Source organism: Pseudomonas sp. V88_4 (assembly GCF_029967985.1).
Lineage (GTDB): Bacteria > Pseudomonadota > Gammaproteobacteria > Pseudomonadales > Pseudomonadaceae > Aquipseudomonas > Aquipseudomonas glycinae.
Genome location: NZ_JASCAF010000048.1, coordinates 57,672 through 112,756, shown reverse-complemented (window position 1 = coordinate 112,756; position 55,085 = coordinate 57,672). Strand labels below are relative to the sequence as shown.

The 55,085-nt window shown below is 60.0% G+C and carries 57 protein-coding genes (2 of these 57 cut by a window edge); 26 read left to right on the top strand and 31 right to left on the bottom strand.

The window, feature by feature from the left end; all coding sequences use genetic code 11:
• The 4 genes from QLG12_RS27820 to cysB form a co-directional block, all read left to right on the top strand.
• Positions 1-837 carry the 3' portion of a putative 2-dehydropantoate 2-reductase gene (locus tag QLG12_RS27820; protein WP_236194032.1) on the top strand. 120 nt of this gene lie to the left of the window's left edge, so only the last 837 of its 957 coding nucleotides appear in the window; the start codon falls outside the window, past its left edge; the stop codon is at positions 835-837.
• Positions 838-860: 23 nt separating this feature from the next.
• Positions 861-1,766, top strand: a complete 906-nt coding sequence (locus QLG12_RS27815) for a 5'-nucleotidase (protein WP_236194033.1) — start codon at positions 861-863, stop codon at positions 1,764-1,766.
• A 98-nt stretch (positions 1,767-1,864) separates the two neighbouring features.
• The gene (locus QLG12_RS27810) at positions 1,865-2,368 is read left to right on the top strand and encodes a universal stress protein (RefSeq protein ID WP_007955683.1); all 504 of its coding nucleotides are present in this window, start codon (positions 1,865-1,867) and stop codon (positions 2,366-2,368) included.
• A 113-nt stretch (positions 2,369-2,481) separates the two neighbouring features.
• The gene (gene cysB / locus QLG12_RS27805) at positions 2,482-3,456 is read left to right on the top strand and encodes an HTH-type transcriptional regulator CysB (RefSeq protein ID WP_003183769.1); all 975 of its coding nucleotides are present in this window, start codon (positions 2,482-2,484) and stop codon (positions 3,454-3,456) included.
• An 8-nt stretch (positions 3,457-3,464) separates the two neighbouring features.
• Here the strand turns inward: cysB and QLG12_RS27800 are convergent, their stop codons facing one another.
• Both QLG12_RS27800 and QLG12_RS27795 read right to left on the bottom strand, forming a co-directional pair.
• The gene (locus tag QLG12_RS27800) at positions 3,465-3,947 is read right to left on the bottom strand and encodes a GreA/GreB family elongation factor (protein ID WP_064383310.1); all 483 of its coding nucleotides are present in this window, start codon (positions 3,945-3,947) and stop codon (positions 3,465-3,467) included.
• A 2-nt stretch (positions 3,948-3,949) separates the two neighbouring features.
• Positions 3,950-4,357: a hypothetical protein gene (locus tag QLG12_RS27795; RefSeq protein WP_011335304.1), complete on the bottom strand. Its 408-nt coding sequence runs from the start codon at positions 4,355-4,357 to the stop codon at positions 3,950-3,952.
• A 124-nt stretch (positions 4,358-4,481) separates the two neighbouring features.
• Between QLG12_RS27795 and earP the strand changes: the two genes are divergently transcribed.
• Both earP and QLG12_RS27785 read left to right on the top strand, forming a co-directional pair.
• Positions 4,482-5,624 (top strand): elongation factor P maturation arginine rhamnosyltransferase EarP, encoded by a 1,143-nt coding sequence (earP, locus tag QLG12_RS27790; RefSeq protein ID WP_197869106.1) that lies wholly within the window; start codon positions 4,482-4,484, stop codon positions 5,622-5,624.
• A 48-nt stretch (positions 5,625-5,672) separates the two neighbouring features.
• Positions 5,673-6,242: an elongation factor P gene (locus tag QLG12_RS27785; RefSeq protein ID WP_003226785.1), complete on the top strand. Its 570-nt coding sequence runs from the start codon at positions 5,673-5,675 to the stop codon at positions 6,240-6,242.
• 65 nt (positions 6,243-6,307) lie between these two features.
• On the opposite strand, the gene QLG12_RS27780 is transcribed toward QLG12_RS27785, so the two are convergent.
• From QLG12_RS27780 to QLG12_RS27765, 4 genes are all read right to left on the bottom strand, one after another.
• Positions 6,308-7,321, bottom strand: a complete 1,014-nt coding sequence (locus QLG12_RS27780; RefSeq protein ID WP_011335302.1) for an alpha/beta hydrolase — start codon at positions 7,319-7,321, stop codon at positions 6,308-6,310.
• Positions 7,322-7,354: 33 nt separating this feature from the next.
• Entirely contained in the window at positions 7,355-7,774 is a 420-nt protein-coding gene (locus QLG12_RS27775; RefSeq protein WP_034155242.1) for an organic hydroperoxide resistance protein, read from the bottom strand.
• Positions 7,775-8,047: 273 nt separating this feature from the next.
• Entirely contained in the window at positions 8,048-8,512 is a 465-nt protein-coding gene (locus tag QLG12_RS27770) for a MarR family transcriptional regulator (protein ID WP_282475578.1), read from the bottom strand.
• Between the two features lie 83 nt (positions 8,513-8,595).
• The gene (locus QLG12_RS27765) at positions 8,596-9,552 is read right to left on the bottom strand and encodes a LysR family transcriptional regulator (RefSeq protein ID WP_197869104.1); all 957 of its coding nucleotides are present in this window, start codon (positions 9,550-9,552) and stop codon (positions 8,596-8,598) included.
• A 112-nt stretch (positions 9,553-9,664) separates the two neighbouring features.
• On the opposite strand from QLG12_RS27765, the gene QLG12_RS27760 reads away from it, so the two are divergent.
• Positions 9,665-10,414, top strand: a complete 750-nt coding sequence (locus QLG12_RS27760; RefSeq protein ID WP_282475577.1) for a sulfite exporter TauE/SafE family protein — start codon at positions 9,665-9,667, stop codon at positions 10,412-10,414.
• On the opposite strand, the gene QLG12_RS27755 is transcribed toward QLG12_RS27760, so the two are convergent.
• Entirely contained in the window at positions 10,404-11,258 is an 855-nt protein-coding gene (locus tag QLG12_RS27755; RefSeq protein WP_170844876.1) for a LysR substrate-binding domain-containing protein, read from the bottom strand. The two genes, QLG12_RS27760 and QLG12_RS27755, sit on opposite strands and share 11 nt — an antisense overlap.
• Before the next feature lie 97 nt (positions 11,259-11,355).
• Between QLG12_RS27755 and QLG12_RS27750 the strand changes: the two genes are divergently transcribed.
• Both QLG12_RS27750 and QLG12_RS27745 read left to right on the top strand, forming a co-directional pair.
• Positions 11,356-11,574, top strand: coding sequence for a DUF1127 domain-containing protein (locus QLG12_RS27750; RefSeq protein ID WP_064383300.1), 219 nt, complete (start codon positions 11,356-11,358; stop codon positions 11,572-11,574).
• A gap of 64 nt (positions 11,575-11,638) precedes the next feature.
• Positions 11,639-12,865, top strand: coding sequence for a winged helix-turn-helix domain-containing protein (locus tag QLG12_RS27745; RefSeq protein ID WP_282475576.1), 1,227 nt, complete (start codon positions 11,639-11,641; stop codon positions 12,863-12,865).
• Positions 12,866-12,996: 131 nt separating this feature from the next.
• On the opposite strand, the gene QLG12_RS27740 is transcribed toward QLG12_RS27745, so the two are convergent.
• Positions 12,997-14,343 (bottom strand): 3-deoxy-7-phosphoheptulonate synthase class II, encoded by a 1,347-nt coding sequence (locus tag QLG12_RS27740; RefSeq protein WP_039770450.1) that lies wholly within the window; start codon positions 14,341-14,343, stop codon positions 12,997-12,999.
• A gap of 150 nt (positions 14,344-14,493) precedes the next feature.
• Here QLG12_RS27740 and QLG12_RS27735 point away from each other — a divergent pair, with 150 nt between their 5' ends.
• A complete protein-coding gene (locus QLG12_RS27735) occupies positions 14,494-15,249 on the top strand; it encodes a spermidine synthase (protein WP_282475575.1) in 756 nt (251 codons plus the stop codon).
• Positions 15,250-15,252: 3 nt separating this feature from the next.
• Here the strand turns inward: QLG12_RS27735 and QLG12_RS27730 are convergent, their stop codons facing one another.
• Positions 15,253-16,044: a crotonase/enoyl-CoA hydratase family protein gene (locus QLG12_RS27730; RefSeq protein ID WP_197869101.1), complete on the bottom strand. Its 792-nt coding sequence runs from the start codon at positions 16,042-16,044 to the stop codon at positions 15,253-15,255.
• Between the two features lie 422 nt (positions 16,045-16,466).
• Here QLG12_RS27730 and QLG12_RS27725 point away from each other — a divergent pair, with 422 nt between their 5' ends.
• Complete coding sequence (locus QLG12_RS27725) at positions 16,467-18,140, top strand: DEAD/DEAH box helicase (RefSeq protein ID WP_007955707.1); 1,674 nt, start codon at positions 16,467-16,469, stop codon at positions 18,138-18,140.
• A 77-nt stretch (positions 18,141-18,217) separates the two neighbouring features.
• Here QLG12_RS27725 and QLG12_RS27720 read toward each other — a convergent pair whose 3' ends face one another.
• On the bottom strand, positions 18,218-18,985 hold the full coding sequence (locus QLG12_RS27720; RefSeq protein WP_282475574.1) for a class III extradiol ring-cleavage dioxygenase: 768 nt from the start codon (positions 18,983-18,985) through the stop codon (positions 18,218-18,220).
• 102 nt (positions 18,986-19,087) lie between these two features.
• Here QLG12_RS27720 and QLG12_RS27715 point away from each other — a divergent pair, with 102 nt between their 5' ends.
• The gene (locus tag QLG12_RS27715) at positions 19,088-19,741 is read left to right on the top strand and encodes a thiopurine S-methyltransferase (protein WP_282475573.1); all 654 of its coding nucleotides are present in this window, start codon (positions 19,088-19,090) and stop codon (positions 19,739-19,741) included.
• A gap of 66 nt (positions 19,742-19,807) precedes the next feature.
• Here the strand turns inward: QLG12_RS27715 and htpX are convergent, their stop codons facing one another.
• Entirely contained in the window at positions 19,808-20,695 is an 888-nt protein-coding gene (htpX, locus tag QLG12_RS27710; protein WP_011335292.1) for a protease HtpX, read from the bottom strand.
• 304 nt (positions 20,696-20,999) lie between these two features.
• On the bottom strand, positions 21,000-22,211 hold the full coding sequence (locus QLG12_RS27705; RefSeq protein WP_007955711.1) for a pyridoxal phosphate-dependent aminotransferase: 1,212 nt from the start codon (positions 22,209-22,211) through the stop codon (positions 21,000-21,002).
• A 225-nt stretch (positions 22,212-22,436) separates the two neighbouring features.
• Between QLG12_RS27705 and msrB the strand changes: the two genes are divergently transcribed.
• The 3 genes from msrB to QLG12_RS27690 all read left to right on the top strand — a co-directional run bounded on the left by msrB (position 22,437) and on the right by QLG12_RS27690 (position 23,878).
• Positions 22,437-22,832, top strand: coding sequence for a peptide-methionine (R)-S-oxide reductase MsrB (gene msrB / locus QLG12_RS27700; RefSeq protein ID WP_064598308.1), 396 nt, complete (start codon positions 22,437-22,439; stop codon positions 22,830-22,832).
• A 102-nt stretch (positions 22,833-22,934) separates the two neighbouring features.
• Positions 22,935-23,420, top strand: coding sequence for a glutathione peroxidase (locus QLG12_RS27695; RefSeq protein WP_011335290.1), 486 nt, complete (start codon positions 22,935-22,937; stop codon positions 23,418-23,420).
• The gene (locus tag QLG12_RS27690; RefSeq protein WP_197869098.1) at positions 23,417-23,878 is read left to right on the top strand and encodes a MarR family transcriptional regulator; all 462 of its coding nucleotides are present in this window, start codon (positions 23,417-23,419) and stop codon (positions 23,876-23,878) included. The genes QLG12_RS27695 and QLG12_RS27690 overlap by 4 nt, the downstream gene beginning before the upstream one ends.
• Here the strand turns inward: QLG12_RS27690 and QLG12_RS27685 are convergent.
• Positions 23,862-26,183 carry a response regulator gene (locus tag QLG12_RS27685; protein ID WP_282475572.1) on the bottom strand — a complete coding sequence of 774 codons (2,322 nt, stop codon included), beginning with the start codon at positions 26,181-26,183 and terminating at the stop codon, positions 23,862-23,864. The two genes, QLG12_RS27690 and QLG12_RS27685, sit on opposite strands and share 17 nt — an antisense overlap.
• A 166-nt stretch (positions 26,184-26,349) precedes the next feature.
• Here QLG12_RS27685 and QLG12_RS27680 point away from each other — a divergent pair, with 166 nt between their 5' ends.
• Together QLG12_RS27680 and QLG12_RS27675 are read left to right on the top strand one after the other, a co-directional pair.
• Positions 26,350-27,240, top strand: a complete 891-nt coding sequence (locus QLG12_RS27680; RefSeq protein ID WP_007955716.1) for an ATP-binding protein — start codon at positions 26,350-26,352, stop codon at positions 27,238-27,240.
• Positions 27,237-27,719 carry a GAF domain-containing protein gene (locus tag QLG12_RS27675; RefSeq protein ID WP_011335287.1) on the top strand — a complete coding sequence of 161 codons (483 nt, stop codon included), beginning with the start codon at positions 27,237-27,239 and terminating at the stop codon, positions 27,717-27,719. The genes QLG12_RS27680 and QLG12_RS27675 overlap by 4 nt, the downstream gene beginning before the upstream one ends.
• On the opposite strand, the gene QLG12_RS27670 is transcribed toward QLG12_RS27675, so the two are convergent.
• From QLG12_RS27670 to QLG12_RS27635, 8 genes are all read right to left on the bottom strand, one after another.
• Entirely contained in the window at positions 27,720-30,662 is a 2,943-nt protein-coding gene (locus QLG12_RS27670; protein ID WP_282475571.1) for an HD domain-containing phosphohydrolase, read from the bottom strand.
• 48 nt (positions 30,663-30,710) lie between these two features.
• Positions 30,711-34,355, bottom strand: coding sequence for a transporter substrate-binding domain-containing protein (locus tag QLG12_RS27665; RefSeq protein WP_282475570.1), 3,645 nt, complete (start codon positions 34,353-34,355; stop codon positions 30,711-30,713).
• An 8-nt stretch (positions 34,356-34,363) separates the two neighbouring features.
• Positions 34,364-34,990, bottom strand: coding sequence for a response regulator transcription factor (locus QLG12_RS27660; protein ID WP_011335284.1), 627 nt, complete (start codon positions 34,988-34,990; stop codon positions 34,364-34,366).
• Between the two features lie 348 nt (positions 34,991-35,338).
• Positions 35,339-36,667 carry a deoxyguanosinetriphosphate triphosphohydrolase gene (locus tag QLG12_RS27655; protein WP_064383277.1) on the bottom strand — a complete coding sequence of 443 codons (1,329 nt, stop codon included), beginning with the start codon at positions 36,665-36,667 and terminating at the stop codon, positions 35,339-35,341.
• 68 nt (positions 36,668-36,735) lie between these two features.
• Positions 36,736-37,899: an EAL domain-containing protein gene (locus tag QLG12_RS27650; RefSeq protein ID WP_282475569.1), complete on the bottom strand. Its 1,164-nt coding sequence runs from the start codon at positions 37,897-37,899 to the stop codon at positions 36,736-36,738.
• Positions 37,900-38,023: 124 nt separating this feature from the next.
• On the bottom strand, positions 38,024-38,362 hold the full coding sequence (locus tag QLG12_RS27645; RefSeq protein WP_282475568.1) for a hypothetical protein: 339 nt from the start codon (positions 38,360-38,362) through the stop codon (positions 38,024-38,026).
• Positions 38,359-38,745 carry a phage holin family protein gene (locus QLG12_RS27640; protein ID WP_282475567.1) on the bottom strand — a complete coding sequence of 129 codons (387 nt, stop codon included), beginning with the start codon at positions 38,743-38,745 and terminating at the stop codon, positions 38,359-38,361. The genes QLG12_RS27645 and QLG12_RS27640 overlap by 4 nt, the downstream gene beginning before the upstream one ends.
• Before the next feature lie 2 nt (positions 38,746-38,747).
• Positions 38,748-39,062 carry a YqjD family protein gene (locus QLG12_RS27635; protein WP_197869093.1) on the bottom strand — a complete coding sequence of 105 codons (315 nt, stop codon included), beginning with the start codon at positions 39,060-39,062 and terminating at the stop codon, positions 38,748-38,750.
• A 320-nt stretch (positions 39,063-39,382) separates the two neighbouring features.
• Here QLG12_RS27635 and QLG12_RS27630 point away from each other — a divergent pair, with 320 nt between their 5' ends.
• On the top strand, positions 39,383-40,591 hold the full coding sequence (locus tag QLG12_RS27630; protein WP_197869092.1) for an ammonium transporter: 1,209 nt from the start codon (positions 39,383-39,385) through the stop codon (positions 40,589-40,591).
• Here the strand turns inward: QLG12_RS27630 and QLG12_RS27625 are convergent.
• A complete protein-coding gene (locus QLG12_RS27625; RefSeq protein WP_282475566.1) occupies positions 40,588-42,300 on the bottom strand; it encodes a monovalent cation:proton antiporter-2 (CPA2) family protein in 1,713 nt (570 codons plus the stop codon). The two genes, QLG12_RS27630 and QLG12_RS27625, sit on opposite strands and share 4 nt — an antisense overlap.
• Positions 42,301-42,489: 189 nt before the next feature.
• On the opposite strand from QLG12_RS27625, the gene QLG12_RS27620 reads away from it, so the two are divergent.
• From QLG12_RS27620 to QLG12_RS27610, 3 genes are all read left to right on the top strand, one after another.
• Complete coding sequence (locus QLG12_RS27620) at positions 42,490-42,726, top strand: glutaredoxin family protein (protein ID WP_007955734.1); 237 nt, start codon at positions 42,490-42,492, stop codon at positions 42,724-42,726.
• A gap of 165 nt (positions 42,727-42,891) precedes the next feature.
• Positions 42,892-43,209, top strand: a complete 318-nt coding sequence (locus QLG12_RS27615; protein WP_085655135.1) for a transcriptional regulator — start codon at positions 42,892-42,894, stop codon at positions 43,207-43,209.
• A gap of 69 nt (positions 43,210-43,278) precedes the next feature.
• The gene (locus QLG12_RS27610; protein ID WP_282475565.1) at positions 43,279-44,172 is read left to right on the top strand and encodes a pseudouridine synthase; all 894 of its coding nucleotides are present in this window, start codon (positions 43,279-43,281) and stop codon (positions 44,170-44,172) included.
• A gap of 82 nt (positions 44,173-44,254) precedes the next feature.
• Here QLG12_RS27610 and QLG12_RS27605 read toward each other — a convergent pair whose 3' ends face one another.
• Together QLG12_RS27605 and mobA are read right to left on the bottom strand one after the other, a co-directional pair.
• On the bottom strand, positions 44,255-44,476 hold the full coding sequence (locus tag QLG12_RS27605) for a YgdI/YgdR family lipoprotein (RefSeq protein ID WP_039770418.1): 222 nt from the start codon (positions 44,474-44,476) through the stop codon (positions 44,255-44,257).
• Between the two features lie 78 nt (positions 44,477-44,554).
• Positions 44,555-45,157: a molybdenum cofactor guanylyltransferase MobA gene (gene mobA / locus QLG12_RS27600; protein WP_282475564.1), complete on the bottom strand. Its 603-nt coding sequence runs from the start codon at positions 45,155-45,157 to the stop codon at positions 44,555-44,557.
• Positions 45,158-45,238: 81 nt separating this feature from the next.
• Between mobA and moaB the strand changes: the two genes are divergently transcribed.
• Both moaB and glp read left to right on the top strand, forming a co-directional pair.
• Positions 45,239-45,778, top strand: coding sequence for a molybdenum cofactor biosynthesis protein B (gene moaB, locus QLG12_RS27595; protein ID WP_064383262.1), 540 nt, complete (start codon positions 45,239-45,241; stop codon positions 45,776-45,778).
• Positions 45,762-46,988, top strand: coding sequence for a gephyrin-like molybdotransferase Glp (glp, locus tag QLG12_RS27590; RefSeq protein WP_197869088.1), 1,227 nt, complete (start codon positions 45,762-45,764; stop codon positions 46,986-46,988). The genes moaB and glp overlap by 17 nt, the downstream gene beginning before the upstream one ends.
• 56 nt (positions 46,989-47,044) lie before the next feature.
• Here glp and QLG12_RS27585 read toward each other — a convergent pair whose 3' ends face one another.
• A complete protein-coding gene (locus tag QLG12_RS27585; protein WP_197869087.1) occupies positions 47,045-47,353 on the bottom strand; it encodes a hypothetical protein in 309 nt (102 codons plus the stop codon).
• 315 nt (positions 47,354-47,668) lie between these two features.
• Here QLG12_RS27585 and yegS point away from each other — a divergent pair, with 315 nt between their 5' ends.
• Positions 47,669-48,586 carry a lipid kinase YegS gene (gene yegS, locus QLG12_RS27580; RefSeq protein ID WP_085655128.1) on the top strand — a complete coding sequence of 306 codons (918 nt, stop codon included), beginning with the start codon at positions 47,669-47,671 and terminating at the stop codon, positions 48,584-48,586.
• On the opposite strand, the gene QLG12_RS27575 is transcribed toward yegS, so the two are convergent.
• The 3 genes from QLG12_RS27575 to QLG12_RS27565 all read right to left on the bottom strand — a co-directional run bounded on the left by QLG12_RS27575 (position 48,570) and on the right by QLG12_RS27565 (position 51,067).
• Entirely contained in the window at positions 48,570-49,229 is a 660-nt protein-coding gene (locus QLG12_RS27575; RefSeq protein ID WP_007955750.1) for a response regulator transcription factor, read from the bottom strand. The two genes, yegS and QLG12_RS27575, sit on opposite strands and share 17 nt — an antisense overlap.
• A complete protein-coding gene (locus tag QLG12_RS27570) occupies positions 49,226-50,119 on the bottom strand; it encodes a sensor histidine kinase (protein WP_236194081.1) in 894 nt (297 codons plus the stop codon). Before QLG12_RS27570 ends, QLG12_RS27575 begins: the two co-directional genes overlap by 4 nt.
• Positions 50,120-50,596: 477 nt before the next feature.
• Complete coding sequence (locus tag QLG12_RS27565; protein WP_282475563.1) at positions 50,597-51,067, bottom strand: hypothetical protein; 471 nt, start codon at positions 51,065-51,067, stop codon at positions 50,597-50,599.
• Between the two features lie 452 nt (positions 51,068-51,519).
• On the opposite strand from QLG12_RS27565, the gene QLG12_RS27560 reads away from it, so the two are divergent.
• Positions 51,520-52,455: a chemotaxis protein CheV gene (locus QLG12_RS27560; protein WP_003226705.1), complete on the top strand. Its 936-nt coding sequence runs from the start codon at positions 51,520-51,522 to the stop codon at positions 52,453-52,455.
• 90 nt (positions 52,456-52,545) lie between these two features.
• Positions 52,546-53,352, top strand: a complete 807-nt coding sequence (locus tag QLG12_RS27555; RefSeq protein WP_197869085.1) for an MOSC domain-containing protein — start codon at positions 52,546-52,548, stop codon at positions 53,350-53,352.
• Positions 53,353-53,423: 71 nt separating this feature from the next.
• Here the strand turns inward: QLG12_RS27555 and QLG12_RS27550 are convergent, their stop codons facing one another.
• From QLG12_RS27550 to QLG12_RS27540, 3 genes are all read right to left on the bottom strand, one after another.
• Positions 53,424-53,708: a pyrimidine/purine nucleoside phosphorylase gene (locus tag QLG12_RS27550; RefSeq protein ID WP_007940055.1), complete on the bottom strand. Its 285-nt coding sequence runs from the start codon at positions 53,706-53,708 to the stop codon at positions 53,424-53,426.
• Between the two features lie 81 nt (positions 53,709-53,789).
• Positions 53,790-54,332 (bottom strand): exonuclease domain-containing protein, encoded by a 543-nt coding sequence (locus QLG12_RS27545; RefSeq protein ID WP_064383252.1) that lies wholly within the window; start codon positions 54,330-54,332, stop codon positions 53,790-53,792.
• Positions 54,333-54,401: 69 nt separating this feature from the next.
• Positions 54,402-55,085, bottom strand: partial view of an acetyl/propionyl/methylcrotonyl-CoA carboxylase subunit alpha gene (locus QLG12_RS27540; protein ID WP_282475562.1) — the end only. 1,278 nt of this gene lie beyond the right edge of the window; only the last 684 of its 1,962 coding nucleotides appear in the window; its start codon lies beyond the right edge, outside the window — the gene reads right to left on this strand; its stop codon occupies positions 54,402-54,404.

Sequence of the window (55,085 nt, the reverse complement as noted above, 5' to 3'; positions counted from 1 at the left end):
TTTTCCGCAGTCGCCGAGCGCGGCTTGCGGGTGGACAGTGCCGTGCATGGCGCGTTGGCGCTGAACCCGGTGCAGGCTTATTCGTCAGCGGAAGACATGCCGCCCTGCGACTGGCTGCTGGTTGGCGCCAAGACCACCAGTAATGCCGGGTTGGCGCCGTCGATCATTCAGGCGTCGAAGCCCGACGCGAAAGTGCTGGTATTGCAAAACGGCCTCGACGTCGAAGACAGCCTGCGGGCGTTGCTGCCCGATTCCCTGCATCTGCTGGGCGGCTTGTGCCTGATTTGCGTTCATCGCGAGGGGCCGGGGCAGATCACTCATCAGGCGCTTGGGGCGGTGAATGTCGGTTATCACAGCGGCCCGGCAGCGGATGACGCGGCGCGCATGGCAATCGTCGAAGAGGGCGCCAGCCTGTTCCGCGCCGCCGGTCTTGATTCCCAGGCGATGCCGAACCTGCATCAGGCGCGCTGGCAGAAACTGGTGTGGAACATTCCCTACAACGGCCTTTCGGTGTTGCTCGGCGCCGGCACCACGCCGTTGATGGCCGACACGGACACCCGCGTACTGATTCAGGCGCTGATGGCTGAAGTGGTGCAGGGCGCCAAGGCCTGCGGCCACGACATGCCGCCCGGTTACGCCGAATACCTGTTCATGATGACCGAGAAAATGCCTGACTATTGGCCGAGCATGTACCACGACTTTTTGCACAAGCGACCGCTGGAGCTGGAGGCGATCTACGCTCGTCCTTTGGCGGCGGCGAAAGCGGCAGGTTGCGAGTTGCCGCGAATCGAATCGTTGTATCGCACATTGAGCTTTATCGACCGGCGCAACGTTTAAACCGGTCACACTGGGGGAAAGGCATGGCCAAGAACATCGATGACAAACTGGTGCTGGCGATCTCGTCCCGTGCCCTGTTCGACCTGAGCGAGAGTCACAAGGTGTACCTGTCGAGCGGCGTCGAAGCCTACCGGCAATATCAGATCGATCACGAAGACGAAATTCTCGCGCCGGGCGATGCCTTCCCGCTGGTGGAAAAACTGCTCAACCTGAACAGTCGCCTCGGCCGCGCCCGGGTCGAGGTGATTCTGGTGTCGCGCAACAGCGCCGACACCGGCCTGCGCGTTTTCAACTCCATTGGTCACTACGGTCTGGCGATCTCCCGCGCGGCGTTCGTCGGCGGGCGCAGTCCTTATCCGTACCTGAAGGCTTTTGGTTGCGACCTGTTTCTCTCCACCCATGCCGAAGATGTGCGCGCTGCGCTGGATGCCGGTTTCGCGGCAGCGACCATTCTGTCCGGCGGCGCCAGTCGCGCGGCCAGCGATGAATTGCGTATTGCCTTCGACGGTGACGCAGTGCTGTTTTCCGATGAGTCGGAGCGCGTCTATCAATCCGGTGGCCTCGAAGCCTTCCAGGCCAAGGAGCGTGAATCCGCTCGCGAACCGTTGCGCGGCGGACCGTTCAAGGGCTTTCTTGCGGCGCTCAACCTGTTGCAGCGCGAGTTCTCCGATGAGGAGTGCCCGATTCGCACCGCCCTCGTCACCGCGCGTTCGGCGCCGGCCCACGAGCGGGTGATCCGTACCTTGCGCGAGTGGGACATTCGTCTGGACGAGTCGCTGTTTCTCGGTGGCCTGACCAAGTCGGCGTTCCTCGAAGCCTTTGCGGCCGATGTGTTTTTCGATGATCAGGCCGGTCACTGCGAGCTGGCCCGGGAGGTTGTGGCAACCGGTCACGTGCCCCACGGCATCAGCAACGAACCGGCGGTCTAAAGCCCTAGTGGTTCAAGACGTTGCGTCGCACGTCGTACTCGCCAAGGCACTGCTAAGCTGAATCAAATCTCCGCCATGTTGGCACGCGAGGAGGTCATATGATTCGTTCGATGCTGTACGCCACTGACCTGGGTCTGTACGCACCGTTAGTGATGCAGCATGCCCTGGCGATGGCGCGAACGTTCAATGCCGACCTGTACGTGGTGCACGCAGTGGAACCCATGGGGCTGTTCGCCGAATCGGTGTTGCAGAGCTATCTCGACGAACAGGCGTTGAACGAATTTCACAGTCAGGGTCTGAAAACTGTCATCGCCAATATCGAGCAGCGGGTGCTCGACAGTTTTCGTGAAGAGCTGGGGGACGAGGGCGAGCAGGACCTGCAGCGGATACGCGCGGTGCGGGTGCTGCAGGGCGATCCGTCACAGGTGATTCTCGATCAGGTGCAGAAACTCTCTGTCGATTTGCTGATCGTAGGAAGTCACAGCCACGGGGTCGGGGCGGAAACGCCTTTGGGGCGAACGGCAGCCCGGCTGCTGCAATTGTCCAAGGTACCAGTTTATCTGGTGCCGCTGGTGGAGCGTCGGCGTCGGGAGGATCGCTGAAGCAGGAATAATGGCACTTTGATAAAAAAGTTCTAGATTTATTCTTCAAACCATTAATATAGTTATATACCGTCGCTGATGCCCGTGGCGTCTACCTGCTTTGAGGGATTCATATGAAGCTTCAACAACTGCGCTACATCTGGGAAGTGGCGCACCACGACCTCAACGTTTCCGCTACAGCCCAAAGCCTCTACACCTCGCAACCGGGCATCAGTAAACAAATCCGTCTGCTGGAAGACGAACTGGGCGTCGAAGTGTTCGCCCGCAGCGGCAAGCACCTGACCCGCGTTACTCCGGCCGGCGAGCGCATCATCACCACTGCCGGTGAGATTCTGCGCAAGGTCGAAAGCATCAAGCAGATCGCCCAGGAATTCTCCAACGAGAAGAAAGGCACCCTGTCGATCGCCACCACCCACACCCAGGCACGTTATGCACTGCCGCCGGTGATCAGCAATTTCATCAAGCAATACCCGGACGTGGCGCTGCACATGCACCAGGGTTCGCCGATGCAGATCGCCGAAATGGCCGCTGACGGCACCGTCGATTTCGCCATCGCCACCGAAGCGCTGGAGTTGTTCGGCGATCTGGTGATGATGCCGTGCTACCGCTGGAACCGTTGCGTGGTCGTGCCTCAGGGCCACCCGCTGACCAAGCTGCCGAAGCTGACTCTCGAAGCGCTGGCTGAATACCCGATCGTGACCTACGTGTTTGGTTTCACCGGTCGTTCGAAACTCGACGAAGCCTTCAGCCACCGCGGCCTGACGCCGAAAGTGGTGTTCACCGCTGCCGATGCCGACGTGATCAAAACCTACGTGCGCCTGGGCCTGGGTGTTGGCATCGTGGCAAAAATGGCGGTCGACACCAAACTGGATAACGACCTGGTGGTGCTCGATGCCAGCGAACTGTTCGAGTCCAGCGTGACCAAGATCGGTTTCCGTCGCGGCACCTTCCTGCGCGGCTTCATGTGCGACTTCATCGAGAAGTTTGCGCCGCACCTGACCCGCGAGGTCATGGCCAAGGCCATTCAGTGCCACAACAAGCAGGAACTGGAAGAGCTGTTCGATGGTGTCGAACTGCCCGTCCATTAAATCCCTGTCTACAGCACCTCGGTGACAGCAAACTGTTGCCGGGTGCCCGCCACCAGAATCTCCACCTCGTCACCCTCGAACTTGCCCAGCAGGCTTTTGCCCAGCGGCGAGCGGGGGGTGATGACGGTAATCGGCTGGCCCACCACGTCGACTTTCACGCCCGCCGCATCCGGCGCCAGAAACAGCCATTGCTCGCGACCCTTTTCATCTTCCAGACCGAGCAGGGCGCCGACTTCAATCCCTCGTTGAGCGTCATACGCGCGCAGCGTCAGGTTCTGGCACAGCGCCAGTGACTGTCGAATCTCCTCGACCCGTTTCGCCTGGCCTGCCGCCAGGTACGACGCCTCGAGCCCCAGGGTGTCGTACTTGTTTTCGGCGATGTTCTCTTCGTGGGTCGCGGTTTCGTAAGCGGTCAGCGCCGCGCGTTCGGCGATGTCGAGGTCAACGCGCAGTTTGTCGAGAATCAGTTGGTGAACCGTCTGTTTATTCATGATCAATCGCAGAATTGCAGGACATTGGCGCGGCTCTTTTCGCTAGGGGCCGTCTGATCCTGTTGCAGCCAGAACTGGCATTTGGGGTTCGACAGATTGCGTGTGCTGCCACGGGCCTGATCCAGGCGTGCCTGTTGCTCGTTCTTGCGCAGGTTTTCTTCGTACTGCTCGAACAGGCGGTTTTGTGGTTCAGGTTCTGGCTGTGGCTGGGCGGCCACCGGAGGCTTGCTCAGTTGTTGCACCGCCTCCGCCACGGGTTGCAACTGACGGCTGAAGAGTAAAGAAGCGAGCCAGCATGTCAGCGCGATGGCCAGGAAACCCAGCCACACACCCAGGGCAATGCTGCCGGTCAATTGCAGCGCGCTAAGCTGAACAGGCAAGGGGCGACGCGGGTTGGGACGATAGGGCATGACTGCCTCCTGGCGGATGAGTGCGGGCGGGAGCCGATTGTCGCACGAAGATTAATTGTCGTCGGCTCTTCTGCATGGAGGGATTTATGCGGACAATCGGTGCTTTTGCCAACGGGAGCCTTGAATGCCGCAACTGAACACCCGCTGGGACATTTTTTGTACGGTCGTCGACAACTACGGCGACATTGGCGTGACCTGGCGTCTGGCCCGACAACTGGTCAGCGAGCACGCAGTGGCGGTGCGACTGTGGGTCGATGATCTGTGCGCTTTCGAACGCATTTGTCCCGAAATCGACATCGGCCTGGATCAGCAATGGCAGCAGGGCGTCGAAGTCCGGCACTGGCCAGCCGAGTGGCAGGAAGCCGATGCGGCCGACGTGGTGATCGCTGCGTTTGCCTGCCAGTTGCCAAGCGTCTACATGGATGCCATGGCCGCAAGGGAACAACCGCCGTTGTGGATGAACCTCGACTACCTCAGTGCCGAAGACTGGGTGGTCGGGTGCCACGGACTGCCGTCGGTGAAGTACAAGTCGGTGCAGAAGTACTTTTTCTTTCCGGGATTTCAGCCTGGAACTGGCGGCTTGTTGCGTGAAAGGGGGTTGCTGGAGCGGCGTCAGCAGTTTCAGCAGGATCCCAAGGTGCAGCGACAATTCCTGCACGGTCTGGGGATCGTTCCTGCTCCCGATGCGCAACTGATCTCGCTGTTTGCCTACGAGAATGCCGGGCTCGCCAGTTGGCTGGATGTGCTCGCGGCTGACTCTACGCCTACCCATCTGCTGGTGCCGGAAGGGCGGATTCTCGGTGATGTCGCCCGTTGGCTCGGGGTCGAGTCGCTGGCGGTCGGGGCAATGCACGTTCGTCAGTCGCTGACCGTGCAGGTGCTGCCGTTCGTCCGTCAGGATCAATACGATCAATTGCTCTGGTGCTGCGATTTCAACGCGGTGCGCGGCGAGGATTCGTTTGTCCGGGCCCAGTGGGCTGGCCGTCCCATGTTGTGGCACATCTATCAGCAGGACGAAGACATCCATCTGGACAAGCTCGACGCCTTTCTTGCGCTCTACACAAAACGCCTTTCGCCTGCCGCCGCCGAGGCGATGAACGGTCTCTGGCGGGCCTGGAGTGCTGGACAGCCGATCAGTCAGCACTGGCTTGAGGCCCGTAAATACTGGCTTGAATTTCAGAAAAATGCCGAAGAATGGTGTCTGGAACAGGCGTTGCAGGCGGATCTTGCGACGGCGCTGGTACAGTTTTACCGAAATTGGATATGATACGCGGCCTAGATTTTTGTAAATCCCATCCAAATTCGGATATTCGCAATGAAAACTGGTAAAGAACTCAAACCCGGTACCGTGATCCGTATCGACAACGATCCTTGGTTGGTTCAGAAAGCTGAATTCACCAAATCGGGCCGTAACAGCGCGATCATGAAGACCAAGCTGAAGAACCTGCTGACCGGTTACAAGACCGAAACCGTCTACGGTGCGGACGACAAGCTGGACGACGTGATCCTGGACCGCAAAGAAGCGACCCTGTCCTTCATCAGCGGCGACACCTACACGTTCATGGACACCACCGACTACACCATGTACGAGCTGAACGCCGAAGACATCGAAAGTGTTCTGCCTTTCGTTGAAGAAGGCATGACCGACGTTTGTGAAGCCGTGTTCTTCGAAGAGCGTCTGGTTTCCGTAGAGCTGCCGACCACCATCGTGCGTCAGGTTGACTACACCGAAGGTTCCGCTCGCGGTGACACTTCCGGCAAGGTGATGAAGCCTGCCAAACTGAAGAACGGTACCGAGCTGTCGGTTGCTGACTTCATCGAAATCGGCGACATGATCGAGATCGATACCCGCGAAGGCGGTTCCTACAAAGGCCGTGCCAAATAAGCACTGCTTTTTGAGGAAAGAAAAAGCCCGACCATTGAGTCGGGCTTTTTCGTGCCTGATGAAAGTTACTTTTTCAGGTGCTGCTTCAGTTCTTCCGAGGCCTGCAGCATCGCCGAACGTACCGCCGGTACCTGGCTGACCACGTTGAGCAAACCGTAGTCGTGGATCATGCCGTTGTAGCGCACCGAGGTCACCGGCACGCCGGCTTCGTCGAGTTTGCGGGCGTAGGCTTCACCTTCGTCACGCAGCACATCGGCCCCGGCGGTCTGCACCAGTGCAGGCGGCAGACCTTTCAACTGCGCGGTCGTGGCCCGCAGCGGCGAGGCGTAGATCTCGTTCCGCTGGTTGGCGTCGGTGGTGTAGTTGTCCCAGAACCACTTCATCATGTTGCGGGTGAGGAAGTGCCCCTCGGCATACTGGTTGTACGAACCGGTGTCGAAATTGGCATCGGTGACCGGCCACAGCAGCACCTGGAATTTGATCGCCGGGGTGCCTTTGTCTTTGGCCATCAGGGCGACGACTGCCGCCATGTTGCCGCCGACGCTGTTGCCCGCCACCGCCAGACGCTTGCCGTCGACGTTGATTTCTTTGCCGTGTTCGGCCACCCATTTGGTAGCGGCATAAGCCTGGTTGATCGCCACCGGGTAATGCGCTTCCGGCGAAGGGGTATAGTTGACGAACACCGCCGCCGCCCCCGAGCCGACCACCAGATCCCGCACCAGACGTTCGTGGGTCGGGAAATCTCCCAGCACCCAGCCGCCGCCGTGGAAGAACATGAACACCGGCAGTTCGCCCTTGACCCCGGCCGGCCGGACGATGGTCAGGCTCAACGGTTGGCCATCGACCTGGATGGTTTTCTCGCTGACGTCCGCCTTGGGCAGCGTCAGTTTGACCCCGGACTGCGCGCCCGTCAGCACGGCGCGGGCCTCCTTGGGCGTCAGCTGTTCCATCGGTTTGCCGGTGCCGGCATTCAGCACATCGAGAAACGCCTGGGTGTTGTGTTCAACCTCCCCGGCAAATGCGCTGTGGATGGACAGGGCGAGAAGGGTACCGGTCAAGACTTTGCTGAAAGTGTTCATGTTCATTTCCTGTACGGGCCTGAGTGTCAGTGATTACACGGTGACGTGCAGACGCACATCGACGTTGCCACGGGTGGCGTTGGAGTACGGGCAGACCTGATGGGCTGCGTCGACCAGGCTTTGTGCGTCAGCCTGTTCCAGACCCGGCAGGCTGATGTGCAGGTCGATGTCCAGACCGAAACCACCAGGAATCTGGCCGATGCCGACGTGAGCGGTGATCGAGGCGTCGTCCGGGATTTTGCGTTTGGTCTGGCTGGCGACGAATTTCAGGGCGCCGATGAAGCAGGCCGAGTAGCCGGCGGCGAACAGTTGCTCAGGGTTGGTAGCCGCGCCGCCGGCACCGCCGAGTTCTTTCGGAGTGGCGAGTTTGACGTCGAGGATGTTGTCGCTGGAGATCGCACGACCGTCACGGCCGCCAGTGGAAGTTGCGATTGCGGTGTAGAGAGTTTGCATGGTGTGAGCCTCATCAAGTGTGGGTTTTTGCGCTAATTGTTTGCGCGCTAACTAGGTGCGAAGTGAATGTACTGCGCAAATAGTTAGCGCGCAAGATAAATTTTTGAAGAGAGCGGGAATTGACACTTGGATCGGCCAGGGTCTTGACCTCAAGTTTTTGATATAGAAGGTTTTTTTGAATCTGAAACGAGAGGAAAATTTTTTCGAGGATAAGCGGGGGAAGGTGCGATACGCCTGCAGGCGCAAGGCAGCGCCCACAGGAAAGGGGAATCTTTAAGTGAGGCTGTCCTGCAAATGACCCCGCAAGGCCTGCAACTCGGCTTGCAGGTTTTGCAGGCGCTCAAGCGTGAAGCCGCTGACCCCCAGGATGCATTGTGGAACGGTCCGGGCCTTGTCCTTCAAGGCGCGTCCCTGTGCAGTCAGCTCTACGATCACCACTCGCTCATCCTCACGGCTTCGCGTTCGGCTGAGCAATCCTTCACCTTCCAGACGCTTGAGCAATGGGGTCAGCGACCCTGGATCGGTCAGCAGGCGCGTGCTGATTTCTCCGACGGTCAAACCATCCTTCTCCCACAACACCATCATCGCCAGGTACTGCGGATAGGTCAGACCAAGCGCTTGCAGCAGTGGCTTGTAGACCTTGGTCATCATCAGCGAAGTGGAATGCAGGGCGAAGCAGGCCTGATTGTCGAGCAGCAGGTCTTCGCAAAGATCGGTGGTGTCGCGGTCGGTGGTCATGTCGGTGCCTTGAACGGTGATGCAGATGAATCTAGCGCTCGAATCTTTAATGCGCCAGACAATTGTGCCCGGTGGTGAATCGGTCAGTGCCGGCCCAACTCCCGTTGCAGGGCCAGATCCCACGGCGGCACGGGGCTGAAGCGGGTCTTGAGGTACTCCAGCAACAGGCGGCTGCGGGAGCTGGCCTGCTGTTGCAGCCGCAGCGCGTAAATGCCGGAGCTTTCCGGCGTTGGCAGGCCATTTTCACAGAACAGCGGCAGCAACTCGCCACGCAACAGGTATTCGCTGGCCAGCCAGGTCGGCAGATGCGCAATCCCAAGCCCCGCCAGTGCACCGCAGACCAACGCCTCGGCGTTGTTGGCGCTCATGCGCACCCGCGCCGGGCGGTGCAATTGCATTTGCCCGTCCTGTTCGAAGCGCCAGGCGAAGGGCGGGGCGAGGCCGTCCCAATCGAGGCCGTCATGCTCGCTCAATTGCGCGGGCTCGCCCGGCACGCCCCGACGCTTCAGATAGTCGGGGCTGGCGCAGGCAATGCGCACGATGCTCGCCAATGGCGTGGCCACCAGCCGGGTGTCGGCCATCTGTCCGGCACGCAGCACCAGATCAACCTTGCCCAGGTTAGAGCCGTCCATGTCGACAAAGCTGTCGATCAGATGCAGTTGCACGTCGAGCCCCGGATACAGCATCAGAAAATCGGCAATCACCGGCGCCAGATGCCGCCGTCCGAACGCCGCCGGCGCATCCACCCGAATCAGGCCTTCCGGGGCGCTGCTCAGGGACACCGCTTCGGCCCGCGCCAGTTGCAACTCGGCCACAATCCGCCGCGCCCGTTCGGCAAATGCCAGACCCGCCGGCGTGGCCCGCACCGCATGGGTACTGCGGATGAACAGCTGACTGCCGACCGCGCTTTCCAGACTGTCTATGCGCCGGGCAACGGCGGAGGGCGTCAGCGGATGCCGGCGCGAGGCTGCGGAAAAGCTGCCACTCTCCAGCACATCGAGAAACAGTCCGAGTTGTTCGGTCAATTGATTGGGATTCATGAATCAGTCCAGTACCTATGCGGATTTGGCACAGCCATTGTGCGTTGCTGTGCGTTTCCGTGCCAGCGCCGACTGCGTAGGATGAGTCGCCTGACGTAAGAGGAATTCTGCTGTGATCGAGTTTTCGTTGTACCTGTTGTTCGGCGCTGCCCTTGGCACCCTGGGTGGGATCTTCGGTATTGGTGGCGGGCTTATCGCCATTCCGCTGCTCGGCGTGTGGTTCGGGCTCGATCAGCAGATCGCCCAAGGCACGGCGCTGGTGATGGTGGTGCCGAACGTAATGTTGGCGCTGTGGCGTTATCACCAGCGTAACCGCATCGAACTCCGGCATGCGTTGCCGCTGGCGGTGATGGGATTTTGTTTCGCGTGGATCGGCTCGATCTGGGCCGTGGGCATCGACGCGCAGACCATGCGCATCGGGTTTGTCGCGTTCCTTGTGGCGCTGTCGGCCTACAACCTGGTGCGCATGTTCGGCACGCGCCCGGCAGCGACTTCCGAGATGCGTTATTCATGGCCGTGGCTGGGCGTGCTCGGCGCGGCGTCAGGCGCCATGGGTGGTTTGTTTGGTGTTGGCGGGGCGGTGGTGGCGACGCCGGTACTGACCAGCCTGTTCGGCACCACGCAGGTGGTCGCTCAGGGGCTGTCTCTGGCGCTGGCGTTGCCGAGCACCGGTGTCACGCTGGTGACTTACGCGGTGCACCACGAAGTGGACTGGATGATCGGCCTGCCGCTGGCCATTGGCGGGCTGGCCAGCATCAGTTGGGGCGTGAAAGTGGCTCACGCGATGCCGGAAAAACTCCTGCGTGGGCTGTTCTGCGGGTTCCTGGTGCTGTGCGCGGTGATGCTCGCGTTTAAAGTTTGAAGCCTTCGACGATGTGCTCGGCCAGGCACTCGGTGATCGGCGAGGGATTGTTGAGGTTGCGGATCAGCATGATGCTGGCCTCGGGCAGCAGCGGCAGATTTTCGGCATCTCCAAGAATCCGCATGTCGGGGGTAATCAGGCTTTCCAGTTGCGCGGTGATCGCCAGGCCGGCGCTCACCACCGCCATCAATGCCGACAGGCTCGTGCTGTTGTAGGCAATCCGGTACTCGCGACCCATTGCGTCCAGCGCATTGCAGGCCCACAGGCGACAGAAGCAGTCACTGTTGAACATCGCCAGTGGCAAAGGCGTCTGCTCGTGGGCGCTGAAGTTCTGCGCCTCGGCCCAGACAAAGCGCTCCTTGCGCAGCAACTGGCCAATCTCGTTGCCCGGCTCGCGGGTGACGATCGACAGATCCAGGTCCGTGCGCTGCAGCAACTGTTTGGTCGACTCGCAGTGCACCTCGATCTGGATCAGCGGATAAAACTGCGCGAAGCGCGACAGGATCCCCGGCAGAAAGCGCATCACGTAATCGTCCGGCGTTCCGATCCGTACCGTGCCGACCATGTGTGGCTCGCGCAGGGTGTTGAACACTTCGCTGTGCAATTTCAGGATGCGCCGCGCGTAGCCGAGCAACACCTGGCCCTCGGCGGTGAGGCGCACCTGACGCCCGTCGCGTTCGAACAGCTGGCGCTGCAACACATCCTCTTCCAGACGCTTCATCTGCATGCTCACCGCCGATTGGGTGCGGTTGACCATCTCGCCGGCACGGGTGAAACCGCCCTGATCGGCAATGGCGACAAAGGTGCGAAGGACATCGGTATCGATACTGGGATACGCCGACAATTGATGAATCTCCGTGATGCATGCCATCAGAAACATTCGTTGGATTGATCGTAGCGCTGGCGCGAGACTTGAGCCATCCCTAAAGGAGGGCAACACGATGAAAGGTCAAAAACTCTATGTAAGCGATCAAAAAGCTGTACCGATGCATCTGATTTCCGATCTGCTGCACAAGTTTAGCCGTTGGTACGAACTTCACCGCGAACGCGAACTGCTCGCCAGCCTGAGCGACGAAGCATTGAAGGACATCGGGGTCAGCCGTGCCGATGTCGAACATGAGTCGGTGCGGCCGTTCTGGGACGATCCGATGCATAAATGATGAGGCCATTGCTACACAAACCACTTTCAAGTGAGGTAGGTTGCGAGCAGACATGGAGGTACACATGCCCGCGACGCTGTCCTTCCCCCTTAAACAGGCTCGACGTCTGGCACTGGCTGCCCAAGGGTTTCACGGGCGCCAGCCGCCGGCTGTCAAGGCCATGCACCTCAACCGGCTGATCGAGCGTCTCGGCCTGTTGCAGATCGACTCCGTCAACGCCGTGGTGCGCTCGCACTACCTGCCGCTGTTTTCCCGTCTCGGTTCCTATTCTGCTGACTTGCTCGACCAGGCTGCCTGGAGTTCGGGGCGACGTCGTTCGCTGTTCGAATACTGGGGCCATGAAGCGTCGCTGCTGCCGTTGTCGATGTACCCGTTGATGGGCTGGCGCATGCAACGGGCTCGGCGCGGTGAAGACATTTATCAGCAATTGGCGCGTTTCGGCCGCGAGGAGCAGGACACCATTCGCCGGGTGCTGGCGTCGGTCGAAGAGCAGGGTGCATTGGGCGCCGGCAGCCTGTCGACCCGCCAGGAAAAGGCCGGACCGTGGTGGGACTGGAGCGCGGAGAAGCACGCGTTGGAATGGTTGTTCGCTGCCGGCGAAGTCACTGTGGCCGGGCGTCGTGGTTTCGAGCGGCTGTATGACTTGCCGGAGCGGGTGATTCCGGCTTCCGTGCTGCACCAGCCACTGCTCGATGAAGCCGAGGCGCAACGCGTTTTGCTGTTGCATGCAGCGCAGGCGTTGGGTGTCGGCACGGAAAAAGACCTGCGTGACTACTTCCGGCTGAACCCCTCCGATGCGCGCCCGCGCCTGGCGGAGCTGGTCGAGGACGGACAACTGCTGACCTGCGAAGTCGCCGGATGGCGCCAGATTGCTTATTGCCTACCCGAGCCGAAAGTCCCTCGAAAAGTCGAAGCCAGCGCGCTGCTGTCACCCTTCGATTCACTGATCTGGGAACGCAGCCGCACCGAGCGGCTGTTCGATTTCCGCTATCGGCTGGAGATCTATACGCCGCAGGATAAACGGGTCTACGGCTATTACGTATTGCCGTTCCTGCACAACGAACGGATCGCTGCGCGGGTTGATCTGCGCGCCGAACGGGCGGCGGGGCGGTTGGCGGTGCATGCGGTGCACGAGGAAGAAACCGGACTGGATGACGCGGGGATGCTGGCGCTGGCGCTGAACTTGCGGCGCATGGCGGACTGGTTGAGGCTGGAGCAGGTGCAGCTCAATTGTCAGCGGGAAAGTGCGGGGCGGTTGCGGATGGCGCTGGCTCGGTTTAGTGGTGACTGAACCGCCGCCATCGCTGGCAAGCCAGGCTCCCACAAGTCATGTGTCGAATACATAAATTGCGTACGACACAAACTCTGTGGGAGCGGGCTTGCCCGCGAAGAGGCCAGCTCAGACGCTAAAGATATCGAACCTTAGCGACGAACCTGCTTCAGCGTTTCAGCGATCAAGAACGCCAGTTCCAGCGACTGATCGGCATTCATCCGTGGGTCGCAGTGGGTGTGATAGCGATCCGACAAGCCATCCTCAGTGATCGGCCGCGCGCCACCGATGCACTCGGTGACATTCTGCCCGGTCATCTCGATGTGGATGCCGCCCGCGTAGCTGCCTTCCGCTTCATGTACCTGGAAGAACTGTTTCACTTCGCCAAGGATCTGCGCAAAGTCGCGGGTCTTGTAACCGCTGCTGGCCTTGATGGTGTTGCCGTGCATCGGGTCGGAACTCCACAGCACCTGCTTGCCTTCGCGCTGTACCGCGCGGATCAGCGCCGGCAGGTGATCGCCGACCTTGTTCGCGCCCATCCGCGCGATCAGGTTGAGGCGGCCCGGATCGTTGTCCGGGTTGAGCACGTCGATCAGGCGGATCAGGTCGTCGGGGTTCATGCTCGGGCCGACTTTGACCCCGATCGGGTTGTTCACCCCGCGCAGGAATTCGACGTGGGCGCCGTCGAGTTGACGGGTGCGGTCGCCGATCCACAGCATGTGCGCCGAGCAATCGTAGTAATCGTTGGTCAGGCTGTCGCGGCGCACGAAGGCTTCTTCGTAGTTCAGCAGCAGCGCTTCGTGGGCGGTGAAGAAACTGGTTTCGCGCAGTTGCGGCGAGCTGTCCATGCCGCAGGCGCGCATGAAGGCCAGGGTTTCATCAATGCGGTCGGCGAGGTGGCTGTACTTTTCGGCCAGCGCCGAGTTGGCGATAAAGTCCAGGTTCCACTTATGCACCTGATGCAGGTCGGCAAAACCGCCCTGGGCAAAGGCGCGCAGCAGGTTGAGGGTGGCGGTGGACTGGTGATAGGACTGCAGCAGACGCTCCGGATCCGGTACGCGGCTGGCGGCGTCGAAACCGATGCCGTTGACGATGTCGCCGCGGTAGGCCGGCAGGGTCACGCCGTCGATGGTTTCGTCGTTGGCCGAGCGCGGCTTGGCGAACTGGCCGGCCATGCGCCCGACCTTGACCACCGGGCAACCGGCAGCGAAGGTCATGACGATCGCCATTTGCAGCAACACTTTAAAGGTGTCGCGGATCTTCGCGGCGGAGAACTCGGCAAAGCTTTCCGCGCAGTCGCCGCCTTGCAGCAGGAACGCCCGGCCCTGGGTGACTTCGGCAAACTGACGACGCAGCTCGCGCGCTTCGCCGGCAAACACCAGCGGCGGGTAGCTGGCCAGCGTCTGCTCGACCTGGCGCAGATGCGCGGCGTCGGGGTATTGGGGTTGTTGCTGGATCGGCAGGGCGCGCCAGCTGTCAGGGCTCCAGGGTTGGCTCATCACGGTCTCTAAGGTTCTACGCACGGACGGCCATGTTAGCAGCAATTAGTGCGTGACCTGCTCCCGCCGCTTCGCCGACAATCGCCGCTTTGCCACGGCACCACAGCGGTGCCATCGCGTCACCGCGCCCGGTGACCACCAGGAGACGAAATGACTGAGGAGCGCGTCGAGCTGTTGCTCGCCGAGGTACAGGATGAGTTCGGCGTGATTCGCGTGCTGGAAGTGGCCGACTACCGCTTTCTGGAGTTCGGCGATGCGATCGAGCAAAGCTGCGTGTTTACGGCTGACCCGAGCTGGCTGGAGTACGACTACACCCGGGCGATGCTGATTGGTGCGCTGTGCCATGAGCAACCGGAGAGCGCGCTGTTTCTCGGGTTGGGCGCAGGAACGCTGACCCAGGCCTGCCTCAAGTTCCTGCCGCTGGAAGATGTCGAAGCCATCGAACTGCGCCCGGATGTACCGCGTCTGGCCATCGAATACCTCGGGCTGGATGACGATCCACGGCTGTACATCCGCGTTGGCGATGCTCTCGAACTGCTGCCGACGGCTGAACCGGCGGATCTGATCTTCGTCGACCTTTATACCGATGTCGGCCCCGGCGCCGGGCACCTTGCGTGGAATTTCCTCGGTGACTGTCAGAAACGTCTGAATCCTGGCGGCTGGCTGGTAATCAACCAATGGGCCACCGATGACGGCAAACCCTTGGGCGCGGCGCTGCTGCGCGGGCTCTATCACCGGCATTACTGGGAGCTGCCGGTGAAGGAGGGCAACGTGATTCTGATCGTGCCGGCGGATCTTGATCAGGTGCTGGACATGCAGGCGCTGACCGTCCGGGCTGAAGCGCTGGCGCCTAAGCTGGGCTACTCGTTGCAGACGTTGATCAACTGCATCCGTCCGGCGACCTGATCTTCAAAGGCCTTTGAAAACGCCGGGCCTGCGCTCCACCAGCGAGCGCACACCTTCCTTGGCATCTTCGGTGGCCAGCAACTTCTTCACCAGCGGCGGCAAGCCCTTAGCCGCCGCAGTTTCGCCTTCATAGCGCGCCTGACGCGCCGACATCAGCGTCGCCTGCACGCCCAGCGGCGCCTGCCGGGCGATGCGTTCGGCCAGTTCGATGGCACGCGGCAGCAGATCCTCGCTGGCCATGACTTCCTGCACCAGCCCCAGACGTAACGCATCATGGGCATCGAATTCGTCACCGGTCAGCAACCAGCGCATGGCATTGCCCCAGCCGGCGATCTGATGAAAGCGCAATGTCGCGCCGCCGAACGGAAAGATCCCACGCTGCACTTCCATCTGCGCGAAGCGGGTGTTGCTGGCACACAGGTTGATGTCGGCGGCGAGCATCAGCTCGATGCCGATAGTCAGGCAGTAACCCTGCGCAGCGACGATTACCGGTTTGCTGACCCGTGGCCCGACGAAAACGCCCCACGGATCGCAGCCACCGGGCGGCACCTGCCAGCCTTGGGCGAGGGCAGCGCTGGCGTTGACCAGATCGAGCCCCGCGGTGAAATGCTCGCCATGTCCGAACACCACCGCCACCCGTGCGTTAGTGTCGGCCTCGAATTCGCCATAGGCCAGGGCCAGGTCGTTGAGCAGGTCGAGGTCGAAGGCGTTGCGCTTGGCAGCGCGGTCCAGACCGATCAAATGCACATGACCGTGGCGCGCACGGCTCACGCGGCCGGGGCAGGGCTGATTCATGGGTGTTTCCTCGCAGGGGAAGAAAAGGTGCAGCGACCAGATGCCGCACATCGGTGAATCGTTTAAGCGCCATCGCCAGCAGGGCCGGGGTCTTTGAAAAGTAGACCTTTGCCCGATTATCCGCAAAACCCCGTTACACAGCGGTGACAACTGTATTTTGCCGATAAAAAAAGCTCCCTTTTTGGGCAAATTCCGGTATAGTGCGCGCCGGCCTTTAACCGGGCCGCGTTTAGGTAGCGCAATTCCCCGAAGTCAGCTTCGGCTGCACGTCCGCACTGCGGGCTCTTCCTTGACGATTCTTTTTCATTCATTCGTTTTCGCAAATCCCCGCCGACAAAGCTGCCAGGGCGACTCTTGAGTCTCAACACGGCATGTGCAGCTTTGGAGCATGGGTCTTTGCGGATGCACTTAGAGGCAGACCCATGACCCAGGAAATCGGCGGCTTCGCCGCTCTTGAACTTCATCCCAATATTGTCGCTGCAGTAGTCGCTACCGGCTATGAAGAGCCTTCGGCCATTCAGCAGCAGTCGATCCCGATCATCCTCGCCGGTCACGATATGATTGGTCAGGCGCAAACCGGTACCGGTAAAACCGCTGCCTTTGCCCTGCCTATCCTGCACCGCATTGATCCGTCCAAGCGCGAGCCGCAAGCTCTGATCCTGGCCCCAACTCGTGAGTTGGCGCTACAAGTTGCAACCGCTTTCGAAACCTACGCCAAGCAAATGCCGGGCGTGACTGTTGTGGCTGTCTACGGCGGCGCGCCGATGGGCCCACAATTGAAAGCAATCCGTAATGGCGCACAGATCGTTGTCGCCACTCCGGGCCGTCTGTGCGACCACCTGCGTCGCGACGAAAAAGTGCTGCAGACCGTGAACCACCTGGTTCTCGACGAAGCAGACGAAATGCTCAAACTGGGCTTCATGGACGACCTCGAAGTGATCTTCAAGGCCATGCCCGAAACCCGTCAGACCGTATTGTTCTCGGCGACCCTGCCGCAATCGATCCGTGCCATCGCCGAGCGTCACCTGCGCGATCCAAAGCACGTGAAGATCCAGAGCAAGACCCAGACTGTTACCGCGATCGAACAGGCTCACCTGTTGGTTCACGCTGACCAGAAGACTTCTGCCGTTCTCAGCTTGCTGGAAGTGGAAGATTTCGACGCTCTGATCATGTTCGTGCGCACCAAGCAAGCGACCCTGGATCTGGCCAGCGCCCTCGACGCCAAAGGCTACAAAGCCGCCGCGTTGAACGGCGACATCGCCCAGAACCAGCGTGAGCGCGTGATCGACTCGCTCAAGGATGGCCGTCTGGACATCGTTGTGGCGACCGACGTAGCCGCCCGTGGTCTGGACGTTCCGCGTATCACCCACGTGTTCAACGTGGACATGCCGTACGATCCGGAATCCTACGTGCACCGTATCGGCCGTACCGGCCGTGCCGGTCGCGAAGGCCGCGCGCTGCTGCTGGTGACGCCACGTGAGCGCCGCATGCTGCAGGTGATCGAGCGTGTGACCGGTCAGAAAGTTGCCGAAGTGCGTCTGCCGGACGCCCAGGCCGTTCTCGATGCCCGCATCAAGAAACTGACCAACAGCCTGTCGCCACTGGTGGCTGACGCCGAATCGACTCACGGTGATCTGCTGGATCGCCTGACTGCAGACATCGGTTGCACCCCGCGCGCCCTGGCTGCCGCACTGCTGCGCAAGGCCACCAATGGTCAGGCGCTGAACCTGGCAGCGATCGAGAAGGAACGTCCACTGGTGCCGAACAGCGCGCCACGTGGCGACCGTCCTGAGCGTTCCGGTGATCGTCCGGACCGTGGTGATCGCGAGCGTCGTGCTCCGATGCCATTGGGCGAAGGCCGTGCCCGTTGCCGTACCGCGCTGGGCGCGCGTGACGGTATCGCGGCGAAAAACCTGCTGGGCGCCATCCTCAACGAAGGTGGTCTGGCACGTGAAGCCATCGGTCGCATCCAGGTGCGTGACAGCTTCAGCCTCGTCGAGCTGCCGGAAGATGGTCTGGACAAACTCCTGACCAAACTGAAGGACACTCGCGTTGCCGGTAAGCAGCTGAAACTGCGTCGCTACCGCGAGGATTGATCCGCCCTTGGGCTGATTGATCGAACATAAAAAATCCCCGACTGGTTCGGGGATTTTTTTTGCCTGCGATTTGGGCATCAACCGAAGCGGTAGATGTCCATGCCCAACGCGCCCATGGTGAAGCCTTGATGGGCAATGCTGAAGTCGCCGCCGGCACCTCGGGCGAAGTACAGCGGCAACAGGTGCTCGTCACTTGGATGGTTGCGTACTGCGTTCGGTGCCTGCTGGCGGTAATCGTGCAATGCGGCTTCGTCGTTGGCAGCCAGTTTGTCGACAATCCAGTCGCGGAAGTCCCGGGCCCACGGCTCGACGCTTTCCGGGCCGGCGTGCCAGTCCAGTTCTCGCAGGTTGTGGGTGATGCTGCCGGAACCGATCAACAGAATGCCCTGTTCGCGCAGGCTGGCCAGCGCCTGGCCGACGCGGTTCTGCAATGCCGGGCCGCCACTGCTGGGCAGGGAAACCTGAACCACCGGGATATCGGCCTGCGGGTACATCAGCGACAGCGGCACCCACACGCCGTGATCGAACGGTCGTTGCGGGTCGAGGCGCGCCGGCAGGTGGTTGGCAGTCAACAGGTCGGCAACCTCGCGGGCCAGTTGCGGATTGCCCGGGGCCGGATACTGCACCTCAAACAACGCGCGTGGGAAACCGCCGAAGTCGTGCCAGGTTTCCGGTTGCGGATGGCTGCTGACCAGTAGTTCATGGCTTTCCCAATGAGCGGAAACGATGATGATGGCTTTCGGGCGTGGCAGTTCGGCCGCCAGCCGCGCCAGGGCCGGGCCACTGGCACCGGGCTCCAGCGCCAGCATGGGCGAGCCGTGGGAAATAAACAGGCTGGGAAACATGGAAGAGTTCCTGAGCGTTAAGATGGCTCATCTTCATTCAGTTCATTGATCTAATTCCAATATAAGTTTTAACGCCTTTTGATCGAATTCCTGGGAGGATGCATGCAGCCGGAGTTTTGGCACAAGAAGTGGGAATCGAACCAGATCGGCTTTCACCAGCCTGAGGTGAACCCGTATTTGCAACGGTACTGGCCCGGTCTGGCCATTCCGGCGCAGGCGCGTGTGTTGGTGCCGTTGTGCGGTAAAAGTCTGGATCTGCTGTGGCTCGCCGGCCGTGGTCATCAGGTGCTGGGCGTCGAGCTGTCGCAGAGGGCTGTCGAAGACTTCTTCCGTGAGCAGCAATTGCAGCCGCAGATCAGCGAAGAGGGCGGCTTCAAGGTTTATCGCGCCGGCGCGATCGAATTGTGGTGTGGGGATTTCTTTTCGCTGACGGTGGCTGACGTGGCGGGTTGCACTGCGCTGTACGACCGGGCGGCAATGATCGCCTTGCCGCCGGCGATGCGCGAGCGTTATGCGGCTCATCTGCAGAGCATTCTGCCGACGTGTCGAGGGCTTTTGGTAACGCTGGATTACGATCAGTCGCAGATGCCAGGGCCGCCATTTTCCGTAGACGATGCCGAAGTGCAGCGTTTGCTGGGCAGTGTCTGGCGCGTCGAGATGCTGGAGCAGCAGGATGTACTCGGTGACAGCTGGAAGTTCGTGCAGGCCGGCGTAACCCGGCTTGAGGAACGGGTTTACCGGATTTACGGGGCGTAAACGACAGGCAAAAAAAGGCCCGCATCACTGCGGGCCTTTTCATTGGTGCGCCGGTTTGATCTTTGATCAACCGCGACGACGCAGGGCGTCGATACGCTCTTCCAGCGGCGGGTGGCTCATGAACATGCGGGCGAACCCTTGTTTGATGCCACCGTTGATGCCGAAGGCGTTCAGGGTGTCCGGCATGTGTACCGGCAGGCCCTGTTCGGCGCGCAGGCGTTGCAAGGCGTTGATCATCGCGCCGGTACCGGCCAGGCGGGCACCGGCATCGTCGGCACGGAACTCGCGCTTGCGCGAGAACCACATCACGATCGCGCTGGCCAGAATGCCGAGTACCAGTTCGGCGAAGATGGTCGCGATGTAGTAGGCCATGCCCTGGCCTTCTTCGTTCTTGAAGATCACCTTGTCGACGAAGTTGCCGATGATCCGTGCGAAGAACATCACGAAGGTGTTCACCACGCCCTGGATCAGCGCCAGGGTAACCATGTCGCCATTGGCCACGTGACCGATCTCGTGAGCCAGCACGGCCCGCACTTCGTCTTCCTTGAAGCGCTCGAGCAAGCCCTGGCTGACCGCGACCAGTGCGTCGTTCTTGTTCCAGCCGGTAGCGAAGGCGTTCGCTTCGTAGGCCGGGAAAATCCCGACTTCGGGCATCTTGATTCCGGCTTCCCGGGACAATTGCTCGACGGTTTGCAGAAGCCATTGCTCGTGACGAGTGCGTGGCTGGGTGATGATCTGGGTGCCGGTGCTCATCTTCGCCATCCACTTGGAGATGAACAGCGAAAACAGGGAACCGGCAAAACCAAAGACTGCACAGAAAACCAGCAGCTGACTGAGGTTGAGATCAACCCCGTTGGCCGCCATGAACCCGTTGAAGCCGAAAAGGCTCAGGGTGATGCTGGCTATCAGCACGACCGCCAGGTTAGTGGCCAAAAACAGCAGGATGCGCATCATGGTTGTAGAAGTCTCCTCAAGCTAAAGATGTAGCGTACTGCGGGGTATATAAGGTGCGGCACCTGGCGATTCAACCGAGTGACTATTTCAAACTGTGTCCTACACCGGATTCGCCGGGCTATGGGACATTTCCCACTTCTTGATCCGGTATGGATGACAGGCACGCGCCACCCGGTCTCATTGCGTCAGGCACGCATGATTCGTATGAATCGCAAGTGTAGAAGGTGCTGGAGGAGGGGCGCAGCAGAAGTGTTGCTGAATCAGACAGTGCGCAACGTTCGGGCCGTTGCGCACTGAGCGCCGGTTACTGGCGGTAGGACTTGAGGAAGTTGCCGATGCGACCGATGGCCATGTCCAGGTCATCGACCCGCGGCAGGGTGACCACGCGGAAGTGGTCAGGCCACGGCCAGTTGAACGCCGTGCCCTGCACCACCAGCAGCTTCTCGGAGAGCAGCAGGTCGAGCACGAATTTCTCGTCGTTGTGGATCGGGCAGACTTTCGGGTCGATCTTCGGGAACGCGTACAGTGCGCCCATCGGCTTCACGCAGCTCACGCCGGGAATGTCGTTGAGCAGCTCCCAGGTGCGGTTGCGCTGTTCCAGCAGGCGACCTTGCGGCAGTACCAGATCGTTGATGCTCTGATAGCCACCCAGGGCGGTCTGGATCGCATGCTGGCTCGGCACGTTGGCGCACAGGCGCATGTTGGCCAGCATGTCGATGCCTTCGATGTAGCTGTGGGCGTTGTGTTTCGGCCCGGAAATGGCGATCCAGCCGGAACGGAAACCCGCCACGCGATACGACTTGGACAGGCCGTTGAAGGTCAGGCACAGCAGGTCCGGGGCCAGCGAAGCGGTGCAGATGTGCACGGCGTCGTCATAAAGAATCTTGTCGTAGATTTCATCGGAGAACACCACCAGGTTGTGCTGACGGGCCAGTTCGAGCATGCCCAGCAGCACTTCCTTCGAATACACCGCGCCAGTCGGGTTGTTCGGGTTGATGATCACCATCGCCTTGGTGTTCGGGGTGATCTTGGCCTTGATGTCGGCCAGGTCAGGGAACCAGTCGGCGCCCTCGTCGCACAGGTAATGCACCGCGTTGCCGCCGGCCAGGCTTACGGCTGCGGTCCACAGCGGGTAGTCCGGGGCCGGTACCAGCACTTCGTCGCCGTTGTTGAGCAGCGCCTGCAGCGACATCACGATCAGCTCGGACACGCCGTTGCCCAGGTAGATGTCTTCGATGCCGACACCTTCGACCTGCTTCTGCTGGTAGTACTGCATCACCGCCTTGCGCGCGCTGAACAGGCCTTTGGAATCGCTGTAGCCCTGGGCGGTCGGCAGGTTGCGGATCACATCCTGGAGAATTTCGTCCGGCGCTTCGAAACCAAAGGGCGCCGGGTTGCCGATGTTCAGCTTGAGGATGCGATGGCCTTCCTCTTCCAGGCGTTTGGCGTGCTTGAGCACCGGGCCGCGAATGTCGTAGCAGACGTTGGCGAGCTTGTTCGATTTGCTGAACTGCATGGCGATGTGATCCCGAAAATGAACGATCCAGGCGGCGGGTGGACAACCGTGCTGGGAATCCTGCGTCTTCACACAGGCAAGTGTCTCGAGCGGCGGTTTCCAACAATCCGTTTGAATGCGCAGGAACCCGCTGCCAGACTGGCGTGTGACGAGGCGCAATCATACGTGCCGCCCGATCCGTGGAAAAGGTACAGATCGGGCTTTTTCAGCCGCTGAGGTGTGATGATGGAAAAGATTGAAAAGACCCTGGAAGAATGGCGGGCGATGCTCGACCCCGAGCAGTTCAACGTGTGCCGCCTGAGCGCCACCGAGCGACCGTTCTCGGGTAAATACAACGCCACCAAGACCGATGGCGTCTACCACTGCATCTGCTGCAACGAACCGCTGTTCGACTCCAGGACCAAATTCGACTCCGGCTGCGGCTGGCCAAGCTTCTACGCGCCGATCGGCGACAACGCCATGACCGAAATCCGTGATACCAGCCACGGCATGATTCGTACAGAAGTGAAATGCGCCAAGTGCGATGCGCACCTGGGCCATGTCTTCCCTGACGGCCCTCCACCGACCGGCCTGCGCTATTGCATCAACTCGGTGTGCCTGGACCTGGTGCCGCGCGAGTAACCGATACGGGCGATCCACGGGTCGCCTTTCGAATAATTAAATTGCACGCAATTCAATTGCTCGCTATTTTTGCCGTCTACCCATTTTTCAAGAGTGCGCACCATGAGCGACAACCTGCTGAACATTCCGTGCACCACCATCAAAGGCGAGCAAAAGACCCTCGCCGATTTCGCCGGCAAAGCTGTGCTGGTGGTCAATACCGCCAGCAAATGCGGTTTCACGCCGCAGTACAAAGGGCTTGAGGAACTGTGGCAGACCTACAAGGATCAGGGGCTGGTGGTGCTGGGCTTCCCGTGCAACCAGTTCGGCAAGCAGGAGCCGGGCAACGAGGGCGCCATCAGCGAGTTCTGCGAGCTGAACTACGGCGTCAGCTTCCCGCTGTTCAAGAAGATCGAAGTCAACGGTACCGGCGCCCACCCGCTGTTCGTGCAGTTGAAGAAGCGCGCGCCGGGTGTGCTGGGCTCCCAGGGCATCAAGTGGAACTTCACCAAATTCCTGATCGGCAAGGACGGCCAGTTGGTCAAGCGCTTCGCCCCGGCCACCAAGCCGCAGGATCTGAGCCGCGAGATCGAAGCCCTGCTCAAATGAACAACCTGTCCGCCGATTCGCTGAAGCTCGACAGTCAGCTGTGCTTCAAGTTGTACGCCGCATCGCGGGCCGTGATCCGTGCCTACAAACCGATGCTCGATCAGCTCGGCCTGACCTATCCGCAATATCTGGCAATGCTGGTGTTGTGGGAATGGCAGCAAACTGCGCCGGAGCAACCGACAGTCAAGGCGCTGGGTGAGCGTCTGGCACTGGACTCCGGCACGCTGACGCCGCTGCTCAAGCGATTGGAGCACCTGCAACTGGTTCAGCGTCAGCGCTCGGCCCGGGACGAGCGTGAAGTTCATCTGAGCCTTACGCAGCAAGGGCAGGCGCTGCGTGAACAGGTCGGGCCGTTGAAGGCGCGGCTGTTGTGCGACAGCGGGGTTGATCTGGACCGGCTCAATGACTTGCGTAGCGGTCTTGATCACTTGCTGGGGCAGATCAAAGCACTGTCGTAGTCGGAATCCACTGGTCCAGCAACGCCGCCAGTTCTTCACGACGGAACGGCTTGGCCAGATAGTCGCTCATGCCCGCCGCCCGGCAGCGTTCGCGTTCCTCGGACATGGCGTTGGCGGTCAGGGCGACAATCGGCAGATGCGGCCAGCGTCCGCTCTGGCGAATCTGACGGCTGGCTTCGTAGCCGTCCATCACCGGCATGTTGCAGTCCATCAGCACCAGATCGAATTCGTCGTGTTCCAGCTGATCCAGCGCCTCCACCCCATGGGCGGCAACCACGACATCGCAGCCGAGTTTGCCCAACATACCCTTGGCCACCAGTTGATTGACCGGGTTGTCCTCCACCAGCAGCACCCGACCACGTCGTTGCGAAGGCACACTCTCGAGGCGGGCGCGGTCGATGGTGGTGAGATCCGGCAGCAGCGTCCGGCGCAGATTCTGATACAACGCGTTGCGGGCCAGCGGTCGAGCCTGCTGCTGCAATGGGGCAAGGGCAGTGGCTTCTTCACCCGGCATGAAACTGCCATAAGCCGTCACCAGCAGAATCGGCGCCGTCATCGCCGGACGCAGACCGAACAGGCATTCGGGGCAGTCGGTGATGATGACGTCGGGGGAGAGACCGAGCAGCGGGTCGTCGAGGGTTCGCTGCTCGTAGGTCAATCCCCAGACCGGCAGCAGGCTTTCCAGCAGCTCGGCCAGCCCGCTGACCGCGTTGGTGATCGCCAGCACCTTTCCGTGCAACGGGGGTGCAATCACCGTGCGGGTGTGGCAGGGCAGTGGCAGCTCAGCGCAGAACTGACTGCCGAAACCCACTTCGGAACTGATGGTCAGACGCCCCTGCATGGCTTCGCACAGGTTGTAGGTCAGGGCCAGACCGAGCCCGGTGCCGCCGTACTGGCGGGTGATCCCGGCACCCGCCTGGGTAAACGGCTGGAAAATCTTCACCTGCGCTTCCTGGGCGATGCCGATGCCGGTGTCGCAGACCTCGATCCGGACGCCGTCCTTCCAGGTGGACAAACGCACATCGACCCGGCCGAAACGAGTGAATTTCAGGGCATTGGACAGCAGGTTGCTGACGATTTGCCTGACCCGGGTCGGATCGCCAAGTACCAGCGCCGGGAAGTGCGGATCGATCAGGCAGGTCAGTTCCACACTCGGCGCCGCGTTTTGCGACAGCAGGTTGGCAGTGTCTTCGATCAGTGAGCCGAGATCGAAGGGAATGTGTTCGAGCTCCAGCTGCCCGGCATCGAATTTGGACAGGTCGAGAATGTCGTTGAGCAATTCCACCAACACCTTGCCCGAGTCGTGGGCGATGGACAGTTGTTGCTGTTGTTCGGCGTTGAGCGGGCCGTCGAGCGACAGGGCGATCATCCCCAGCAGGCCGTTGAGCGGGGTACGGATCTCGTGGCTCATGTTGGCGAGGAATGCCGAGCGAGCCTCGGCCATATCCAGTGCCGTGCTGCGGGCCACTTCCAGTTCCTGGTTGGACTGGCTGAGTCGCGCGTTGATCGCCTTGAGCTCGGCGGTACGCGCCGAGACGATGTCTTCGAGTTGTGCGAGGTAGTCGGTGAGACGGTTTTCCGCATTGCGCCGTTGCTGGATTTCCGTGGCGATGTTCTCGAACTGCTGATTGGCAACTTTGACCAGCACGCCGATCTCGTCATTGGCGTGCCCACCCGGACATTCCAGGGTGGTCGGCTCGGCACTGCGCGGGTCGCGGCCGCTGAGTTCACGGATCACTCGCACCAGGGGTTTGGTCAGCATCACGTAGAACAGCGCGAGCAGGATCCCGGTGAGAATCAGGCTGCGGGCGAAACCGTTGAGCAGCGTGACTTCCGCGCGGCGCAGAAAGCGGCTGCCAAAGGCGAAGGTATCGACTTCCAGGCTCAGGGTGCCGAGGGATTCGTTGGGCAAGTGATCGAGATAAAGACGGTCTTCGAACTGACGTTTGGCGCCGAACAGGAAGTCGCTGATCATCCGGTAGCCGCTTTGCAGCTCCGGGCGTTTGACGCTGGCCAATACCGTCTGATTGTTATCGGTGAGTTTTGCGGAAATGATGGCCGGCGAACGCAGCAGGCCCAGGGTCAGTTCCTGCGCCAGTTCGGCATCGATGTTGTAGGCGATGCGTGAGGCCGGGTTATGGCTGATTTCCAGCAAAGACAGGATTTCACGGTTGATGGACGCGTCTTCACTGGCATAATCGATGCCGATTTGCAGCAGGCTGAGCAGCGTGCCCAGAATGAACCCGACCAGCACGGTAAGCCGGGCCTGTTTGTACGACAGCCGGTGGGTGAATTTGATATCCATGGGGTGTTGAACCACTTCCGTTTCCCTTCGCTGCTCAAGCATAGTCGATCATGCACGGATTCCGGGGTTCCCGAAGCGCCTTGTAACAAGGGCCGGGACAGGTTTCGGACGCTGTCTGTCTTTGCTGCACCGCCATCATCACTGTGAACGAGCCCGAGGAGAAGACGTGGATTCCCGATTGAATGCTTTTCTTGAGCGCGCCGAGTCGGTTCTGGCGCGGATCGAACCGCTATTGCCGGCTCCACGCCCGGTCATCGACTGGGGCACCTGCCTCGCCGCACGCTGGCAGCGCGACGGTCGCAGCGGTTATCTGCTGCCGCTGGAAGTCAGCCTCGACATGCGCCTGTCGGACCTGATCGGCGTCGACCGGCAGCTGGAGCAACTGGGCCGCAACACTCAGCAATTTCTCGACGGCATGCCGGCCAACCATGCGCTGCTGTGGGGTTCGCGTGGTACCGGTAAATCGTCGCTGGTGCGCGCGCTACTGGCAGAACACGCCAAGGCCGGTTTGCGTCTGATCGAAATCGAGCGCGATCATCTGGCGGACCTGCCACGGGTGGTGGAGCAGATCGCCAAGCTGCCGCAGCGCTTTGTGCTGTTCTGCGACGACCTCTCGTTCGAGTCCGGCGAAGGCGACTACCGCGTATTGAAAAGCGTGCTGGACGGCTCGCTCGAACAGGCGCCGGACAACGTGTTGCTGTACGCCACTTCCAACCGTCGTCATCTGGTGCCGGAAAAGGAAAGCGACAACGAAAACTGGAAGCGCGTCGATGGTGAGCTGCATCCGAGCGAAGCGGTGGAAGACAAGATCGCGCTGTCGGATCGCTTCGGCCTGTGGCTGTCGTTCTATCCGTTTACCCAGGAGCATTTCCTCAACGTCGTCGAGCACTGGATCGGCCAGTTGGCCGCCAAGGCCGGCCTGAGCTGGGAACGCGACGAACAACTGGACATTCTCGCCGTGCGCTGGGCAACCGGCCGTGGCAACCGCAACGGACGTTGCGCGTACCAATTCGCCCGTTACTGGGTGGGACTGAAATTGTTGGAGCACAAGGCATGATTGATTTGCAACAGAGCGGCCAAGGCCTCGAAGGCTATGGCATGTTGGCCGCACAACTGGAGTCGCTGCTGGCGGACGAGCGCGATTTCATCGCCAACGCCGCGCAGTTTTCGGCGTTTCTGTTCAACCAGCTCGATGATCTGAACTGGGCCGGTTTCTACCTCAATCGCAACGAAGAGCTGGTGCTCGGCCCGTTCCAGGGCCAGATTGCCTGCGTACGCATACCGTTCGGTCGCGGTGTGTGCGGCGCGGCGGCTGCCAGCTTGCAAACGCAACGGGTTGAAGACGTTCACGCGTTCCCCGGCCATATCGCCTGCGACAGCGCGTCGAACAGCGAGCTGGTCGTGCCGTTGGTCAAGGACGGTCGCCTGATCGGCGTGCTCGACCTCGACAGCCCGAAGCTCGCGCGTTTCGGTGCAGACGATCAGGCCGGGATCGAGCAACTGGCGGCGATCTTCCTGCGCCTGACCGACTGCTGATCACGCCGCCAGGCCCGCCTTGAGCAGCACGGCCGCCGGATCCACGGCATCGATCTGCCGTGGATCGAGAAACCGCGTGGCGTACTGCAGATACACGCCATCGCGGATGAACAGCCCGAACAGCTCGGCATCGATGTGCGCTTCGCGGCACATGGTGGCCATGATCCCCAGCGCTTCACTGAGGGACTTGGCCTTTTTGTACGGGCGGTCGGCGGCGGTCAGGGCTTCGAAGATGTCGGCAATCGCCATCATGCGCGCCGGCAGGCTCATGTCTTCGCGCTTCAGGCGCTTGGGATAACCGGTGCCATCCATTTTTTCGTGATGCCCGCCGGCGATTTCCGCGACGCTGTTCAGATGCCCGGGGAAGGGCAGGTGACTGAGCATCAGGATCGTCTGCACCATGTGGTGGTTGATGATGTAGCGTTCTTCGCGGGTCAGCGTGCCCCGGGGGATGCTCAGGTTGTACAGTTCGCCGCGATTGTATTTATAGGGCGGCACGTCGAGCTTGAAGCCCCACGGATTGTCCTTTGGAATCAACTCACCTTCGGCGCGCTCCAGCAGATGCTCCGGCTTGTCTGCCAGCAATGGTTCGGTGACCGGCAAGGGCGGTGCCGGGGTGCGTGCCTGACGCCGGTTCTCTTCCCATGACAGGCCCAGCCGATCATCCAGCGTGCGCGTCCAGGTACGTCGGGCGATGCCTTGCAGACGTTGCAGGTCGGCCTCGGCCATCGCTTCACTGCCCAGATTGCAGTGGGCGACGAATGCAAAATCATCATCCAGTGCTGTCAGGGTTGCGTCACGCAGGTCGGCCAGTTGCTGCTCTTCGCCGCCCATCGCCAGGGCTTGCCAGTAGCTGACCCAGGCATCGCGCTTGAGCACTTCGAAGCGGGTGCGGATTTCATGAAGGCGATCGTTCAGGGTTTCCAGTTTGGTGGCTTTGTCGACCACGTATTCCGGGGTCGTGACTTTGCCGCAATCGTGTAGCCACGCGGCGATGTGCAAGGCCTCCCATTCATCTTCGTTCGGCTGGTAAGCGCTGAAGGCCGGCGCCTGACTGGCTGCAGCGGCCTGGGCGAGCATAAGGGTCAGTTCCGGCACGCGCTGACAATGCCCGCCGGTATAAGGGCTCTTGGCATCGATGGCGCCGGCCAGCAATTGAATGAACGCGTCCAGCAGTTGTTTCTGCCGGGCTTGCAGGCGCTGGCTCTCGATACTCACCGCTGCCGCCCCGGACACTGCTTGCAGGAAGGCGATACGGTCGGGCCGCAGCTTTTCCAGATCACTCGCCGTGCCGCTGTCATTGATCAGCAGCACCAGCAGGCCGACGGTTTCGTTGTGCCGGTTATGCAAACGGATACCGATCAGATGAACCCTCGGTGACGCCATGGCCAGCAGCACTTTGCGCAGATCGGTGGCCTGTTCGAAGCCCAGATTGCTCACGACTGTGTCGGCGCTCGCCAATTGCCGAAACCATTCGGGCCCCTGAGTAGCGTCAAGGTTGCGTCCCTGAATGTCGAACGCGGTCAGGGCTTGAGAGGCGCCATCGACCACCAGTCCGTAGGGCTCCATGCGATTGCCGTCGTTTTCCCGCAGATAGATCAGGCCCGCCTGAGCCTGGGCGATCTGCACAGTCTCGAACAGCGCCCGCTGCAGCAGCGGTTCGAAGCGGGTTTCCGCCGTCAGGCTGTCGGTGATCCGAAAAAAACTGGCCAGGGTGTCTTTCATGCGCGCCATCGACAGGCTCAACTGGTCAATCTCCAGTACCAGCGATCGACGGGTCATGGGAAAGTTGAAGTCGAAACTGCGAATCGCATCGGCTTCCTTGACCAGCGCATGCAGCGGCTTGACCAGAATTCGCGAGATCAGCCAGCCCAGCGGCAGACAGAGCAGCAGAGTAGCCAGCGTGATCAACGCGCCTTGCCAGCGCATGCGATAGGCGTCGACCAGCAACTCGTCCTCCGGCACCAGCAACGCCATCTGCAAACCTTTCGGTCCTCCTTCCTGCAACTGGCTGCGGGCGACGATCCATAGCCGGCCGTCGGCTTTGAGCCGATTGCCCTGATGGCCGGACAACAAGGCGTCAAGGGCGGGGCTCAAGTCGGCAGCCTTGGCCAGACGCGCCGTACGGTCATCGACGATCAGCCGGCTGCTGTCGGGGTAGGCCACGGCGTTGCCGTCGGCGTCGAACAGGACGATTTCCGTGGCCGGTGTCACCACGTGTTTGATCAAGGTTGCGGAGAGTGCGTCGAGGGTCAGGTCGGCGCCAATCACCGCGTCATCACCGCTGCGCCTCGCCAGTGTCGTGCCAACGTTGTGGGTGGAGAAAAAAATGTAGGGTTCGGTGGTGATCTGCTCGGTCTGTTGCCGTGCGTTGATATACCACGCCCGGCTGCGGGGATCATAAGGATCGTCGGGGTTGTCCTGCTGGCCGACCGGGGACAGTGCCTGGTCGAAGAACAACGACTGTGAATGCGTCTGGCCGCTGGCGTCGTGCGCGATGCTCCAGACCTGAAAGGCCGCCGAGTCCGGTGCCTTGAGCAGGGTTTTCAGCGCTGATGTGCGCAACGGACGGACCATGAAGAAATCGCCGTTGCCATACCCCAGGTACAGCGAGGCCAGAGCCGGATTGTCCGTCAGGGACTGGCTGAACGGCTTGAGCAACGCCAGGCGCGGTTCGAGGCCGGAAGAGCGGGCGGCGGGGGTGTCCGCCAGCAGGCTCAGCAGGTGTCGGATCGGTGCGTAAGTGGCCTGCAGATCGAGGCGCACATCCTGCTCGATGCGATTGAACAGCTTTTCGCTGCTCGACAGGATGATCTGAGTGGTCTGCCGATAGTTGAACAGACCCAGCACCACTCCGGTGAGCAACAGCAGAAAGGTGAACATGACGCTGATATGCACGTGCAGCGGAAACCGGCGTTGTTCCGGGCGCAGTGGGCTGGGCATTGCGGACTCTCCGTGTAGGTAAGCACACTGCTCAGCGTTCAAGCATAGTTAAGCTCCGGCCACTTTGCTTCGGGTGAGCCGGACCAGTTGCTGCTCCAGTGCCTGCTCCAGTTCCAGGATGGCAAGACGGCTGGCCCGGCAGCGATGCTCGATCTCATCCTCCGGCAGTGCTTGCAGACAAGCCTGTTCAAGCGCATCGCAACAGTCGATCAGGCGCGACGCCTGGGCAATGCGCGCGGCGCCCTTGATCTTGTGTGCGATGACGGCCAGTGCAGGGGGATCCCGGGTGAGGGACAGCGCCTGCAACTCCTGTCGGTCAAGGCGACTGCTGCTGAGCAGTTCTGTCAGCAATCGATGGGTCTGGGCAGGATTGCCTCCGGTCAGCAGCGTCAGTCCCTGCAGATTGAACACGGGTGCGCGGAACAGTGGCTGAACACGGTCGACCCATTGACTCAGGCTGGTCAGGCTAAGGGGCTTGAACAGGCAGTCGTTCATGCCTGCCTGCTTGCAGCGCAGAATCTCTTCCGGCTGGGCATTGGCGGTGAACCCCAGCACCGTGCAGGCAGGTCGGCGGGTGAGCTTTTCGTGCTGACGAATGGCCCGGGTCAGCTCGTAACCGCTCATGACGGGCATGTTGCAATCGGCGATAACCAGATCGAATTCGCCGTTTTTCCATTGCTCCAGCCCTTGCTGGCCATCTTCGGCGATACAGAAACGATGGCCGAGGTATTCCAGCTGCTGGCACATCAGCAGCCGATTCGCCGGATGGTCATCAACCACCAGAACGGTCAGCGGAGTGAGAGATGCCTGGATCTGCGGTTCGTCTTCGGTGCTTGTCACTTCTGCAGGCAGAATGGCCAGCGGCAGCGACAGAGTGACCTGGGTGCCGATTCCGGCCAGGCTGCTCAACCGCAGCTTTCCACCCATCATTTCGCAGAGGTTGCGGCTGATAACCAGCCCCAGCCCTGTGCCGCTTACCGTTCGCGGCCCGCCGTTGCCGGCCTGGGCAAAGGGTTCGAACAATCGCAACTGATCCTGCGTCGATATCCCGATGCCACTGTCCTGTACGGTCAATTGCATCATCGAGCGTTCGGGATCATCGGTGGGAAGTACATCCAGCGTGATCCTGATCTGTCCTGCTTCAGTGAACTTGATGGCATTGCTGATCAGGTTCGACAGCACCTGTTTGAAGCGCAGAGGGTCGAGGTGCACATCGACATTCAGTTCAGGGGGAGAGACGGACAGGGTCAGTGACAGCTGTTTCTGCCGGGCGAGCCCTTCGAAGATTCTGACCACCGAGCCAACGGTGTCGACCAGATTGATTCGCTCGGGGTTCAGGCTCAGTCGCCCGGACTCGATGCGGGCAATGTCCAGTATGTCGCCGATCAGGCCCAGCAGGTCCTTGGCCGAATGGTAGGCCGTTTCGATTCCGGAGCGATCCGGATGAGCCTTATCCATGCGCTTGAGCGTCAATTCGAGCATGCCGATCACCGCGTTCATCGGCGTGCGGATCTCGTGGCTCATGGTCGCCAGAAACGTACTCTTGGCCCGGCTGGCATCGTCCGCCCGCTCCTTTGCTGCGCGCAGTTCATCGAGCAGCTCGCGGCGTTCACTGATGTCGATCCAGCCGCCGATGATTCCCTGGACTTCGCCGCTGGAGTCCCGGTACGGCAGGATCCAGTGATAGATCGTCAGGTGTCGGTTGCCGATCTGGAGCGGCCGGTCGAGCACCAGCGGTCGGCCTTCGGCCACTACCCGCTGATAGTCGGCCTGATAGGTCAGGGCCTCGCAAGCGTTGTTCAAGGCGCCCTGCATCACGCTTTTGCCTATGACGTCTTCGCGCCGGGCATTGAACGCCTGAAGATAACTGTCATTGCAGCTTTGCAGCAGACCCTCACGATCTCGCACGTAGATTGGATGGGGCGTACCGTTGACCAGTGAACCCATGAATTCCAGTTGATCGCTCAAGGCCCGTTCCGCCGACTTGCGCTGTTTGATCTGGCGCCGCATGTAAGCATTCCAGAGCAGTGACAGCAGCAACAGCAGGCAGGCGCCGCCGATGACTTGATAGAAAAAGCGTTGGTATTGACGCCAGGTGCCTTGCGAAACGCTTGAGTAGCCACGCCAGCGCCCATTGATGATGCCCAGTTCTTCGGGCGTGATGCTCATCAGCGATTTATCGATGATCGAGCTCAGTTCTGTGTTGTCCCGCGCAGTCGCCAGAGAAAAAGCCGCCTGACGGGTGCCGATGGTGGTGGTGATCTGCAAGGGATGCTCGAAGGTTCGCGATGCAATGAAGTAGTTTGCGATGACCAGGGAGTTGACTGCGCCTTCGACCTGACCTTCGTCCAGCAGCGCCACGGCACTGAAAGTATCCGGCGTTTCGATCAGTTGAATGCGTGGAAACTCCCTGCGCAGGTATTCGATCATCGGATTGCCCTGAGCGATCGCCAGACGCTTGCGTTTGAGCTGCCCAAGGTGCGTGGGACTGTCGGCGGCTTTCCGGGTCAACAGTACGTATGAATTTTCCAGATAGGGACGGCTGAAGTTCAGGGTTTCCTCGCGTTGAGCAGTTGGCAGCAGGGCCGCGATCAGGTCAGCCTGGTGGTGCTCGACCTGCTTGATCATTTCGGCGTCGCTGCGGCTGCGGCGAATTTCGAAGCGCAGTCCGGTGCGCAGCCGGATGAGTTCGAGCAAGTCGGCGCTGATGCCGCGAAAATTGCCGTCACTGTCAAAGAACGTCAGAGGTGCGAAAGCTTCGTTGACCACCACGCTCACGACCGAATTCTTTTTCAGCCATTGCTCTTCGCGCTTGGTCAGTTGCAGTTTCTGGTCGGTCAGCAGTGTGTCGCTGCCGACGCTCCAGCGCTTGGCGATGTTTTCGCGCTCGCTGCCCGGCACGGCCTTGAGCACGGTATCGATGATGGCAAGCAGCTGCGGATTGTTGCGATGCACGGCGAAGCTGAAACCATGGGCTTCGTGCTTGCCGAAGTTGGCCATGCGGATGTTGTTCAGGTATCCCTTGCTGATCATGTAATGGGTGGAAATGGTGTCACCGAGGAACACGTCCGCCTGATCGAACGCTACTGCATTGATTGCGTTCTGATAGGACGGATAGGAGGTGATGAGGGCTTTGGGATAGATGGCCTTGACATCTTCCAGCGGCAAGTAGTGATACAGCATGCTCAGCCGCAGGCCTGCCAGACCTTCGGTCAGCGTGCGGGTTTCGCCTTCGCGCGTCACAAGGACTGGTTGATCAATGGCGTAGGGCCTGGACAGCACGATATCGGTATTCTCTGCTTCAAATCCGTTGGAAGTGCCAAGCATGTCGATGTGACCGTCGATCAATGCCCGTATGGCCGCTTCCCGCGAGGAGAACCGTTTGACCCTTATCGGCAGACCGGTTGCCTGACCAACGAGCATGGCGTAATCCGCCGTGAATCCTTCGTAGTCGTGCCCGCTGGCTGTCATGTCGAAGGGAGGATAGTCGGGTGCGGAGGTCCCCAGAATCAACTCGCTGCGGCTGTGCAGCCACGCCACTTGCGATGGGTCGAACACAGCCTGCACTGTCCGCTCGGTCGAGCGACCCAGCAGGGTGAGGTCTTGCGAGGCGGGTGATGCGGCTGTCAGAGAGGTGCAGAACCCCAGACATGCACTCCATGCAATCAGAACACTCATTAAACGGCTGGACATGTTGACTCTCACACGAGTGCGTTACGTTTGGCCATTTCAATAAGTTCTACGAGAGACTTGGCTTTAAGTTTCTGCATCAGTCGTTTTTTATAAGTGCTTACAGTTTTGTTGCTGAGGAACATGCCTTTGGCAATTTCCTTGTTGGTGCGGCCCTGGGCAAAAAGTTGCAAGACCATAAGTTCACGATCATTGACGGATTTGAAGAGCTCCAGCTCTGCATAACGCACGTCATCGTGACGAACAGGGTTCAACGCCTGACTGGGGAAATAGTTGTAGCCGGAAAGAACTGCCTTGATCGCACTGACCAGTTCGCTCAGGTCTTCCTGTTTGCACACATAACCCGATGCACCTGACTGCATGCAGCGAATGCCGAACAGGGTCGGACATTGCGCAGTCAATACCAGCGTCTTGAAGGGCGAACTCATGGCGTTGAAGCGGGCCAGGACTTCCAGGCCATCGAGCTTGGGAATGCTGATGTCGAGAATGATCAGGTCGGGCATGCATTCGCGAACCATCTGCATGGCGTCGACACCGTTATCGGTTTCTCCAACGACTTTATAACCTTCATGCTCCAGCAACATTCGAACGGCAAGGCGGATGACCGGGTGATCGTCGACAATAAAAACGGAGTTCATAATCAAATCCCATACGAGCGCAAATAAAGGGCGAACCTTAGCTCAGATGAATGAACGCTCGCATGAACTGACAGGGGGGTAGCGGCAATCTAGGAGTAATCCTACAAACAAAGAGGAATCAGACTACGTGTTAACTGGGTTTGGCGTAGGTAGAGGCGTGAGATGTTCAAAGATTGTTCATGATCAAGCATCATCGATGCCGGGGAAGTTTAAAAGAGTGAGGTGCAATTGATTGTTTCTGCTTTTATCTTCGAGCTTTCTGAACAAGTCCCGACGGAAGTATTTGTCGTTTCGCTTCCGCGTCCCCGGGCCCGACCGATCCATTGCAGACCGATCGGGTGGCAAGTGTCAATGGCTGGAACGTCCGGTCATTTCCAGCGCCATGTCACTGGCGTAGCTGTCGGTCATGCCAGCGATGAAATCGATCATACGCAGGAACGACGCGTGCAGAGGGCCGTGCGGATCCGGCGCATTGTTCCCCAGCAAATCGAGAATTCGACGACTCTTGAACGACGGCGTGCGGCCGTTGTGCTGTTCCAGGGCTGCACCACAGAACGCGTTAAGCAGAATTTCCAGAGTCGTGTAGGCGCCGATCTCATGCAGGGTCTTGCGCTTGTCCTGGAAGATTTTCTTGCGGGCGATGTCCTTGGCGTTCAGCACGCAGCGCTTGGCCGGACCGTGCATATGTTCCACCAGATCCCCCGGCAGCGTACCGGCCAGCAATGCGTCCTGCTGTTCGACGAAGGCCCGGGCGGCGGCGTTGGTCAGGTGCTCGATGGCCTTGCCGCGCAGGATCGCCAGTTTGCGCCGGCGTGAATCCTGCGGGCCGAGCTGACGATAGGTTTCCGGCAGATCATCGCCTACCAGGCCAAGCAGCAGCGACTCGACTTCGGCGTACTCCAGCAGCTCCATTTCCAGGCCATCTTCCAGATCGATCAAGGCGTAACAGATGTCGTCCGCCGCCTCCATCAGATACACCAGCGGATGGCGCGCCCAGCGTTGCTCCTCCAGTTGCGGCAGACCGAGTTTGTGAGCGATCTGCTCAAGCAACGGCAGCTCGCTCTGGTAGCAGCCGAACTTGTGCTTCTTGTAACCGAGGGAATCGGCGTGACGGGCGGTCCACGGGTACTTCAGATAGGTGCCGAGAGTGGCGTAGGTCAACCGGGTTCCGCCGTCGAACTGGTGGTATTCCAGCTGCGTGAGCACTCGGAAACCTTGGGCATTGCCCTCGAAGTTCAGGAAATCGCCGCGTTCGGCGTCACTCATCGCATCCAGCCAGCCGCGCCCCGCAGCCTGTTGGAACCAGTGACGGATCGCGTCTTCGCCGGAATGGCCGAATGGCGGGTTGCCGATGTCGTGCGCCAGGCAGGCCGACTGGACCACCATGCCCAGATCGCTAGGTTCGCACCATTCGGGCAGGGCGCGGCGCAGGGTTTCGCCGACGCGCATGCCCAGCGAGCGGCCGACGCAACTGACTTCCAGCGAATGGGTCAGGCGCGTGTGAATGTGGTCGTTGCTCGACACCGGATGCACCTGGGTCTTGCGCCCCAGGCGGCGGAAGGCACCGGAGAAGATGATGCGGTCATGGTCTTTGTGGAACGGGCTGCGGCCAAGTTCCTGCGGGCTGTGCAACGGTTTGCCGAGACGTTCGCGGTTGAGCAGGGTATGCCAATCCAAGGCTGATTCTCTCCGTCGGGTGACTGGTTCCCTAGCTTCCCGGTTCAGGCTGGCATCTGCAAGCGCAACTACAAGCCCGCCGCATCGATGTCGATCAGCAGCAGGCGCTCGCCGTTATCGAAAAACTGTCCGGCGGTCAGGCAATATTGATTGCTGGTGGCATCGCGATAGGTGTTGGAAAGGGTCAGTCGCCGTTCTTCCCAGCCTTCAGCCAGCAGATGATAGAAGTACGGTCGCCACGACCAGTTGTGGCCCAGGTAGCGATTGTCGGCGACCCAGCCGCTGGAGCGCCATTCCAGGTTCGGCGTCAGTTGGGTGCCGTGACGGTCGCATTGGTAAAAACGCAGCAGCCAGGGAAAGGCGTCGAGTTGCGGCAGGGCACTGAGCGGGGCGCGAGCCTGGGCCCAGGTTTGCAGGATGGTCATGAGTTCACTGAGTTGCTGGCGCATGAACATCCATTTGCTGCGTTCAGCCAGTTTCTGGCGCACGTAGGACTGGCGCAGCTCGGCAAAGCGCTCAACGAAGTCATTGGTACCGAAAAGCGCCTCCTGCGCCCGGGCGAACAGAAAACCCTGCACGTAACGCGATCCACACTCCAGCGCAAAATTCAGTTGCGCATAGGTTTCCACGCCTTCGGCAATGATCCAGCAGCCGGTTTTTTCGGCCATTTGCGCGAGGGCCTTGACCACGTCGCTGCTTGGCCCGCCCAGTGCGGCCGCCTGAAACAGGCGCATGTCGAGTTTGAGAATGTCCGGTTGCAGCGCCAGCACTCGATCGAGCTGCGAATAACCGGCGCCAAAATCGTCGATGGCGATCCGGGCGCCGGCGTCGCGATAGCGTGCCACGACTTCGCTCAGGCGCTGACTGTTACCGCCGAGTTCGGTGATCTCGAAAACAATCCGTTGCGGGTCGATACCATGCCGGGCGAGCTGTTTCAGGCTAGGCAGTGCCTGGTCGGCCCGCAAGCGACTGATCCAGCGCGGTGACATGTTCAGGCTGAGAAACCAGTCCGGCGGAGCTTCGTGCAATCGGCTCAGCGCGTTGTCGCGTATCTGCCGATCCAGTCGGCGCAGCGCGATGGCCGGTGTACGCGGGTCGGCGAACAGCGGTCCGACCGATGCCAGTTGGCCATCGGCCTGACGCAGACGACCCAGTGCCTCGACGCCGGCAATGCGTCCGGTGGCGGTATCGATGAAGGGTTGAAAGCAGGCGAGCGGTTGCCCGTCGATCACGGGGCCTCCTTGTCGTTCTTGTTCTGGTCGAATTCTGCCGGCCGGATAGGCAAGCGGGATTGAACCTCCGGATAAGAGATTCAATCCCGCTGGTGTTGCAAGAATGCAGCCAGATGCGAGGGTTTCAGCGCTTGTTCGAACTCTGCATGGCCAGCTTGATCAGCGGAGCGAGGCTGGTGCCGAGGCGGATCAGGCGGGTCAAGCCGCCGACACCACCGTTTTTGGCCCCTATACCGGTGATGAAGCCCAGTAGCGTCACGGCCGCCACGCCCCATAACGGCGCGTGCTTGATGCCGAAACCGCCCTGCAGGTTTTGCGTCATGCCACGCATGCGTTGCAGAGGTTGCAGTACCTGGCCGGTTTCGTGGCGGATTTCCTGACGATGCATTTCCATGCGCAGACGGATCAGTGCCTTGCGCATTTCCCGGCGTGAGCTGTTGTGCGGAAGTTCAGGCAGGCTCATGGCAGCAGGCGCTCCCGGTCATTGGCCAGTTCTTCCAGCGTGCCGTGGAAGGGCGAGGATTCATCGAAGATTGCGGCCTTCAGACGCAGCGCACAAAAGATTGCCGCCAGGGTGTAGAACACGCACAGACCAATGATTGCAGCCAGGCGATACGTATCCCAGAACACGATCAGTACGAGGGTCGACAGGCCGACCAGCAACAGCAGCGCAAACACCAGTGCCAGGCCGGCGAACAGCAACAGACTGACGGTGCGTGCTTTCTGTTCCTGCAGTTCGATGCCGAACAACTCGACATGGCTGTGCAGCAGACCGAGAACGGCAGCACCCAGACGACGCGTGGAGGAGGCGGTGCCCGAGTTCGGGCCGGATTCACCGAACGACATGATCAGCGCCGCGTGGCCAGCAGGCCAATCAGGAAGCCGACGCCGGCGGCGATGCCCACCGATTGCCACGGGTTGGCCGATACATAATCCTCGGTGGCGGTGACTGCCGCCTGGCCACGCTCGCGCAGGGTGTCTTCGGTCAGCTTCAGGGTTTCCCGCGCGCGCAGCAGGCTTTCGTGGATCTGTTCGCGCAACTCATCGGCCTGATCACCGGCCAGCGTGGCGGTGTGCTCCAGCAAGCGTTCAGTGTCGCTGACCAGGGTCTGGAAGTCGTTCATCAGGATTTCTTGAGCAGTCTTTGCCTTGATGCTGGCCATGGGGGATCTCCGTAAGTGGCGTTCTGAAGCGGTGTTCTGAAGCGTTCGAGTATGAGCCAAGAGTGAAGGTTCAGTACAAATGACTGGTACAACTTTTGCTGTGTCGTGGTGCGTCGATCGGTGGCAGTGCGCTGTTGCCGGGCGCGAAACCGGGCAAAGCAAGGCCCGGATGATGAGGGTTCATGTCAGCCCATCGACCTTGTGCGCCAAAGCGGTTCACCGGACCTCCGGATGATTGGATGCGCGGTCGCAACTTGGTGCATGAAATGTGCGCATGAACCGCTTTGGTGCCTTTTTTTCAGCCTCGGGTCTGCCTCCTTATGGAAAATCTGCAAAGCGCTGTGGACACGCTGGTTCACAGTTCCAATACGTTGTTCATTCTGATCGGTGCAGTCATGGTTCTGGCCATGCACGCCGGTTTCGCGTTTCTGGAGGTCGGGACGGTTCGCCAGAAAAATCAGGTTAACGCCCTGTCGAAGATCCTCAGCGATTTCGCGGTGTCGACCCTCGCTTATTTCTTTATAGGCTATTGGCTTTCGTATGGAGTGACCTTCCTGCAACCGGCAGCGGTACTCAGTGCCGATCATGGTTATGGACTGGTGAAGTTTTTCTTCCTGCTGACCTTTGCGGCAGCGATCCCGGCGATCATCTCCGGCGGTATCGCCGAACGGGCGCGGTTTGTGCCGCAACTGTGCGCCACCGCGCTGATCGTAGCGTTCATCTACCCATTTTTCGAAGGGATGATCTGGAACGGCAACTACGGTCTGCAAGCCTGGCTGACCGCACAGTTCGGCGCCCCTTTCCATGATTTTGCGGGGTCGGTGGTGGTGCATGCCATGGGCGGCTGGCTGGCGCTGGCGGCAGTGCTGCTGCTCGGGCCGCGCAACGGACGCTATCGTGACGGCAAGCTGGTGGCGTTCGCGCCGTCGAGCATTCCGTTTCTGGCCTTGGGTTCGTGGATCCTGATCGTCGGCTGGTTTGGCTTCAACGTGATGAGCGCGCAAACCCTGCAAGGGGTCAGCGGACTGGTGGCAGTCAATTCGCTGATGGCCATGGTCGGCGGCACGGTGGCGGCGTTGATCGTCGGACGCAACGACCCTGGCTTCCTGCACAACGGCCCGTTGGCCGGGCTGGTGGCGGTGTGCGCCGGTTCCGACCTGATGCACCCGGTCGGCGCGCTGATGACCGGCGCGATTGCCGGTGCCCTGTTTGTCTGGTGCTTCACAGCGGCGCAGGTCAAATGGCGGATCGACGACGTGCTCGGTGTCTGGCCGTTGCATGGTCTGTGTGGCGTGTGGGGCGGCATTGCCTGCGGGATCTTCGGGTCGACCGCGTTGGGCGGACTCGGTGGCGTCAGCCTGATCAGCCAGTTGATCGGCACTGCCCTTGGTGTGGGGGTGGCGTTGATCGGCGGTTTCGCCGTGTATGGCGCGATCAAGGCGCTGCATGGTCTGCGCCTGAGCCAGGAACAGGAGTACTACGGCGCAGACCTGTCGCTGCACAAGATCGGCGCGGTGAGCCAGGATTAGGTCTCCTCATCGTCGGCTCCGGGGTAAAAGCCGTGAAGCAGGCGATAACGATCGATGCGCACCTGATCGACTTTCTCCTGCACCCGGTGCGCGGGAAACCCAAGCAGGATCAGGGCATGGGAACCGAGCATCAGGCTCGACTCCAGCAGTTCCGGCACCACTTCGCTGGCGCCGGCTGCTTTCAACTCGGCCGACTGGCTGTCGTCCCGGGTGCGCACCAGGATCGGCACTGTCGGGTTGAGGCGTCGAGCCTCCTTGAGAACCAGCAAGGCCACGTCGGCTTGGTCCACGGCAATCACCAGCAATCTGGCGCGCAATAAGCCGACGGCGATCAAAAGATCGCCGCGGGTTGAATCGCCGTAGTGGACGTCGCGTTCGGCGGTGGCGGCTTCCTGTATCCGCACCGGATCGTTGTCCAGCGCGACGTAGGTTTGCCCGGCATTGCGCATGAAGCGTCCGATCGACTGGCCGACACGGCCGTAGCCACAGATCACCACATGCCCGTCGAACCCGGCATTGAGGGCACTGATTTTCTCGATCTGTGCTTCCTGATTGGGCTTGCGGTGCAGGGCGGCGGCGATGCGTGGAGCGGCGCGTAACAGCAGGGGTGTCAGCAGCATCGAGCAGAACGTGGCGGCGAGCAGCAGGGCACCGAGTTCGGCGGGGAGCAGCCGTGTCTGTTGCATCTGCGCCATCAGCGCGAAGCAGAACTCACCGCCCTGGGCGAGGGCAAGGCCGCTGCGCCAGGCCGTTTCACTGTCGCTGCCGCGCCATTTCACCAACAGCGCCACCACCAGACCTTTGATAACCAGTAATCCCAGAGTCATGCCGATAATCAGCAGGCTGTGGCTGGCGAAAAGTTGCAGGTCGATCAGCATGCCGATGCTGACGAAAAACAGTCCCAGCAGAATGTCGCGAAACGGCCGGATATCGGCCTCGATCTGATGCCGGTAATGGCTCTCGCCCAGCAGCATGCCCGCGAGGAACGCGCCGAGGGCCGGAGACAGGCCCAACAAGTGGGTCAGCCAGGCTGTCAGCAATACGATCACCAGGGCCAGTAGCACGAACAGCTCCGCCGAGCGCGACGCCGCGACTTCCTGAAACAGTCGTGGCAGCAGCCAGCGGCTGGCCAGCAACAAACCGAAAAACAGCAATACGGTCTTCAACAAGGTCAGGGGCAGCGCCCAGTACCAGGCCTGATCACTGCTGCCGGCGAATACCGGCACCAGCGTGAGCAGCAATACGGCTACCACATCCTGAAACAACAGAACGCCGACGGCGTTCTGGCCGTGGCTGCTGAAGATTTCGCCGAGACTGCCCAATTCTTTGGTCACAATCGCCGTGGATGACAGCGACAGGCCGGCGCCCAGCAGCAAGGCTGGTGTGGCGGGCATTCCCAGCAACATCAGCACGCCTCCCAGCAGGAATGTGGTGATCAGCACTTGCTGGCTGCCCAGACGAAAAACCACCTGGCGCAGGGCAATCATTTTCGACAGGGAGAATTCCAGCCCCAGGGAAAACAGCAGAAACACCACGCCCAGCTCGGCAAGATCCGGCAAGTGTTCGCTTTCATTGATCCAGTCGAACGCCTTCGGCCCGACCATCAATCCCACACACAGGTAGCCCAGCACAGGGGGCAGGCGCAGGCGTCGGAACAGGGCAATCATCACCAGGGACGACGCCAGAATGATCAGCAGATTGGCAAACACAAGACACTCCGGGACAGGTCAGGCTCTTCAAGCGTAGAGGTAAAAAACACCGGAGCATCGCGTAAATGGCGATTTTGTGGGCTGATTTACATCAGGGTTTTACGAGGGGAGGGGCGTGCCCGGTAGATGGGTCGACGGACTTTGCGGGCAAGCCTAGAATGATCACTCGATTTTTGGGGTTGAGCGCACATGCTTCCTGAATGCCAGTTATTCGGCACCCTGGGGTGCCATTTGTGTGAGGTCGCGGAGGCCGAACTGATGCCTTTTGTCGAGCATGGTCTGCTGGTTGAGCTGGTGGATATTGCTGACGATGAATCGTGGTTCGAGGCCTACAGCCTGCGGATCCCGGTCTTGCGCAGGGTCGATACCGGTGCGGAACTGGGGTGGCCGTTCAGCGCCGATCAGGTGGTTGCATTCCTGCGTTGAGGTTTTTTTCTTTTCTGCGTTGATGGCGTCCGCCACCTTCGCTCAATCACGGCTTGGCACTGTTCGGGTTATTCGGTTACTGTATGCGCATACAGTAATTGGATTGGCCTGCCATGCCGTTCTCGGGCATTCATCAGGGCAAGCCGGATGTCAGAGGGAGCAACCGTGGTCAATGTCGAACAGTTGAAAAGCAGCGTGAATGGGATGTCGATTGACGTGGTGAGCGAGGCCGTCCGCGAATTGCGCCTGGACGGTCTGGTCACGGAAGGCAAGACACCCTTCAACAAGCTGCATTTCAATACGTGTTTTGCCGAGATCGAAGCCTTGTTCCAGCGTGCCGGCTATCACAAGCAACTGGATGTGGTCGGATATCAGGGACTTCTGTACGCCTTGTACGATCCTGGCCGCTGGGAGGCCGTGGATGTGTTGCGCTGGCTCAAAGAGTTCACCGAGGCGGCGGCGCTCAAATCGATCCCCGCCTGATTCTGCGCTAGGTCTGCTGCGCCCGGTGTTGGATAATGCCGTTCTGCTTTGAGGGTTCGAGTTCTCCATATGTCCAGTACGCCCACATTTTCCGCCGCACAGAATCAGGCCAGCACGCTTTATCTGCCCCCCGGTAACTGGCGGACTGTGCTCGACTGTCTGTGTGAGCATTTCAGTGCCATCGGGCGCGACCAGTGGCTGGATCGAATCGCCCGGGGGCGGGTGCTTGATGGCCACGGCCAACCAATCGCGCTGGATTTGCCCTACAAAGAAGGGCTGCGTATTCACTACTTTCGAGAAGTGCCGGATGAAAAACCGATCCCGGTAGTCGAGTCGATCCTGTATGCGGACGATCATCTGGTGGTGGCGGACAAGCCGCATTTCCTTCCTGTGACCCCGGCAGGCGAGTACGTCGAACAGACGTTGCTTCGCCGGTTGATCCGGCGTCTGGACAATCCTCATCTGGTGCCGCTGCACCGGATTGATCGGCACACGGCTGGGCTGGTGATTTTCTCTGCCAACCCGCAGACGCGGTCGGCGTATCAGTCGCTGTTCCCGACGCGGCAGATCGAGAAGCGCTATGAGGCCATTGCTGCCGCGCTGCCCGGGCTGGAATTCCCGTTGGTGCACAAGAGTCGCATGATCGATGGCGAACCGTTTTTCCGCATGCAGGAAGGGCCGGGTGTGAGTAACACCGAAACGGCGGTGGAGGTGCGTGAAAAGAATGGTGACCTATGGCGGTACGGCCTCTATCCGGTAACCGGCAAGAAGCATCAGCTGCGGGTACACATGACGGCGCTCGGGGCGAGCATCTGCAATGATCCGTTTTACCCTGAAGTGCTCAAAGACGCGGTGGATGATTATGCCAATCCGCTGAAACTCCTGGCGCAAGGCCTGCGGTTCATTGATCCGGTTACGGGAGAGTCCCGTGAGTTCGAGAGCCGCATAACGCTGGATTGGTGATCCCGACATCGATCCTTTTCGGTCAGATACGAAAAAGCCCGCATATTGCGGGCTTTTCTGTATCGGGTGTCGAACTGAAAAATCAGAGCTCTTTGACAGTACGAACCTGATCCTTGTTGATGCGAGTGTGCTTGCCGTCCAGTTGTTCGAATTCGTAGAAGCCCGAATCTTCATCATACTTGGGGGCGTCGACAGCCTGGATTTCGCGACCGTCATTCAAGGTGATCACTGTTGGCGAAGCGCAACCGGCGAGGGTGGCGAGGCCCAGTGCGAGCATGAAAGTGGCGAGGGTCCGTTGAGTCATGAGTGTGTCTCCGAAGGGAAATTCTTTTGGTTACTGAGCTTGAGACGTATACAAGGCGTGCAAGTTCCTTGAATGCTGTCAGTCTGACACAGTGTTGTGTGAACTCAACAGTTCAGGGGTGTTGAGGTTAGCCAGGCGTGGGTCGTTGTCAGGGCAAACCAGGGCCTGAGCATCAAGGTCGCGCATCAGCCGGCCGGGGCTGCGTTCTCCCGCGTTCCAGGCGCTTTCGAATGCGGGCAGGAGTGCCGCGGGAATCACGCAAAGCAGGGGCTCCCAATGTTCGTCATGTCGCAACATTAAAGGTTTTTCAGGATTCAGACCGGCCGCCTCGCGCATGTCTCGCAACAGCGCAAGATCGATTCGCGGCACATCGCATGGCAGCACCAGCAGATGGGGGTGGCGAGCGGCTTTCAGACCCGCAAGAATTCCAGCCAGCGGGCCGGGAAAATCTTCCTCGTCGTCGCTCACCAGTTGGTCGGCAAAGGGTGCATAGCGCTCACGATTGCGGTTGCACGAAATGATCAGATCATCTGTCAACGGACGAACCTTGCGCTGCAAATGCGCAATCAGCGGTTCACCGTGCCATTGCACAAGTCCCTTGTCCTGTCCGCCCATTCGCTGACCGCGTCCACCCGCCAGCAGCAGGAAGGAGCAGGGTGACAATGGCGTGTTCGAGGTCATGGCAGCTCTCCGCAGGGGCGGCGTAAAAAGGGGGCGCTGTGATATAACACCGGGCTGTTTCTCCTACAACTGGACGAGCCTATGAAAGCCAAGGCTGATGTGCCTTTCGCACCACTCAATATCGCGGTGCTGACGGTCAGCGACACCCGCACCCTGGAAACCGATACTTCCGGTCAGGTCTTCGTCGACCGCTTGATGGCCGCAGGTCACCATCTGGCGCAGCGGGTGCTGCTCAAAGATGACCTGTACAAAATCCGGGCGCAAGTCGCTCAGTGGATTGCCGATGACGTCGTGCAAGTGGTGCTGATTACCGGCGGAACCGGTTTCACCGGCCGCGACAGCACCCCGGAAGCGGTCGCTTGCCTGCTGGACAAGCAGGTTGATGGTTTTGGTGAGCTGTTCCGCCAGATCTCGGTGGCCGACATCGGCACCTCCACCGTGCAATCCCGGGCTTTGGCGGGACTGGCCAATGGCACGCTGGTCTGCTGCCTGCCTGGCTCGACCAACGCAGTGCGCACCGGTTGGGACGGCATACTCGCCGAGCAACTGGACTCACGTCACCGCCCGTGCAATTTCGTCACTCATCTGAAACAGGCGGCGCCTTGTGAATCCCGTGGGTAAGCCGGGCAAGACCGGCAGCCTGATGCCTGTCGAAGCGGCATTGGCGCGGTTGCTGGAAATGGCCGAGGGCTCGCGGATTGTCGAGAGCGAGTTTTTGCCACTGGCGCAGGTTCAAGGGCGGGTGCTGGCGCAGGATCTGGTTTCGACACTGGATCTGCCGCCATGGCCGAACAGCGCCATGGACGGTTATGCCTTGAATCTGGCCGACTGGACCGGCGAGCCGATGCCGGTCAGTCAGAAGATCTTTGCCGGACAGGCGCCCGAGCCCTTGAAGCCGGGTACCTGTGCCCGGATTTTTACCGGCGCGCCGGTGCCTGCGGGTGCCGACTGTGTCGAGATGCAGGAAAACGTCGAGATTCATGCCGATGAGCGCGTGAGGTTCATCGAAACGATGGTGGCCGGGCAGAACATTCGCCCGCAAGGGCAGGAAACGACTGTCGGGGAATTGGTCCTGGTCGCCGGAACCCGGCTGGGTCCGATCGAACAGGGGCTGGCCGCATCGCTGGGTTGTGCAGAGCTCGAAGTGGTTCGCCGGGTTCGTGTGGCGGTGCTGTCCACGGGGAACGAATTAGTCGAACCGGGCACAACACTGGGGCCGGGACAGATCTACAACAGCAATCGGGTGTTGTTGTGCAGCTGGTTGCAGCGTTTGGGATGTGAAGTGGTGGATGCCGGTATTCTGCCTGATGACCTGTACATCACTCGTGAGCGACTTGGAGAGCTGCAGAATGTAGACCTTATTCTGTCGACCGGTGGCGTATCGGTCGGAGAAGCGGATTTCCTTGGAATTGCATTGAGGGAAGAGGGTGAGCTGACACTCTGGAAACTGGCAATCAAACCCGGCAAGCCGCTGACGGTCGGACATTTTCGTGGCGTTCCGGTGATTGGATTGCCGGGAAATCCTGCCTCGACACTGGTGACTTTTGCCTTGTTGACCCGACCTTACCTGTTGCGTCGCCAAGGCGTGCAGGATGTCGAGCCGCTGAAGTTTTCAGTCCCCGCAGGATTTGTCTGGCCTCAAGCCGGTAACCGTCGTGAATTTCTGCGTGGTCGCCTGGAGCAGGGACTGGCGATTATCTACCGTAACCAGAGTTCGGGTGTTCTGCGCAGCGCTGCCTGGGCCGAGGGGTTGGTGGAAGTGCAGGAAGGGCGAGTCTTGGCCAAGGGAGACCAGGTGCCATTCATTCCACTCAGCGAGCTTCTCGATTGATTGCAGGCATTTGAAAGGCAGGCACAGTCGCTAAACGATGCCTGCCTTTCAACGGGTCAACGGCCGAGCAGTGTGACGAGCTGATCAAACCGGCTGTTGGCAATCCAACCCAGCAGTCCGAGCACCATCGCTGTCGCACCTGCCGAGTAGGCAAGACGGTGTTTGATGGCTTTGACGTCGCCTCTGACTTCGTTCATGTCACGTCGAATGTACTTGAGGTGGGTTTCCAGCTCGATGACGCGCGTTTCCATATCGTTTTCTCCAGTATTTCTGGCGTTGCATTTGAATTCGTCTTTAATACTGGCGCGACTGTCGGAGAGAGAGGCAACCGGACTCACGGATACTCTTGCTTCATGGCTTTGCATGGAAACACCCGCCTGATGTGATGGGGTTTTGTCGGCAAATGCCGGAATGCAAATTGTCGAAAGTCCTGCAACTGTATGCACTCATTACATGCACATCCTTGTGTAATTGAATTGAAGATTGCTGACGCCGCCACACGTTCTACCAATGACCAGGCTTGGTCAATTGAGCTGATTCCTTATGTTCTGTACGAAAAGTTTCCGGTTATGTAGGACGGGCAGGACTGGCTTCAGGAATTAATCAGAAGGTGTGCGACTTTTTTACCCGCGCTGAGGGTCAAGATATCTTGTACTGATTCAATTCCGGGAGTAATCGAAATGAGTGAACGCAAGGCATTGTTGATCCTGCATGGCAAGCAGGCACTCAACGAGGCGGTTCGTGCCGCTGTCGAGAACAAGCGAAAGCAGGGCTGGGAACTGGCTGTGCGCCTGACCTGGGAAGCTGGCGATGCCCAGCGACTGGTAACGGAGGCGCTGGCGGCGGGATATCGCCAGATCATCGCCGGTGGTGGAGATGGCACGCTGCGTGACATTGCCGAAGCGCTGGCGGCCCAGCCGGGAAAAGCCGCTCTGGTGCTTTTACCGCTGGGAACTGCCAACGACTTTTCCCACGCGGCGGGTATTCCGCTGGAGCCGGCCGAGGCGCTGGAGTTGCTTGAAGCGCCCGCCCACGATATCGATCTGGGTGAAGTCGGCGGGCAGATCTTCCTGAACATGGCGACTGGGGGATTCGGCAGCCAGGTAACGGCCAATACGTCGGAAGATCTGAAAAAGGTATTGGGTGGCGCAGCCTATCTGTTCACCGGTTTGACGCGGTTCAGTGAACTGCATGCCGCTTACGGTGAATTGCAGGGGCCGGATTTTCATTGGCAGGGCGAGTTGCTGGCTCTTGGTATCGGAAATGGTCGTCAGGCCGGCGGCGGACACGTGTTGTGCCCCGAAGCGCTGGTGGACGACGGTCTCTTGGATATCAGCATCCTGCCGGCGCCGCAGGAGTTGGTTGGCACGCTGAAAAACCTGCTCAGCGACGGTTTCGGCATCGACAACATGTTTGTGCGCGCCCGTTTGCCATGGGTTGAAATCAAGGTCGCCGAAGGGCTTTACATCAATCTCGACGGCGAGCCACTGGAGGGCGAAAGTTTGCGGTTTGCGGCGCGCGCCGGGGCGTTGCGTGTGCATCTGCCGAAAGATTCGCCGCTGTTGAGCGCAACGCCTCGACTCAGTCGTCCAGACTGATGATCTGTTCACGCACGGCAAACAGCACCAGGCCCGCCACATCGTAGATCTGCAGGCGTTTCATGATCTGCGAACGGTGGGTTTCCACGGTCTTGATACTCAGGCCCAGCCCATTGGCGATTTCCCGTGTGGATTTGCCACGCACGATCAAACGCAGGATTTCCAGCTGGCGAGCCGTCAGGTTGTGTGATTCGGCGACTTCCGGCTGCTGCTTGAGATTACGGGTCAGTGCCTGATTGATCACGGTATGGGCGATGGCAGGACTCAAGTAGCGCTCGTTGTTGCGCAGCGCTTCGAGTGCATGTTCGAGCTCGGTGGCCGTGGTGTCCTTGAGCAGATAGCCGTGAGCACCGGACTCCAGCGCCTGCATGATCAGCGCGGGGTCGGTGTGCATCGACAGGATCAGCACTTTGGCGTGCGGGCGTACGCGTCTGAGCCGTTGCAGGGCTTCCAGACCGCCGGTTTCTTTCATGGAAATATCCAGCAATACGATATCGGGAGACAGCAGCTCGACCATCTCAAGCAACTGCGAGCCGTCATTGGCCTCGCCGATAACCGCATAACCGGGAATATCCAGTACCAGGGCGCGCACGCCGGCCCTGATCAGCGAGTGGTCATCCACCAGAAGTAAGTTACAAGTCAACGCATAACCTTATTCGTACTGGCCCGCTCGAGTGCACGGGGCGCCCAGGGGAATAGTGCTTCGATTTGAGTACCTTTGCCGGGCTCGCTGGTCACACTGAGTGTGCCGCCCAGTTGTTCGATGCGTTCGGCCATCCCGGCCATGCCCCGTTGTCCTTCACGACCTGGATTGGCCGACGGGGAAAATCCCAGACCATCATCGCTGATCAGCAGGGTCAGACCCTGCGGCAGGCGTTGCACGCGGATCAACAGGTTTTTGGCCTGCGCGTGGCGAAGGATGTTGGTCACCGCTTCCTGAGTGATGCGAAAGGCGGCGACGGCCATTTCTTCGGGGATTCCATTCAGGCGCTGCTGGCAGTCCAGACTCCAGTGCACCGAAGTATTGGTCAGTACCTTGAGCAGGTGTGCACGCAGGCTCGCTTCCAGACCAAGGCTGGTCAATTGCCGCGGGTTGAGAATGGCCGAAACGTCGCGCACTTTATTGAGGGTTTCTTCCAGCGTCTCGCAAAGTACCGAACAGTGTTCCTGCATGTCCGCGGGCAAGCGACGCTTGAGCCATTCGCTTTGAAGTTTGGCGGCCGTCAACAACTGGCCGATATCGTCATGCAGTTCACGGCTCAGGCGATGGCGCTCGTTTTCCTGGACTTCCAGCAAACGGTCGGCCAGTTCCTGAGGCTGGAACTTGATGGACTTGCGCGACAGGCGATGTTGTGTCCAGACGCAGCCTGCAGCCGCCACATTGATCAGCAGCAGGCCGAGCGGCAGCTGCGCTGACAATCCATAGGTCAACAGACTGCCCAGAGCCGAGCCTGTACACAGCAGAAGTGTGAACCTGCGGGCATTTTCTCGGGAGGGAGGCCATGTGGTGATTGACTTGAGGCTGGCGTACATAGCGGATGGAGCCAATGGATGTTCGCTGCGGGCAGACCGGTCAGAAGGGCTGGCGGTCTCTGTCTGGAAAACTGTCATTCAGGTTGTTGATTTCAAAATGGCTCAGTGATCGATAATTGAGCGCCAAGTTCGGTGGTGACCGATCATCGAAGTCACAATGCCATTAACTGAAACAACTAACGGGCGGCATAATACCACTTAACATACCGTTGGTCGCGTTTGGCCTATATGTCCAAAGAGTCAGGAAACAGGCCATGTTGGACGAAGGTTCCATAATGGAAAGTTGAAATACCTGATCCGATAATTATGCGGTCGCAAGTTTTCTCTGACACAGGAAAACCCTGATATCAGCAGAGGGTAGTCTGCATTCAGAGAGCGTAATTATTTATTGGGGGTGTCGCAGGCAGGCATGAACTATTCATTAGCGACATTCGACTGCGAAAGCTGACCGGCTCAAACGGCCCAAGGCGTGCCCGATTACGCTTGCCGTTCCGACCAGGCTACGAGGGTCAGGGACTTGCCAGTGTGCGGCAATTGAAAGTGGGTCTGGCCGAGCTGGCAGGCAAAGGCTTCGATCAGCGACGCCTGCTCGCTTTCATCCAGGCCTAATTGGCCGGTACTTGGGTCAACCAGTTCCAGTTGCCAGGCCATCAGGGTGAAGCAGTCTTTGAGCGCTTCCAGGGCCTGCGCATGCAGATCCACATGATCCTGAACCTGGGTGAGCAGGCCATGCAGGTGCAGGGAAAATTCGGATATCGCCTCAAGTGCCAGGGCATCGGCCTTGTTTGCCAATTTGAGGAGAGTACTGAGCATGCAGTCAATCGCGTCCCTGTCATTGCTGATCAGCTGCAAGTGACTGAGGCATTCTTCAGACTTGGCCAGGAGCGTTTCAGCCTCGACGAGAAATTCGGGGAACCGCTGCGCCCAGTCACTACGGTCGTTCGGCATGCTTATCTCCACCACGTCATGTCTGATGAGGGAATGCCGTGTGTGTCGACGATCGTGAATCGTCGCGAGACCGCGCCCCGGTGTGCATTGGCACAGACCTGGGGTTTCAAGAGGATGTGTTTCCACTGAACTGCGATCGCACACAATAGCCTGACTCCGTTCATGCAATGAGAATGGCGTCACATTAATGGCTATTGGATATCGCGAACATCAGGTTGGGCCTGATTGTCACTAGGGGATTCCCTTAGGCACGGGAACCTGTGGCGCAAATGGGGGTCGCGCCGAAGAGAATGTAGCAGATGATTTCACCGAGCCAGTAAAGCATGATGTTAATGTGACATCAATGCTTGTGCATGGCATTTTGTTGGTGATTTGTGACGGAATCAAGATCCGCCAGATTCAGCCGATAACCCCCAATAGTGAATTCATCAGAACAAGCCCAGGAGTCATTGATGGCCGGCATTCTCGACACGGTAGACCAACGCACGCAACTGGTGGGTGAGAATCGCCTGGAAATTCTCATGTTTCGACTGGCCGGACGCCAATTGTTCGCGATCAACGTGTTCAAGGTTCAGGAAGTCCTGCAACTGCCGAAACTGACCCTGATGCCCCAGCGTCACCCGTTTGTCTGCGGTGTGGTCAACCTGCGTGGCCAGACGCTGCCAGTGATCGACCTGTCCCAGGCGATCGGCATGCGCCCGCTGGTGCCGGGCCCCAACAGCACGATCATCGTCACCGAATACAACCGTTCGGTGCAGGCGTTCCTCGTCGGTGGCGTGGATCGCATCGTCAACATGAACTGGGAAGCCATTCTGCCGCCACCGACCAGTGCCGGTCGCCAGCATTACCTGACAGCTATCAGTAAGGTCGACGATCAACTGGTGGAAATCATCGACGTCGAGAAAGTCCTCGCCGAAATCGTGCCGTACAACGCCAAGGTATCCCGCGACAAACTGGACGATCCGGTGTTGGAACGCGCCCGTGGCCGCGAAGTGTTGCTGGTGGACGACTCCAACGTGGCGCTCTCGCAATTGCGCGACACCCTCGGCCAGTTGGGCGTGAAGATGCACATCGCCAGCGACGGCCTGAAAGCCCTGAACATGCTCAAGGCCTGGGCGGACACCGGGGTAAACATGACCGACAAACTGCTGATGGTGTTCACCGACGCCGAAATGCCGGAGATGGACGGCTATCGCCTGACCACCGAAATCCGCAACGACCCGCGCCTGCGTGGCCTGTATGTGGTGCTGCACACTTCGCTGTCCGGCAGTTTCAACGATTCGATGGTGAAGAAGGTCGGGTGCGACAATTTCCTCTCCAAGTTCCAGCCGGACAAACTGGTCGACGTGGTGCGCCAGCGTCTGATGCTCGACGAAGTACCGGCCTGATCAACCTGTCGAGGCTGACCTCGCGTCAGCCTTTGATTCGCTGACAAAGCTCGTATAGGGTGGCGTTTTTGACCCACCAGGGAGCTGGCCATGCTGCGTCTGAGCGCGCTTTATCGTTACCCGTTGAAATCCGCAAAGGGCGAGGTCCTGCAAGGGATCGGCCTGGACAAACTGGGGCTTGAGGGCGACCGACGCTGGATGCTGGTGGACGAGGCCAGCGGACGGTTTCTGACCCAGCGTGCCGAAGCGAAAATGAGCCAGCTCTCGGCGCTGTGGAATGCCACTGGCGGGCTGACGCTCAGCGCGCCGGGGCATTCGGTAATCGATGTCGCTTTGCCCGGCAGCGACGATGACCTGCGTGGCGTAACCATCTGGCGCGATACCTTGCGCGTACCGGATGCCGGTGAAGAGGCGGCCCGTTGGGTCAGCGATTTCATCGGCAAACCGACGCGCCTGGTGCAAGTGCCGCTTGAACGCGCTCGTACGACTCAGGCCGGGTACGGCAACGACGACGATCAAGTGGCGTTCGCCGACGGCTTTCCACTGTTGCTGATTGGTGAGGCATCATTGCAACACCTGTCGCAGGAAGTCGGGCGCCCTCTGGAAATGCTGCGGTTCCGGCCGAATCTGGTGATCGAAGGCAGTGATGCTTACGCCGAGGATGGCTGGAAACGGATCCGCATCGGCGATGTCGAGTTCCGCGTGGTCAAGTCCTGCTCGCGGTGCATTCTCACCACGATCGATCCGCAGACCGGTGAGCGCAGCGCTGACCGCGAGCCGCTGGCAACCTTACAGAAGACCCGCGCCCAGGCCGACGGCGCGATGTTTGGCCAGAACCTGGTCAATGACAGCAATGGCCGGCTTGAAGTCGGCATGCCGGTGGAAATCCTCGAATAACCGATCCTGAAACGAAAAATGCCCGTGTCCTTGGACACGGGCATTTTTCATGACCGCAGGAAACCGGGGGTTCAGCCGCGGTATTCGCACAGGTAGGCGGTGTCGACGGCGACTTTCAGCTGGAACTTGCTGTTGGCTGGCACGTTGAATTGGCTACCGGCGGCGAAGGTTTCCCAGTCGCTGCTGTCCGGCAGTTTGACGGTCAGTGCGCCCGAAACCACGTGCATGATTTCACGCTGGCTGGTGCCGAATTCGTATTCGCCCGGGGCCATGACGCCGATGGTCGCAGGGCCTTCAGCAGTGCCAAAAGCGATCGACTTGACGGTGCCATCGAAGTACTCGTTGACTTTAAACATGGGCGATTCCTCTCGAAAAGGGCTTAAAAGGGTCAAAAAGGGGCGGCCAGTATGCACAAGGCTCCGGGCGTCGTCATCTGTCTAGAGTGGCAATACCAGTGGCAACAGGCGTGCGGTATTGCGCGCATCTTCCAGCGCCCGGTGCTGTTGACCGTTGAACTGCATGCCCGCCAGTTGCAGCGCGCCATTGAGGCCCAGGGGCCGTTCGAGGCGTCGGGCCTTGGCAAAGCGCTGTTTCAGATTCATGTGCGGCACCCGGCTCAAGGCGCTGTCGAGTTGCAGTCGCTGCCATTCCTGAAGCAACTGCTTGCGGTCGTAATCGCCCCAGCTGGCCCAGCCTTCAAGGCGGGTCTGGTGCTGACCGAGCCAGCGCTCGAACGCCGGCCACACTTCACTCAACGGCTGCGCCGCGTCGATGTTGGCCTGGGTGATGTGCGTGAGTTCGCGGCAAAACGGCGTCAACAAGGGGCGCCGCGTCGGTTTGACGAAGCGCTGAAAGTGATCCTGCTCGCGACCGGCGCGATCCACCAGGGTCGCGCCGATCTCGATGATCTCCATCTCCGTAACCGGCCAGCCACCCTCATCGGTGGTGGCTTCCAGATCTATGACCAGCCAATGGGGCATCGCAGGGTTCCTGATTTCCGCGTCCTGATTATTCAGAGCGTAGTCAAACCTTGCGAATGCGCGCGGCGACTACTCGACCTGCAACAGAACCTGACGATTTTTCACCTGATCGCCGACCTTGACCTGCACCCGCTTGAGCACGCCGTCGATGCCGGCCTTGAGCGGGTGCTCCATTTTCATCGCTTCCAGCACCACCAGCAGTTGGCCCTTGCTGACCGGGCTGCCTTCGCTGACGAGCACATCGATGATGGCGCCATCCATCGGGGCTTTCAACGTGCCGGAACTGACGCTGGTCTGACTGTCGATCAGCGCATGAGTTCGATCCACCAGGTGCAGGCTGCCGGGGTGGGTGAACAGCCAGAGCTGCTCGTCGCGCAGGCGATAGGCATGGCGCTGGCGCAGGCCATCGACCTCCAGTGTCACGGCCCCGGCGGTGTGCTCGATCAGTTTGAGTTCGATAACGCGCTCCGCAACCTGCACTTCAAACGTGTTGTCCGGGCTGGTGAGCAGTTGCACGTTCCAGTCGCGGGCATCGAGACCGATGCGATAGAGCAACGGCGCACCGGCATTGTTGCGCCATCCAGACAACGGGGCGCGGTGTTGCTGTGCAACAGACTTGTAAAACAGCAGCGCCGCGATGGCCAGTTCTTCGGCACTGGGCGAATAGGCGTGCAGGCATTCGTGATCGGCGAAATGTTGAGGGATAAATCCGGTACCGAACTCCCCGCTGATGAATTGCGGATGCTGCAACAG

Bases quoted from the DNA above. Each gene is read 5' to 3' on its own strand.
- QLG12_RS27715 (WP_282475573.1), top strand. From the start codon at position 19,088: ATGCAGCCGGAGTTTTGGCACAAGAAGTGGGAATCGAACCAGATCGGC.
- QLG12_RS27800 (WP_064383310.1), bottom strand. From the start codon at position 3,947: ATGAATAAACAGACGGTTCACCAACTGATTCTCGACAAACTGCGCGTT.
- QLG12_RS27660 (WP_011335284.1), bottom strand. From the start codon at position 34,990: ATGAACTCCGTTTTTATTGTCGACGATCACCCGGTCATCCGCCTTGCC.
- QLG12_RS27685 (WP_282475572.1), bottom strand. From the start codon at position 26,183: ATGGATATCAAATTCACCCACCGGCTGTCGTACAAACAGGCCCGGCTT.
- QLG12_RS27605 (WP_039770418.1), bottom strand. From the start codon at position 44,476: ATGACTCAACGGACCCTCGCCACTTTCATGCTCGCACTGGGCCTCGCC.
- QLG12_RS27745 (WP_282475576.1), top strand. From the start codon at position 11,639: ATGCCCGCGACGCTGTCCTTCCCCCTTAAACAGGCTCGACGTCTGGCA.
- QLG12_RS27585 (WP_197869087.1), bottom strand. From the start codon at position 47,353: ATGCAAAGCCATGAAGCAAGAGTATCCGTGAGTCCGGTTGCCTCTCTC.
- QLG12_RS27785 (WP_003226785.1), top strand. From the start codon at position 5,673: ATGAAAACTGGTAAAGAACTCAAACCCGGTACCGTGATCCGTATCGAC.
- QLG12_RS27555 (WP_197869085.1), top strand. From the start codon at position 52,546: ATGCTGCGTCTGAGCGCGCTTTATCGTTACCCGTTGAAATCCGCAAAG.
- QLG12_RS27550 (WP_007940055.1), bottom strand. From the start codon at position 53,708: ATGTTTAAAGTCAACGAGTACTTCGATGGCACCGTCAAGTCGATCGCT.
- QLG12_RS27810 (WP_007955683.1), top strand. From the start codon at position 1,865: ATGATTCGTTCGATGCTGTACGCCACTGACCTGGGTCTGTACGCACCG.
- QLG12_RS27720 (WP_282475574.1), bottom strand. From the start codon at position 18,985: ATGTTTCCCAGCCTGTTTATTTCCCACGGCTCGCCCATGCTGGCGCTG.
- QLG12_RS27690 (WP_197869098.1), top strand. From the start codon at position 23,417: ATGAACAACCTGTCCGCCGATTCGCTGAAGCTCGACAGTCAGCTGTGC.
- QLG12_RS27645 (WP_282475568.1), bottom strand. From the start codon at position 38,362: ATGAGCCTGCCTGAACTTCCGCACAACAGCTCACGCCGGGAAATGCGC.
- msrB (WP_064598308.1), top strand. From the start codon at position 22,437: ATGGAAAAGATTGAAAAGACCCTGGAAGAATGGCGGGCGATGCTCGAC.
- mobA (WP_282475564.1), bottom strand. From the start codon at position 45,157: ATGACCTCGAACACGCCATTGTCACCCTGCTCCTTCCTGCTGCTGGCG.
- QLG12_RS27725 (WP_007955707.1), top strand. From the start codon at position 16,467: ATGACCCAGGAAATCGGCGGCTTCGCCGCTCTTGAACTTCATCCCAAT.
- cysB (WP_003183769.1), top strand. From the start codon at position 2,482: ATGAAGCTTCAACAACTGCGCTACATCTGGGAAGTGGCGCACCACGAC.
- QLG12_RS27675 (WP_011335287.1), top strand. From the start codon at position 27,237: ATGATTGATTTGCAACAGAGCGGCCAAGGCCTCGAAGGCTATGGCATG.
- QLG12_RS27770 (WP_282475578.1), bottom strand. From the start codon at position 8,512: ATGACCACCGACCGCGACACCACCGATCTTTGCGAAGACCTGCTGCTC.
- QLG12_RS27795 (WP_011335304.1), bottom strand. From the start codon at position 4,357: ATGCCCTATCGTCCCAACCCGCGTCGCCCCTTGCCTGTTCAGCTTAGC.
- QLG12_RS27630 (WP_197869092.1), top strand. From the start codon at position 39,383: ATGGAAAATCTGCAAAGCGCTGTGGACACGCTGGTTCACAGTTCCAAT.
- htpX (WP_011335292.1), bottom strand. From the start codon at position 20,695: ATGATGCGCATCCTGCTGTTTTTGGCCACTAACCTGGCGGTCGTGCTG.
- QLG12_RS27560 (WP_003226705.1), top strand. From the start codon at position 51,520: ATGGCCGGCATTCTCGACACGGTAGACCAACGCACGCAACTGGTGGGT.
- QLG12_RS27610 (WP_282475565.1), top strand. From the start codon at position 43,279: ATGTCCAGTACGCCCACATTTTCCGCCGCACAGAATCAGGCCAGCACG.
- QLG12_RS27545 (WP_064383252.1), bottom strand. From the start codon at position 54,332: ATGCCCCATTGGCTGGTCATAGATCTGGAAGCCACCACCGATGAGGGT.
- QLG12_RS27640 (WP_282475567.1), bottom strand. From the start codon at position 38,745: ATGTCGTTCGGTGAATCCGGCCCGAACTCGGGCACCGCCTCCTCCACG.
- QLG12_RS27730 (WP_197869101.1), bottom strand. From the start codon at position 16,044: ATGAATCAGCCCTGCCCCGGCCGCGTGAGCCGTGCGCGCCACGGTCAT.
- QLG12_RS27635 (WP_197869093.1), bottom strand. From the start codon at position 39,062: ATGGCCAGCATCAAGGCAAAGACTGCTCAAGAAATCCTGATGAACGAC.
- QLG12_RS27735 (WP_282475575.1), top strand. From the start codon at position 14,494: ATGACTGAGGAGCGCGTCGAGCTGTTGCTCGCCGAGGTACAGGATGAG.
- yegS (WP_085655128.1), top strand. From the start codon at position 47,669: ATGAGTGAACGCAAGGCATTGTTGATCCTGCATGGCAAGCAGGCACTC.
- QLG12_RS27665 (WP_282475570.1), bottom strand. From the start codon at position 34,355: ATGTCCAGCCGTTTAATGAGTGTTCTGATTGCATGGAGTGCATGTCTG.
- QLG12_RS27695 (WP_011335290.1), top strand. From the start codon at position 22,935: ATGAGCGACAACCTGCTGAACATTCCGTGCACCACCATCAAAGGCGAG.
- QLG12_RS27620 (WP_007955734.1), top strand. From the start codon at position 42,490: ATGCTTCCTGAATGCCAGTTATTCGGCACCCTGGGGTGCCATTTGTGT.
- QLG12_RS27775 (WP_034155242.1), bottom strand. From the start codon at position 7,774: ATGCAAACTCTCTACACCGCAATCGCAACTTCCACTGGCGGCCGTGAC.
- moaB (WP_064383262.1), top strand. From the start codon at position 45,239: ATGAAAGCCAAGGCTGATGTGCCTTTCGCACCACTCAATATCGCGGTG.
- QLG12_RS27565 (WP_282475563.1), bottom strand. From the start codon at position 51,067: ATGCCGAACGACCGTAGTGACTGGGCGCAGCGGTTCCCCGAATTTCTC.
- earP (WP_197869106.1), top strand. From the start codon at position 4,482: ATGCCGCAACTGAACACCCGCTGGGACATTTTTTGTACGGTCGTCGAC.
- QLG12_RS27765 (WP_197869104.1), bottom strand. From the start codon at position 9,552: ATGAATCCCAATCAATTGACCGAACAACTCGGACTGTTTCTCGATGTG.
- QLG12_RS27670 (WP_282475571.1), bottom strand. From the start codon at position 30,662: ATGCCCAGCCCACTGCGCCCGGAACAACGCCGGTTTCCGCTGCACGTG.
- QLG12_RS27750 (WP_064383300.1), top strand. From the start codon at position 11,356: ATGAAAGGTCAAAAACTCTATGTAAGCGATCAAAAAGCTGTACCGATG.
- QLG12_RS27570 (WP_236194081.1), bottom strand. From the start codon at position 50,119: ATGTACGCCAGCCTCAAGTCAATCACCACATGGCCTCCCTCCCGAGAA.
- QLG12_RS27815 (WP_236194033.1), top strand. From the start codon at position 861: ATGGCCAAGAACATCGATGACAAACTGGTGCTGGCGATCTCGTCCCGT.
- QLG12_RS27780 (WP_011335302.1), bottom strand. From the start codon at position 7,321: ATGAACACTTTCAGCAAAGTCTTGACCGGTACCCTTCTCGCCCTGTCC.
- QLG12_RS27705 (WP_007955711.1), bottom strand. From the start codon at position 22,211: ATGCAGTTCAGCAAATCGAACAAGCTCGCCAACGTCTGCTACGACATT.
- QLG12_RS27740 (WP_039770450.1), bottom strand. From the start codon at position 14,343: ATGAGCCAACCCTGGAGCCCTGACAGCTGGCGCGCCCTGCCGATCCAG.